The 57,671-nt window shown below is 38.3% G+C and carries 49 protein-coding genes, 3 pseudogenes and 1 riboswitch (2 of these 53 running past the window's edge); of the genes and pseudogenes, 19 read left to right on the forward strand and 33 right to left on the reverse strand.

Annotated features, from left to right (window positions below; genetic code table 11):
* The 15 genes from QK255_RS08120 to QK255_RS08190 form a co-directional block, all read right to left on the reverse strand.
* On the reverse strand, positions 1–1,197 hold the 5' portion of the coding sequence (locus tag QK255_RS08120) for a YfcC family protein (RefSeq protein ID WP_002290168.1). Its footprint begins 327 nt before the window's first position; 1,197 of the gene's 1,524 nt are visible here — the first part of the coding sequence; its start codon is at positions 1,195–1,197; its stop codon lies beyond the left edge, outside the window.
* A 377-nt stretch (positions 1,198–1,574) separates the two neighbouring features.
* Positions 1,575–2,186, reverse strand: a complete 612-nt coding sequence (locus QK255_RS08125; RefSeq protein WP_002290166.1) for an ECF transporter S component — start codon at positions 2,184–2,186, stop codon at positions 1,575–1,577.
* A 123-nt stretch (positions 2,187–2,309) separates the two neighbouring features.
* Positions 2,310–2,434: riboswitch (FMN riboswitch) on the reverse strand.
* Between the two features lie 81 nt (positions 2,435–2,515).
* Positions 2,516–3,232 carry a pseudouridine synthase gene (locus tag QK255_RS08130; protein WP_002290165.1) on the reverse strand — a complete coding sequence of 239 codons (717 nt, stop codon included), beginning with the start codon at positions 3,230–3,232 and terminating at the stop codon, positions 2,516–2,518.
* Complete coding sequence (gene scpB, locus QK255_RS08135; protein WP_002290163.1) at positions 3,233–3,808, reverse strand: SMC-Scp complex subunit ScpB; 576 nt, start codon at positions 3,806–3,808, stop codon at positions 3,233–3,235. It abuts the gene before it with no gap.
* The gene (locus QK255_RS08140; RefSeq protein ID WP_002290162.1) at positions 3,792–4,562 is read right to left on the reverse strand and encodes a segregation/condensation protein A; all 771 of its coding nucleotides are present in this window, start codon (positions 4,560–4,562) and stop codon (positions 3,792–3,794) included. Before QK255_RS08140 ends, scpB begins: the two co-directional genes overlap by 17 nt.
* Complete coding sequence (locus tag QK255_RS08145; protein ID WP_002290158.1) at positions 4,559–4,930, reverse strand: GNAT family N-acetyltransferase; 372 nt, start codon at positions 4,928–4,930, stop codon at positions 4,559–4,561. Before QK255_RS08145 ends, QK255_RS08140 begins: the two co-directional genes overlap by 4 nt.
* A gap of 18 nt (positions 4,931–4,948) precedes the next feature.
* Positions 4,949–5,836: a site-specific tyrosine recombinase XerD gene (gene xerD, locus QK255_RS08150; protein ID WP_002290156.1), complete on the reverse strand. Its 888-nt coding sequence runs from the start codon at positions 5,834–5,836 to the stop codon at positions 4,949–4,951.
* A 95-nt stretch (positions 5,837–5,931) separates the two neighbouring features.
* Complete coding sequence (fur, locus tag QK255_RS08155; RefSeq protein ID WP_002290152.1) at positions 5,932–6,405, reverse strand: ferric iron uptake transcriptional regulator; 474 nt, start codon at positions 6,403–6,405, stop codon at positions 5,932–5,934.
* A 104-nt stretch (positions 6,406–6,509) separates the two neighbouring features.
* Positions 6,510–7,373 carry a virulence factor B family protein gene (locus QK255_RS08160; protein WP_002290150.1) on the reverse strand — a complete coding sequence of 288 codons (864 nt, stop codon included), beginning with the start codon at positions 7,371–7,373 and terminating at the stop codon, positions 6,510–6,512.
* A gap of 281 nt (positions 7,374–7,654) precedes the next feature.
* Positions 7,655–9,760 (reverse strand): cell division site-positioning protein MapZ family protein, encoded by a 2,106-nt coding sequence (locus QK255_RS08165; protein ID WP_283341620.1) that lies wholly within the window; start codon positions 9,758–9,760, stop codon positions 7,655–7,657.
* Between the two features lie 219 nt (positions 9,761–9,979).
* Positions 9,980–11,089: an RNA polymerase sigma factor RpoD gene (rpoD, locus tag QK255_RS08170; RefSeq protein ID WP_002290142.1), complete on the reverse strand. Its 1,110-nt coding sequence runs from the start codon at positions 11,087–11,089 to the stop codon at positions 9,980–9,982.
* 23 nt (positions 11,090–11,112) lie between these two features.
* Entirely contained in the window at positions 11,113–12,954 is a 1,842-nt protein-coding gene (gene dnaG, locus QK255_RS08175) for a DNA primase (RefSeq protein ID WP_002290141.1), read from the reverse strand.
* Between the two features lie 181 nt (positions 12,955–13,135).
* Positions 13,136–15,451 (reverse strand): cation-translocating P-type ATPase, encoded by a 2,316-nt coding sequence (locus tag QK255_RS08180; protein WP_002329094.1) that lies wholly within the window; start codon positions 15,449–15,451, stop codon positions 13,136–13,138.
* A gap of 188 nt (positions 15,452–15,639) precedes the next feature.
* Positions 15,640–16,500 (reverse strand): DUF368 domain-containing protein, encoded by an 861-nt coding sequence (locus tag QK255_RS08185; RefSeq protein WP_002290136.1) that lies wholly within the window; start codon positions 16,498–16,500, stop codon positions 15,640–15,642.
* Positions 16,501–16,557: 57 nt separating this feature from the next.
* Positions 16,558–17,190, reverse strand: a complete 633-nt coding sequence (locus QK255_RS08190) for a lysozyme family protein (protein WP_002290135.1) — start codon at positions 17,188–17,190, stop codon at positions 16,558–16,560.
* Positions 17,191–17,355: 165 nt separating this feature from the next.
* Here QK255_RS08190 and QK255_RS08195 point away from each other — a divergent pair, with 165 nt between their 5' ends.
* Both QK255_RS08195 and mprF read left to right on the forward strand, forming a co-directional pair.
* Positions 17,356–18,117: an alpha/beta fold hydrolase gene (locus tag QK255_RS08195; protein WP_016628932.1), complete on the forward strand. Its 762-nt coding sequence runs from the start codon at positions 17,356–17,358 to the stop codon at positions 18,115–18,117.
* 25 nt (positions 18,118–18,142) lie between these two features.
* Positions 18,143–20,734 (forward strand): bifunctional lysylphosphatidylglycerol flippase/synthetase MprF, encoded by a 2,592-nt coding sequence (gene mprF / locus QK255_RS08200; protein WP_002290133.1) that lies wholly within the window; start codon positions 18,143–18,145, stop codon positions 20,732–20,734.
* A gap of 189 nt (positions 20,735–20,923) precedes the next feature.
* Here the strand turns inward: mprF and tuf are convergent, their stop codons facing one another.
* The gene (tuf, locus tag QK255_RS08205) at positions 20,924–22,111 is read right to left on the reverse strand and encodes an elongation factor Tu (protein WP_002289463.1); all 1,188 of its coding nucleotides are present in this window, start codon (positions 22,109–22,111) and stop codon (positions 20,924–20,926) included.
* A gap of 367 nt (positions 22,112–22,478) precedes the next feature.
* Between tuf and QK255_RS08210 the strand changes: the two genes are divergently transcribed.
* The gene (locus tag QK255_RS08210) at positions 22,479–22,835 is read left to right on the forward strand and encodes a YxeA family protein (RefSeq protein ID WP_002290132.1); all 357 of its coding nucleotides are present in this window, start codon (positions 22,479–22,481) and stop codon (positions 22,833–22,835) included.
* Positions 22,836–23,128: 293 nt separating this feature from the next.
* On the opposite strand, the gene QK255_RS08215 is transcribed toward QK255_RS08210, so the two are convergent.
* Positions 23,129–24,133 carry a nucleoid-associated protein gene (locus tag QK255_RS08215; RefSeq protein ID WP_002290131.1) on the reverse strand — a complete coding sequence of 335 codons (1,005 nt, stop codon included), beginning with the start codon at positions 24,131–24,133 and terminating at the stop codon, positions 23,129–23,131.
* A 165-nt stretch (positions 24,134–24,298) separates the two neighbouring features.
* Between QK255_RS08215 and QK255_RS08220 the strand changes: the two genes are divergently transcribed.
* The 3 genes from QK255_RS08220 to QK255_RS08230 all read left to right on the forward strand — a co-directional run bounded on the left by QK255_RS08220 (position 24,299) and on the right by QK255_RS08230 (position 26,302).
* Positions 24,299–25,150 (forward strand): aldo/keto reductase, encoded by an 852-nt coding sequence (locus QK255_RS08220; protein WP_002290130.1) that lies wholly within the window; start codon positions 24,299–24,301, stop codon positions 25,148–25,150.
* 16 nt (positions 25,151–25,166) lie between these two features.
* On the forward strand, positions 25,167–25,412 hold the full coding sequence (locus tag QK255_RS08225; RefSeq protein ID WP_002290128.1) for a hypothetical protein: 246 nt from the start codon (positions 25,167–25,169) through the stop codon (positions 25,410–25,412).
* A gap of 185 nt (positions 25,413–25,597) precedes the next feature.
* Positions 25,598–26,302, forward strand: coding sequence for a hypothetical protein (locus QK255_RS08230; RefSeq protein WP_002290126.1), 705 nt, complete (start codon positions 25,598–25,600; stop codon positions 26,300–26,302).
* A 725-nt stretch (positions 26,303–27,027) separates the two neighbouring features.
* Here QK255_RS08230 and QK255_RS08235 read toward each other — a convergent pair.
* Positions 27,028–27,801, reverse strand: coding sequence for a phosphatidylinositol-specific phospholipase C (locus QK255_RS08235; RefSeq protein WP_002290124.1), 774 nt, complete (start codon positions 27,799–27,801; stop codon positions 27,028–27,030).
* A 156-nt stretch (positions 27,802–27,957) separates the two neighbouring features.
* Positions 27,958–30,399, reverse strand: a complete 2,442-nt coding sequence (locus QK255_RS08240) for a hydroxymethylglutaryl-CoA reductase, degradative (RefSeq protein WP_002335591.1) — start codon at positions 30,397–30,399, stop codon at positions 27,958–27,960.
* A gap of 184 nt (positions 30,400–30,583) precedes the next feature.
* Here QK255_RS08240 and QK255_RS08245 point away from each other — a divergent pair, with 184 nt between their 5' ends.
* A complete protein-coding gene (locus tag QK255_RS08245) occupies positions 30,584–31,738 on the forward strand; it encodes a hydroxymethylglutaryl-CoA synthase (RefSeq protein WP_002290120.1) in 1,155 nt (384 codons plus the stop codon).
* Positions 31,739–31,760: 22 nt separating this feature from the next.
* On the opposite strand, the gene QK255_RS08250 is transcribed toward QK255_RS08245, so the two are convergent.
* Together QK255_RS08250 and QK255_RS08255 are read right to left on the reverse strand one after the other, a co-directional pair.
* Entirely contained in the window at positions 31,761–32,513 is a 753-nt protein-coding gene (locus tag QK255_RS08250) for a class I SAM-dependent methyltransferase (RefSeq protein WP_002290119.1), read from the reverse strand.
* A 302-nt stretch (positions 32,514–32,815) separates the two neighbouring features.
* Positions 32,816–35,482: a cation-translocating P-type ATPase gene (locus QK255_RS08255; RefSeq protein ID WP_002290118.1), complete on the reverse strand. Its 2,667-nt coding sequence runs from the start codon at positions 35,480–35,482 to the stop codon at positions 32,816–32,818.
* Positions 35,483–35,823: 341 nt separating this feature from the next.
* On the opposite strand from QK255_RS08255, the gene cls reads away from it, so the two are divergent.
* Positions 35,824–37,275, forward strand: a complete 1,452-nt coding sequence (gene cls, locus QK255_RS08260) for a cardiolipin synthase (RefSeq protein ID WP_002329090.1) — start codon at positions 35,824–35,826, stop codon at positions 37,273–37,275.
* Between the two features lie 275 nt (positions 37,276–37,550).
* Positions 37,551–38,761: pseudogene (locus tag QK255_RS08265) on the forward strand (IS110 family RNA-guided transposase).
* A 304-nt stretch (positions 38,762–39,065) separates the two neighbouring features.
* Here the strand turns inward: QK255_RS08265 and thiD are convergent.
* Positions 39,066–39,881 carry a bifunctional hydroxymethylpyrimidine kinase/phosphomethylpyrimidine kinase gene (gene thiD, locus QK255_RS08270; protein ID WP_002291833.1) on the reverse strand — a complete coding sequence of 272 codons (816 nt, stop codon included), beginning with the start codon at positions 39,879–39,881 and terminating at the stop codon, positions 39,066–39,068.
* 294 nt (positions 39,882–40,175) lie between these two features.
* Here thiD and QK255_RS08275 point away from each other — a divergent pair.
* Together QK255_RS08275 and QK255_RS08280 are read left to right on the forward strand one after the other, a co-directional pair.
* Positions 40,176–40,450: pseudogene (locus QK255_RS08275) on the forward strand (hypothetical protein).
* A gap of 422 nt (positions 40,451–40,872) precedes the next feature.
* Positions 40,873–41,328: a Spx/MgsR family RNA polymerase-binding regulatory protein gene (locus QK255_RS08280; protein ID WP_002291831.1), complete on the forward strand. Its 456-nt coding sequence runs from the start codon at positions 40,873–40,875 to the stop codon at positions 41,326–41,328.
* 147 nt (positions 41,329–41,475) lie between these two features.
* Here QK255_RS08280 and QK255_RS08285 read toward each other — a convergent pair whose 3' ends face one another.
* The 4 genes from QK255_RS08285 to gmuD all read right to left on the reverse strand — a co-directional run bounded on the left by QK255_RS08285 (position 41,476) and on the right by gmuD (position 44,618).
* Entirely contained in the window at positions 41,476–42,225 is a 750-nt protein-coding gene (locus tag QK255_RS08285; protein ID WP_002291830.1) for a permease prefix domain 1-containing protein, read from the reverse strand.
* Positions 42,226–42,552: a PadR family transcriptional regulator gene (locus QK255_RS08290; RefSeq protein ID WP_002291828.1), complete on the reverse strand. Its 327-nt coding sequence runs from the start codon at positions 42,550–42,552 to the stop codon at positions 42,226–42,228.
* Between the two features lie 147 nt (positions 42,553–42,699).
* A complete protein-coding gene (locus tag QK255_RS08295) occupies positions 42,700–43,140 on the reverse strand; it encodes a universal stress protein (RefSeq protein WP_002289467.1) in 441 nt (146 codons plus the stop codon).
* An 80-nt stretch (positions 43,141–43,220) separates the two neighbouring features.
* Entirely contained in the window at positions 43,221–44,618 is a 1,398-nt protein-coding gene (gene gmuD / locus QK255_RS08300) for a 6-phospho-beta-glucosidase GmuD (RefSeq protein WP_002291826.1), read from the reverse strand.
* A 153-nt stretch (positions 44,619–44,771) separates the two neighbouring features.
* Between gmuD and celB the strand changes: the two genes are divergently transcribed.
* The 4 genes and pseudogenes from celB (at position 44,772) to QK255_RS08320 (ending at position 48,996) form a co-directional block, all read left to right on the forward strand.
* Complete coding sequence (gene celB, locus QK255_RS08305; RefSeq protein ID WP_002291824.1) at positions 44,772–46,043, forward strand: PTS cellobiose transporter subunit IIC; 1,272 nt, start codon at positions 44,772–44,774, stop codon at positions 46,041–46,043.
* A 127-nt stretch (positions 46,044–46,170) separates the two neighbouring features.
* Positions 46,171–46,890: a GntR family transcriptional regulator gene (locus tag QK255_RS08310; RefSeq protein WP_002291823.1), complete on the forward strand. Its 720-nt coding sequence runs from the start codon at positions 46,171–46,173 to the stop codon at positions 46,888–46,890.
* 473 nt (positions 46,891–47,363) lie between these two features.
* Complete coding sequence (locus QK255_RS08315) at positions 47,364–48,338, forward strand: ring-cleaving dioxygenase (protein ID WP_002288275.1); 975 nt, start codon at positions 47,364–47,366, stop codon at positions 48,336–48,338.
* Positions 48,339–48,390: 52 nt separating this feature from the next.
* Positions 48,391–48,996 (forward strand): annotated as a pseudogene (locus tag QK255_RS08320) (alpha/beta hydrolase).
* 92 nt (positions 48,997–49,088) lie between these two features.
* Here QK255_RS08320 and QK255_RS08325 read toward each other — a convergent pair.
* From QK255_RS08325 to QK255_RS08345, 5 genes are all read right to left on the reverse strand, one after another.
* Positions 49,089–49,841 (reverse strand): class II aldolase/adducin family protein, encoded by a 753-nt coding sequence (locus QK255_RS08325; protein ID WP_002291817.1) that lies wholly within the window; start codon positions 49,839–49,841, stop codon positions 49,089–49,091.
* A 13-nt stretch (positions 49,842–49,854) separates the two neighbouring features.
* Positions 49,855–50,115: a hypothetical protein gene (locus tag QK255_RS08330; RefSeq protein ID WP_002291816.1), complete on the reverse strand. Its 261-nt coding sequence runs from the start codon at positions 50,113–50,115 to the stop codon at positions 49,855–49,857.
* Positions 50,116–50,136: 21 nt separating this feature from the next.
* On the reverse strand, positions 50,137–51,498 hold the full coding sequence (locus QK255_RS08335) for a PTS galactitol transporter subunit IIC (RefSeq protein WP_025477486.1): 1,362 nt from the start codon (positions 51,496–51,498) through the stop codon (positions 50,137–50,139).
* Between the two features lie 70 nt (positions 51,499–51,568).
* A complete protein-coding gene (locus tag QK255_RS08340; protein ID WP_002291814.1) occupies positions 51,569–51,868 on the reverse strand; it encodes a PTS sugar transporter subunit IIB in 300 nt (99 codons plus the stop codon).
* Between the two features lie 11 nt (positions 51,869–51,879).
* Positions 51,880–52,338, reverse strand: a complete 459-nt coding sequence (locus QK255_RS08345; RefSeq protein WP_002291813.1) for a PTS sugar transporter subunit IIA — start codon at positions 52,336–52,338, stop codon at positions 51,880–51,882.
* Positions 52,339–52,560: 222 nt separating this feature from the next.
* Between QK255_RS08345 and QK255_RS08350 the strand changes: the two genes are divergently transcribed.
* Together QK255_RS08350 and QK255_RS08355 are read left to right on the forward strand one after the other, a co-directional pair.
* Positions 52,561–53,352: a DeoR/GlpR family DNA-binding transcription regulator gene (locus QK255_RS08350; RefSeq protein WP_002291811.1), complete on the forward strand. Its 792-nt coding sequence runs from the start codon at positions 52,561–52,563 to the stop codon at positions 53,350–53,352.
* A complete protein-coding gene (locus tag QK255_RS08355) occupies positions 53,318–54,271 on the forward strand; it encodes a 1-phosphofructokinase family hexose kinase (RefSeq protein ID WP_002291810.1) in 954 nt (317 codons plus the stop codon). Before QK255_RS08350 ends, QK255_RS08355 begins: the two co-directional genes overlap by 35 nt.
* A 168-nt stretch (positions 54,272–54,439) precedes the next feature.
* Here QK255_RS08355 and QK255_RS08360 read toward each other — a convergent pair whose 3' ends face one another.
* Positions 54,440–55,414: an alpha/beta hydrolase gene (locus tag QK255_RS08360; protein ID WP_283341524.1), complete on the reverse strand. Its 975-nt coding sequence runs from the start codon at positions 55,412–55,414 to the stop codon at positions 54,440–54,442.
* Positions 55,415–55,528: 114 nt separating this feature from the next.
* On the opposite strand from QK255_RS08360, the gene QK255_RS08365 reads away from it, so the two are divergent.
* Positions 55,529–55,963, forward strand: coding sequence for a MerR family transcriptional regulator (locus QK255_RS08365; protein ID WP_002291805.1), 435 nt, complete (start codon positions 55,529–55,531; stop codon positions 55,961–55,963).
* Between the two features lie 124 nt (positions 55,964–56,087).
* On the opposite strand, the gene QK255_RS08370 is transcribed toward QK255_RS08365, so the two are convergent.
* Positions 56,088–57,110, reverse strand: coding sequence for an LLM class flavin-dependent oxidoreductase (locus QK255_RS08370; protein WP_002291803.1), 1,023 nt, complete (start codon positions 57,108–57,110; stop codon positions 56,088–56,090).
* 407 nt (positions 57,111–57,517) lie between these two features.
* Between QK255_RS08370 and arsC the strand changes: the two genes are divergently transcribed.
* Positions 57,518–57,671, forward strand: the 5' portion of a protein-coding gene (gene arsC / locus QK255_RS08375) for an arsenate reductase (thioredoxin) (protein ID WP_002291802.1). The gene runs 269 nt beyond the window's last position; only the first 154 of its 423 coding nucleotides appear in the window; the start codon lies at positions 57,518–57,520; its stop codon lies beyond the right edge, outside the window.

Below are 57,671 nucleotides of genomic sequence, written 5' to 3' on the forward strand. Positions count from 1 at the left end.
TAATGAACTTAATCCTTGTTCGCCCCAGTGTAAGATAGTATCTGTAATCAAACCGTTGTTCATAACCACTTGAATACCACGAGCAACAGCTACTACGATAGCTACACCAATCAAGTCAGAAGCACCAGCTAAAAATTCAGAGACGAATTCAGATTCTTTCATACCATACGTGATTGCTACGACGATTGACATGACTAAGAACAACATAGTAATTTCTGGGAAGTACCAGTCACCTAGTGGAAGCATGCTTTTACCTAAAACAGTTCCTAGCACCGGAAGATTTGTTAACCAGTTTGTCAATGATTCAAAAATTGTGAAATTCGCATTCAAGGTTGTCCAAGGAATCAAACTGATGATCATGATACCAAAAGTAATGAAGAACAATACATTTACATGTTTTTGTTTTTTCGTGATTACTTCTTGACGACCGATTGCTTCGATATCGAAATGTTTCATATCTTCTTTACGTTGATTGTATACTAATGATTTTGTTGGATCTTTTTCGATTTTTGATGCATAGCGATACACATATACAATAGAAATAGCTAACAAAATAACGAACATCAAGAATCGAAGACCAATCCCTTCACCCATCGAAATCCCAACAGCTTGCGAAGCTACGCCGGTTGCGAAAGGATTGACCGTTGAAGCTAAACAGCCTACTTGAGACCCTACTAATACGATGGCTACTGCTACCACTGTATCAAAGCCTACTGCCATCATAACTGGGATCAGTAAAGCATAGAACGGAATCGTTTCTTCTGCCATTCCGTAAGTAGATCCGCCTAATGCAAATAACAGCATCAATACTGGAATAAGCATTTTTTCTTTTCCTTTGAATTTCTTCACAACTGAAGCGATTCCGGCATCTAGTGCACCTGTTTTGTTGATAATACCTAAAAATCCACCAACAACTAAAATGAAGAAAGAGATTGGGATTGCAGCAGGTGTTTCTTTAGTTAGCTCCCCCGCTGGTACACCTAGCATCCCATTGATTGGTGCCATGAAAATATCCCACAGCCCTTGAGGATTTTGTTGTACTCGTTCATATGATCCAGCGACAATGTTGCCTGCATCGTCTACACTATAGTGCCCAGCTGGTATAAACCAAGTAAGTACAGCGATTACTGCAATAATAATGAATAAGACCGTATACGCTGAAGGCATTTGAAATTTTTTCTTCTTTGTTTGTTCCATCTTCTTCTTCCTTTCTTTTCCGTTAGAGACATCATTTTTGGCTCTAATGTTATTTTATCAAAAAGAGTATCAGAACAAAAATAATAACACGCATTTTATAAAACTTTTGTTCAAAAAGTTCGTTTTTTCCTATTTTCTCCCCCTTTTCTTAGGTTTTTAAAGCTTTCTTCATTTTCATTGTAGCGTTTCCTTTTTTATATAAACAAACATTTCCGTCTTTTAAAAGGAGAAGGATTTCACATTCTAAAAGAACTAATTGATTTTTATGCATAAATAAAAAAAATACTCAAAACAAACAAATAAAACGTTTACAATATTGCATGTATTGTATTTTTTTCCAAAAAAAAGATCAAGAAATTTCTTGATCTTTTTGACATTTATTTAACTGCTGTATGACGTTGTTCCATCTGATGTTGTTTTCGACTTAACCATGGAAGAAGTTGCGCATGTAGCACTAAAAAGACAGCACTCACGATGAATCCTTTGATCAAGTTGAAAGGAACAATCCCAATCAATACATAATTTGCTAAAGACATCCCCAACATCTGTGTCGCGTTCAGTCCTAAAAACATTAAGTAAAGAGGCGTAATAACGAAATAATTCGCGATACTCATGAAAATAGTCAGAGCAATCGTTCCTGTAATCACACCTAAAAATTTATTTCTTCCTTTATGCTGTTTCTTTACACTAAAGAAGTAATAAATCGGGAATGTAAAGATCGTTGTTGATAAGAAACTAGCTGTGTCTCCCACTAGGTTATCTGGAGAAAAACCTGTAGTCAGCAGATGTAATACTGAACGCAAGAACGCTGTTGCTACTCCGGCCGCTGGACCGAATAAGAACATACTGATCAATACCGGGATATCACTAAAATCAATCTTCAAAAAACTAAAAGCCGGCATGATCGGAAAAGCAAAATACTGTAAAACTAATGCGATCGCAGCAAACATCGCTACTGCAACCATTTTCTGTACACGGGTGTTCTTCATTTGAAATCCTCCTGTTAGGACTCCTCTTCAGCGAACTTTTTGACGTTTCTCTCCAAATGAAAAAACTCTATTTTCCAGGGAAAATAGAGTTAGAGTTATTTGATCAAGTGTGCGTCAAATAAGCCCTATCTTCTTTATCCAGACTGTACTGTCGGTATCGGAATTTCACCGATTCAGCTATTTTTTGCAAAATAGGTCGTGGACTATAACCACCGGTCGGGAATTTCACCCTGCCCCTGAAGACGAACCTTATATAATTTTTGTTTACATGTTCATTATACATATCTCTTCAAAAAACGCAACATTTAACGCTTATAAAAAGTAAGTGTTTATTTTGAATGATTCAATAAGCTGCTGACTTCTTTTTTGTTCAATTCACGATAATCCCCAGGGCGTAAACCTTGTAATGTCAAATCACCGTATTTTTCACGTTTTAACTTTTGCACAGGAAGCCCAACTGCTTGAAGCATATTTTTCACTTGATGATTCCGTCCTTCGTGGATCGTCAATTCCACGATACTGTGATTTGTCTTAGGATCCACTGATAAAATTTGGAATTTAGCTGGAGACGTTTTTCGTCCTTCGATCTTTATTCCTTTCGCCAAAGGTGCAAGCATCGATTTTGTCGCAATCCCTTTTACTTTTGCGACATAAACTTTATCCACTTCATGTTTTGGATGTGTCAGGCGCTGGGCAAAATCTCCATCATTTGTCAGCAGTAAGATGCCCGAAGTATCGTAGTCCAGTCGACCTACGGGGTAAATTCGTTCTTTTACCATCGGCAGAAGGTCCGTAACGACTTTTCTTCCTTTGTCATCTGCTACAGCAGAAATGACTCCTTTAGGTTTGTACAATAAATAATAACCGTATTCTTCTTGATAAATTGGCACTTCATCCACTTCCACAGTGTCCTGTTTTCCAACTTTTATCCCTAATTCTCTTACAACTTGTCCGTTTACTTTTACACGTCCTGCAAGGATAAATTCTTCTGCTTTTCGACGGGAAGTGATGCCAGCGTGGGCAATTACTTTTTGTAATCTCTCCATTTACAATTGTTCTCCTTTATTCATTCCATCAAAGAATAGATCTGGTGACACATCTTCTTCAAGTGAAATTTCCATTTCTTGTGTATCAGGCAGTTCCTCTAATGATTTCAGCCCAAAATAATCCAAGAAGTAACCAGTTGTTCCATATAATATCGGGCGACCTGGTCCTTCTACTCTGCCTTTTTCTTCAATCAGTTTATGAGCAGCCAGACGCTGTACCGCTCCTGAAACCTGAACGCCTCGAATCTGCTCGATCTCAGCTCGTGTGATCGGTTGTTTATAGGCAATGATTGCTAAAGTCTCGACAGCGGCTTGAGATAACGTGTTCGATGTTCCTTGTGCATATCGCTTGAGCAATGGCGCTAGCTCTTTTTTAGTCGTTAATACATAATGGCTTTCCGTTTCAAAAATATGCAAAGCTGAGTGCGGGTTTTGAGCGTAAGAGTCTTTTAATTCTTTCACTAAATTTGCGACTTCTGCTTCACTGAGATTCAACAGTCCGCTTAATTCTTCATTACTGATTCCTTCCTCGCCAACAATAAAAAGAAGGGCTTCAAGTTCACTTAATTTCGTCATGTTCGGTATCTCCTACTGCTGGATAAAGCATAATTGATTCATAGTTTTCTTTTTGTTGCGCAATAATCTGTCCTTTTTTCATCAACTCTAGCAAAGCCATAAAAGTAGTGACAACTTCACTTTTGGAAGGCGACTCAAAAAAAGAGTCGAAGGTACAGCCATGCGTATTTCTTTTTATACGCTCTTCGATAAAGATCATTCGTTCTTCGATCGTTGTATCATCCGGCGTAATCGTTTTTTCCACTTTTTGAGAAAATTTCTTACGTTCCAAAATTTTCTGCATGGCACGGATCAGATCGATTTTTTTGACTTGTCCTCGCTTCAACGGTTTTTCAACATCCGCCAATCCATCGATGTTCATAGGGTCTTTTGTGTAATAAAGACTTCGTTCCTCTGCTTTTTCTGTTAATTTTTCAGCCGCATACTTATACTTACGGTATTCTAAAAGCTGAGTGACCAATTCTTCTCGAGGATCTTCTTCCCATAGTTCTTCATCATCTGTAATAAACTCTTGGATAGGGAGCAACGTCTTACTTTTGATTGCCATCAATGTAGCAGCCATCACTAGGTATTCTCCTGCAACAGCTAGCTCTAGTGTCTTCATTGTATGGATATAATTCATATATTGCTCTGTGATCATAGCGATTGGTATATCATATATATCGATTTCCATTTGCTGAATCAGATGAAGCAGCAGATCGAGAGGTCCCTCGAATACATCTAATTTAATATTGATCTCCGTCAACTCATTCACTCTTTCTTCTTTTTCTTTGCTAGCCACTTTCCAATATAAGGCTCTGTGATTTCAGTTGCACGGATGGAGACATCCGGATACTTTTCTTGTAATTCATCTAACATTTGGAAGCCCATGTTCTCACCGCGATAAGATGGATTCAAAGAAATGTCATGGATAATCAGCTGATCGTTCGTTGCCCAATAAACACCAATGATTCCTTGAATGTTGGTCGAACCTTCCGGCGTAAAGAAAAAAAGTTCATAATCATCTTCAGATTCGTACGTATCTATCTCCTTCAACAAAGAAGACTTACCTGTCAGCTTCTTATGGAAACTCAACAGTCCCATAGCAATTTTACGGTTTTCTTTTCGGTAATGTGTTAACATCTTCTCACCTTCCTATGACTAAGCCCTTGGAAAATGCTGCTTATAAACATCTGTCATCCTTTTTTTCGTGATATGTGTATAAATCTGTGTCGTAGAGATATCCGCGTGACCTAACAATTCCTGTACTGTCCGCAAATCTGCTCCGTTTTCTAGCAAATGGGTGGCGAAGCTGTGCCGTAGCGTATGCGGCGTTACTTCTTTGTAAATCCCAGCCTCTCTTACTAGCTGTTTCAGATTTTTCCAGATTCCTTGCCGGGAAAGACCTTTTCCATGATTATTGACAAATACATGCATTTCAGATGCGTCCTTTACAAGTAACGGACGTGCTTCGTCTAAGTAGCGTTCCAGCCATTGGATCGCATAATCACCTAAAGGAATAATCCGCTCTTTATCTCCTTTACCGACTGTCTGTACCAGCCCAAGAGAAAGATGAAGATCTCCCAATTTCAATCCAATCAATTCACTGACGCGCATCCCAGTAGCATACATGACTTCTAAGATTGCACGATCTCTTATTCCTAACGTTTTTGTCGTATCAGGTGCTTCAATCAGCTTTTCTACTTCTGCCAGCGTCAATGTGCTTGGTAATTTCTGCGCTTTCTTTGGCGTATCGATATGCTGCATTGGATCATGATCCGTGATACGCTCTTGTCGTAAAAACTGATGGAATCTTCTGAGGCTTGAGATCATCCGCGTAACGGTTGCTGTCGCTTTTTTTTCTTCATGCATTTTTTCCAGAAAACGGATGACTAAAAAGCGATCGACATCTTGCCATGAAGCAACTTTCTGCTCTTCTAGAAAATGCAAGTATTGTTCCAAATCACGTTCATAGCTTTGACGTGTATTGGCGGATAATCCCCGTTCAATATTCAAGTAGTGGAGATAATCGTTGATTTGCTCTTTCATAATAATCCCCCTCATGCCTCTCTATCATATCAGATACCGCTTCATTCTGATAGTCTTTTTCCATAATCTGAGCAAAGAAAAAGCCGTCTAGACACTCAGACGGACTGGTTTCTTTTTTCTTTTTCATAACATTCCTGACAGATTCCATGGAACGTCAGCCGATGATCTTTTACTAAAAAATGATAACGTTCTTCTACTACTTGCTCCACTTCAAGTAAAAGATCCTCTTCTACTTCCTCGATCGTGCCGCAGTTTAAGCATAGTAAATGATGATGGAAATGTTTAGCGCCCTCTTTTCTCAAATCATAACGGGCTAATCCATCATTAAAACTTACTTTATCGACAATTTTTAATTCTGTCAAGATTTCAAGGGTTCGATAAACAGTAGCAAGTCCAATTTCTGGACTCTTTTTTTTCACTAAAAAGAAGATCTCTTCTGCAGACAAATGCTCTTTCTCATTCTCCAAAAGCACAAGCAGGGTAGCTTCTCTTTGCGGTGTCAGCTTGAACCCCGATTCATGTAGCTGCTGTTTTGTTTTTTTCATCGCCGAAATAGCATTCATGACCATTTACTCAACCCCAACAATTTATAATAATTACAATTTAGAAAAACAATAACACTGTGTTAATTAAAATTATTATAAGCTAGTTAAGAAAAACATGCAAGGGATTCTCAATTAGATTTTTTGACTAATTTTGTCACACCGTTTTCTTGTTTAATCAGTCCTTGTTTCAAAAGATTGCCTAATGCTCGCTTAAAAGCACCTTTGCTGATGCCGAAAGCTTTCATGATGTCTTCTGGATCTGATTTATCTGTAAAGTTGATTTGCTGATCTGCAGAACGTTCTAAAATGGTTAAAATCATTTGTGCATCATCTGATATTGCTTCATACGCTCTTGGTTTCAATGAAAGATTCAGTACACCATCTGGTCGGACACCGATCACACGCCCTTTTACTTGCTCGCCTAGTCGAGGTTCGTTATATCGTTCAGAAGGATGGATAAACCCAAGATAGAAATCTTCAGTCAAAACATACGTACCTGTTAATTTCAAACGGTAGGCTGTTCCTATCACATCTTTGTTTTTCATTTCTTCTGTTCCATACTTGCTTAAAGATTTGAATATTTTTTCGTCTGCTAAACTACCCCAAACACGATCCTTTGCATCAACTCTAAGGGAAATCATCAAACGATCTCCCTTTTTAGGCCACAGCTCTGTCATGGTCGGTAATTCATCAAGAGATACGACAAAGTCTTTATCTGGAAGACCGATATCGACAAATGCGCCTAAATCTTTTCGTGTAGCAGTAACGATCCCAAATGCATAGTGACCGATGCGACTTTTTGGAATTTGTGTAGTGATCCGATTTTCATGTTTTTGATTTTGGTAGCCGAATCCTTCCACTGCCTCACCGATTTTGTGCTCGCCTTCTGATTTGCTTAAGCCAAAGGTTTGCCCATTTTTTTGGACAAAGTAATTTTTTTCATTTTCATCAATAATAATACCTGTAAATATAGTTGCTAATAAATCGTTCATTTTTTTCTCCCTCTATAGTGAAAGGTTTTCTTAATACATTTCTTTGCTATCATAACATAATGTTATCTACTTGAATAGCTGAGCCTTGCTTTGGAAAGGTGAAAAAAGGAGTATGACAACAGTTGTGTCATACTCCCCTTTTTTGAATAAACGGTGTTTACCTGCCAACTCCTCGGTTTCAAGTCACACTATTCATCAAACATGAGAAGCTGTTTTTTGAAATTGTTCCTTGTGACTCAGAGTGAAACGGCAGGCTCACAACCTCTTTCGTTTAGTTAAAACTAATTGCTCCCATTTCCTCCGAACCACCCAGTTTTACAGTTGATCGTTACGATATAAAATGGCAAAGCACTTTCTCCAATGCCTTTCATCAATGCAGATTTTGTTGAAGTGGCATATAGATTGTAATAGCCTTCCCCATTTTCGATTCTGGCTTTTTCTAATCTGTAACCTCCTTCAACGATATATCCACGTTGGATACATGTAGCAATCACTTTGCTTTGGACACCTGGTGCCCACGTCCATGCTGGATTAGATGCATCGGCAATATCACTTGCTCTGGCAGATTTGATTGGCTGATTCGCTGAGTTTGAAGAGGAAGGAGTCGAGGATACCGCTTCTTGCTGTGCTGCTTGTGCGACCGCAGCTTGTTGAGCGGCTTGAGCTGCAGCTGCTGCTTGAGCGGCTTGTTTTGCTTGTTCTTCAGCTGCTTTTTTCGCTTCTTCTGCTTTTTTCTTTTCCTCTTCTTCTTTTTTCTCTTTATCAGTGAGCATCTTGTCTACTTGTTTCAATTGTTCATTCAACTGAGCAGATAGATCTGTATTTTTCACCTTTTCTACTGCTTCTTTTGCCATCTTGTATTGGTCGCGTGTCGCTGAACCCACTACTTTTCCGTCTTTAAAGACTATAGCTGTTTTTTCTTTAGCTGTTTGCAATTCAGCATATTGATTTTTAGCTTCTGTTTGTGCTTGTTGAATCAATTTTCCAAAATCTGTGTTATCCGTTTCGATCGTTTGTATCTCTTTATCTGCTTTCAACTTGATGTCATCTGCTAGATGATCATCGACGATCACAGGTGCTACGAACCATTCATTCACTTTCTGGATATCTTGGATCTTAGATTGGATATCTTGATAAGTTGTTTCTAACGCTGAATATCCTTTTTCATTCTTAAGACTTGATAAATCATTTTTTAGTTTTGATAGATCTTGATGAATCATATCTGCACGAATAAATTGATGGTGATCATCTGTATAAAAGGCAGCAAGTTTCCCATGAAGGTCTTCCATTTGTTGCTGTCTTTTTGCTTCTGCTGCTACTTCGGCTTCTACTTTTTGATGATGGTCATAATAAGCCCAGCCTCCCCCACCTAGTAGAAGAACTGCTGCTAAAGCGAGATAAGGCACTTTTTTTGATTTTTTCTTTTGTGTCTTATCTAGATCTTTTTTTTCTAGGTTTGATTCTTGAGGCGTTTTTTCAGTATTTGGCACGATTGTTATTGGTTCTGTTTCTGCTTCAATCAGCTCAGGCTGGTTCTCTTCTTTTTCTATTTTAGCTTCAAGAACAGTGTTATCTTCACTTGCAGATTGACTTTCAGCATCGGCTTCATTATTTATTCCATCTGACTCTGTTGATTTCTTGTCTGCTTTTTCGAGCATTTCTCTTTTCTCTGCTTCCGGCAACCCATTCGATTTCTCGTCTTCTGATTGTTTTTCAGACAATACTTCAGTTTTTTCCGGGACATCCGTTTTTAGATCATTCATTTTTAATGATTCTTTACCTGCAGCGTTTACTCTACTAATGGCTTTTTCAGCGTCTTTTTCAGCTTCATGTTCTGGTTCTACTTTGTTTTCCTGTGCAATTTTTTCACTGATCATTTTGAGTAGCTCTTCCGCGTGCTCTTCCTTTGTATCTTCACGATGTGCTTTGATATAGGCGGATAGTATCGAATTTTCTTCCTCATTATCGACGATTTCTTTTAGTTCAGCTACTCTTCTTTTTTGTTTTGATTCAAGGGTTTCTTCTTGATTCTTTCCTGATTTTTCCAAAGTCTCACGAACAGTCGCTTTCTTCTGTTCCCTTTTTTCTTTATTGGCTACTTTATCGTGAGTAGATGATACATCGTCTTCTGATTCTGTTTTTTCGAATAATTCCATCACAGATTCGAGAGGTAGATCTTTCAATTCCGACCATTCGATTGGATCGTTTAATTCTGTATCAGGAAAGACTGCGTCTTCAGTTGATTTATCCTGCATAGTTTCATCTGCATTTATTTCTTCGATTGTTTCTTTTGTTTGCTGATCTTCTGCAGTTAGTTGATGACCGCAGTCTGGACAGATATTGTTCTCATCCATTTTTTTCGATCCGCAATTTGGACATTTTTTCATCACTTAGCGATCGGCTCCTTTACTAGGTTTACGCTACCATTTAATCTATCATATTCTATACGTCACGCCAATAGCTTATTTTTAGGATTTACTTAAAAATAATGAATAAATTTTCTTCCTATAGAAAAAAAAGCTTGAGACCGCGTAGTCCCAAGCTTTTTTTCTTTTAAAATAAACCAAACCATTTGACTGATTTCTCTTCTGGTCAATAGTTCGTGCTTATTCTAAGAAGTCTTTTAATTGTTTCGAACGAGAAGGATGGCGTAATTTTCTCAATGCTTTAGCCTCGATCTGACGAATACGTTCCCGAGTAACACCAAATACTTTTCCTACTTCTTCCAGTGTTCTCGTACGTCCATCGTCTAGACCAAAACGTAAGCGAAGGACATTCTCTTCCCGATCTGTCAATGTATCTAGTACATCTTCCAATTGTTCTTTTAGTAGTTCATATGCTGCGTGTTCTGCTGGACTTGTTGCTTCTTGGTCTTCGATGAAATCACCTAAATGAGAATCATCTTCTTCACCGATTGGCGTTTCAAGGGAAACAGGTTCCTGCGCGATTTTCAAGATTTCGCGGACTTTTTCTGTCGGAAGGTCCATTTCTGCACCGATTTCTTCCGGCGTAGGTTCTCTTCCAAGGTCTTGCAACAATTGACGCTGGATACGAATCAATTTATTGATTGTTTCTACCATGTGAACTGGAATACGGATCGTACGTGCTTGGTCGGCGATTGCACGAGTAATTGCTTGACGAATCCACCATGTAGCATAAGTAGAAAACTTGAATCCTTTGCGATAATCGAATTTTTCAACTGCCTTCATCAGCCCCATATTTCCTTCTTGGATCAAGTCAAGGAACTGCATGCCTCGCCCTACATAACGTTTAGCGATACTTACTACTAAACGAAGGTTTGCTTCTGCTAAACGCTGTTTTGCTTCTTGGTCGCCTTCTTCGATTTTCAATGCTAACGCTACTTCTTCTTCCGCAGTTAAAAGGGAGACACGGCCAATTTCTTTCAGATACATACGAACCGGGTCATTGATTTTTACACCGGTTGGCGCAGAGAGATCTTCTGTTTTTGCCTGTTCAGCTTTTTTCTCAGCACTTTTCAAGCTGTGAATTGATGGATCACCATTTTCATCCACCACACTGATACCTGCGTCTTCAATCTTTTGGATCAATTTGTCCATTTCATCTGCATTCAAAGTGAATGGTGTAGCAAGCTGATTGGATAAATCATCATATACAACTTGTCGTTTGGGTTTGTTTTCTTTGATGAAAGCTGCTACTGCTGCTTCATACTTTTTTTTATCTGTTCCATTTGCCATAAAAGAAGGCCCCCCTTGAGTAGCTATTTGGCTTGTTTTAACTGTTTCGTTAAATTGATGATTTCGATCGTCAATTCAAGCTCAAGCTGTTTGTTCCCAGTACGTCTGGCTTCTTGCTGCATTTGTTTTTTTAATGTTATTTCATCAGCTAAGCCAGATTTGCTGATCACATCTAGCAAGTCTTGGATTTCCCGTGGCGAACTTTCTTCTGCCACCGGTAGATATTCGATCTCCACCACCAACCGCCTTAAATTTTCATCTTGCAAAAAGTCTAAAAACTCTGCAAGGTTGAATTCATAATGTTGTGAGACATATGCATCGAATAAAAAATAAACTTCTGCATATGCGTCGTGGATAAACTGAAATTCTCGTTCTTTTAGAATATTGCGGACAGAAACTTCTTTAAATGCGCGGTACAACAGAATCTGCTCTGCCTTTTCTACCTGCGTCAACGGTCTCTTCTTCCGTGCAGTTTCTTGTCTCTTGGTCTGCGTATGTTGGTTTTCCTGAGGTTCTTGACGATTTTGCTGATTTGTTCTTCGGAGCTCACGCAATTGTTTTTGTATCGTCTCTCTGCTGACCTGAAACTCTGTGGACAGCTGCGATAAATACATATCTTGTTCAATTGGTGAAACGACTCGGCTAAGTTCAACTAATAATTCTTCAAGGTACTCGATTTTGTCTTTTTCATTCTCTAAATTTTTCCCTTGTTTCAAATAACGTGATTTAAAAGTAAAAACTGTTTCACGCCCATGAGCCACTAATTCTTGAAAAGATGCTTCCCCATACTTACGGAGATATTCATCAGGATCAAGCTTTTCTGGAACGACTACGACCGAAAGTCCTAAGCGACTATTTTGCCGAAGCAATTCAATCCCTCGATTGGTTGCTTCAAAACCTGCGTTATCTCCGTCATAACAAAAAACCAGTTCTTTCGTCAGTTTTTCCATTTGCTGGATCTGTTGAGCTGTCAGACTTGTTCCCATGGAAGCTAATCCAGTTTTGATACCAGCCTGCCATGCAGCAATCACATCCATAAAACCTTCGAACAACAAGATTTCTCCATTTTTTCGGATATCGCTTCTTGCTTTATCAAGATTAAATAAAACTTGTCTTTTATTAAACAATTCTGTTTCCGGACTGTTCAAATATTTGGGCTGATCTTTTTCCTGCCCTTTTTCAGGTGCAAGCCAGCGTCCTGAAAACCCGATTGTCTGGCCTTGAGGATTACGAAGGGGAAACATCACCCTTTGGTAAAAACGGTCCGACAGACGGCCATCATCATGTGTGACAAACAATCCAGAACGTTCTAACAATTCATTTGAGAATGATTCATTCTTGAAGACTTGCTGAAGAAACGAGCGTTCATTAGGCGCAAACCCGATATTGAATTCTTCAATCAATTCTAAAGACAACCCACGACTTTGCAAATATTCTAAGGCTGGCTGTCCCGCTTTTGTATGCAACAGCATGTGATGATAGATTTCCGCTGCTTTTTCATGAGCAGCAATCAATTTTCCTGTAGCAGATTCAGGATTTTGTACAGCTACCGTTCGCTGACGCCATTGATCTTCCAACGGAATCTGTTCGAAATCTGCTACTTTTATCACTGCTTCTGGAAAACTCAGTCCTTCTAGTTCTTGAAGAAAAGTAAACACGTTTCCGCCTTTGCCGCAACCAAAGCAATGAAAGATCTGCTTGTCTTCTGCAACAGAGAAGGATGGTGTGCGTTCTTCATGAAAAGGACACAGCCCTAAGTAGTTTTTACCAGACTTTTTCAATTGGACATATTGTCCAATCACCTCAACGATATTCGTTTGACTGCGTACCGTTTCGATAACTTCTTGAGGAATCCGTTGAGCCATTTTTCCACCCCCTGCTTTATTGATATCTTTTCGTTTTAACAAAAGATATTTCAGGAGAATAACCGGTAAAAAATCGCACTAACTGAAATCAGTGCGATTTTAAAGGACACAATTATACATGCTTGATTGTATCATATTTCAATTCTTTTTCAAGTATAACACATTTCTATTTAATTAAGCATCAATTTGCTACTCTTTTCAGTAGCTGATTTTGAATATCAGCCTTCCAGTACAATAATCGAAGGACAATATTTATGATCATGAACATAACGAAGTATCCTATGGTTTCTCCTAAACCTAAGTTTACTTCCAAAATTCCGTGGAACAGCATCGCAGCTACATATATCCCTACGATTGTCGTTACTGCTAAGAATATTCGCAACGGGTTGAAAGGATAACAAGCTTTTACAACTGCCATGCAGCTGATTCCAATTAGCAAGTAATACATCAACGTAGTGGTTTCACTACTTCCCCACGCGAACGTTTTTCCAAGTAGATACACTGCTATGATATTCACTACTACAAGCAAGGCATTCGGCAACGCGTTGATAAGTGCAGTAGGCAAGTAACGGTAAGTGATTTTGCGTTTATCTTGTTCAAATGATAAAAAGAAGGAAGGATACCCTTCAATCGCCAAATCAATCAGCGTAATCTGGATAGGGATAAATGGAAATCCAATAGCTGTAACGGCACAGATAATCGATAAAATAAAAGAATAAATCGTTTTGATGAAAAAGATACCGGAGACTTTCGTCACATTGTTGACTACCCGACGTCCTTCAAACAGGACTTCTGGCAATGTCGTAAAATCAGAGTCCAACAATACCAGATTAGCAATTTGACGTGTCGCTCCGTCACCTTCTGCCATGGCGATACTACAATCTGCTTCTCTTAATGCCAAAACATCATTTACGCCGTCACCTGTCATCGCAACCGTTCTGCCGCTATCTTTCAATTCATTTACCAGTAATTTCTTTTGCTGAGGACTCACTCGACCAAAAACGGTATATTGATGTGCAGCTTCTCGCACGTCCGATTCTTCAGTAATCTGAGAAAGGTCGATATACGCATCGTAATTCGGTAATCCTGCACGTCTGGCAATATTGGAGACAGTAAATGGATTATCTCCAGAGATTACTTTCAGGTCAACGCCTTCCTCATGAAGATAAGCTAGTGTTTCTGGCGCATTTTTTCGGATTGGGTCATCGATTTCAAACAGAGCAACTGGCTCAACAAACGTGGGGTTTTCTTCGTTTAATTGCTGATTTGGAGCAATCCCCAACATAAGTACGCGATAGCCATTCGCTTGAGCTGTTTTTAGACTATCTGGCAGCCGATCTTCTTCCACCAAGCGTTCAGGTGCTCCTACGTATACGACTCCTAATTCTGGAAACTCCATCGCACCCCATTTGCGATCAGAAGAAAATGCGACTTTGTTTGTTACATCATAACGATTAGAAAGCTCAAAATACTCTCTCATCGCCCGCATGGTGATGTTGTTATCACTGCTTTCTGCAAGATACGTTCCCATAATTTCTGGAATAGCTTTTTCATACAGCGGATGTAATGCTTCTACACGCTGGATACTCATTTTCCCTTCAGTAATGGTTCCTGTTTTATCCAAACATAATGTATCGACGTGAGCAAGTGTTTCAATGGAATACATGTCTTGAACAAGAATCCGTTTTTTTGCCAGTTTTGTTACACCTGTCGTTAACGCAATACTTATCAGCAATACTAATCCCTTTGGAAGCATCCCTAACAAAGCTGCTGCAGAGGCAATAACTGAAATCTTGATAGAAGCATCGCGAATGAACAGTGCCTCCAAAAATAGTATGATCCCTAAAGGAATAATCACGAAACTAGTGAACTTGGATACTTTACGAATCGAATCTACAAGTTCAGAATGAATAGCTTTGTGGGTTTTTGCCTCGCTAGTCAAGCGGACAGCATAATTATCTGCCCCTACTCGGATGACTTCAGCCATGACAGAACCACTTGTCAAAAAGCTCCCAGAAAGCAATTCAGCTCCAGCTTCTTTGACAATCAAGTCAGATTCACCTGTCAAAAGAGCTTCATTTGCTTCTGCCCGTCCTGATATGACCTGCAAATCGGCTGGTATCTGTTCTCCTGCTCCGATTTTTACCAAATCTCCTAATACCAGCTCTTTAGTAGAAATCGATTGTTCTTTACCGTCCCGAATCACTAGTACTTCTGATTGGGAAACAATCGATAATTTCCGTACAAGATTTCTTGCATGTATTTCTTGATAAATTCCAATAACGATATTTACGATAATAATTGCTAAATATGCCATGTTGGAATAAGCACCTACAAATAACAGGCAAATCCCGATACCGAAGTTCAGAAAATTGAATAACGTCAATATATTATCGCTGAATATTTGCTTTGTACTTTTTGATGCATCTTCCTGGTAGTCATTTTGCTGGCCAGAAGCCATTTTTTGAACTACTTCTTGCTGTGTAAGTCCATTCATTTTCTTTTTCTCCATTTTCCGCCAACTTTCAAAAATAATCACGTGTTTAAGTCTAGCGTGTTCCAAGGTTAAAAACAACTTGTTTTTATAAAATTTATAGAAAAACACACGAATGATTCTTACGAAAAAGATGCTGATCTTTTTTGTATGAATCACCCGTGTGTTGTTTTTTTATTATCGAACTATCTTTACTTATATTGTTCTTCCAAACGGCTCATCCACCATCCTAGTGCTGTACCAGCTACAAAAAGAACAGGACAAGCTAGCACGCCAGCGACTCCCAATCCCGCGTAATCAGTAGGGATGATCATAATCGTTGAAGCAAAAACGACGCCTAAAATAAAATGGAATAGCTTACTGTATGCCTTTGAGAAAATATAATCCATGATTTTTGACAAGCCAAGGACACAAAGAACCCCACCAATTCCGATCGGCAAGATGACTTCAAACCGAACTTCTTTAAATCCGTCAGCCATCGCTTTGTACAATCCCATATATACCAAAAAATTAGAAGGACTCAATCCTGGGACAATCATCCCTAAACCAATCAATCCACCGGCGATCAGCCAAGTCCCAAAATTCTGATCGACTTGTCCATCAAATAATCGAGCACCGTATAATAAAAACAAATAAGCCAGAACAAAAGTAACAACCATGATGATCACATCAGAAGTATCTCGTCCTTTTTTTCCTGCTTCTTTCCATAAGGCAGGAACAGTTCCGACGATACACCCAACAAAAAACCACAATATTGTTGTTTCATACGCCCCTAATAAAAAACTGACTAAAAAAGAAAGTAAAAAGATGCCTGTCACTCCGCCTAGACCAACAGGCAGGAAAAACAAAACATTTTCTTTGAAATTTTTTGTGATATGGGCTAGAAAAGAAATCAGTCGCTCATACATGCCAAAAACAGCTGCTAATGCACCACCGCTGACCCCCGGCAAGATAAATCCTGAACCGATAAACATTCCCTTCACAAACCGCAACATCCAATCTTTGGTTGTGTACCCCACTTTTTGATTTTCTATTTTTTGCCTTTTTTCCACTACTTGCGCACTCCTTCTTTCAACTCATTTTATTATGTTTGGATATTTCCTACTCGTTTATTTAAAGACTTTTTCATAAGTCTCTATTATTTTTTCATTCATTTTGACAATATCAGGATAAAACATGTTACCTCCATTATGATAGAGATAGCCGCCGTTGTAAAGCAAGGACTGGATTCGCCAATATCGGTACTGTTTTCCTTCCTCATTTCCTAAAAGCGGGCTTAACACATCTTTAGAATACGCTTCTGCTAGTTCTACTGTGTTTTCTCCGCCATGATTTTTTACATAGGCAATATAATCTTTCCCAAAATTATACGCTTGGACAGCGGTCCACAGATCACATCCTTGTTTTTTTGCTTCCATTATCATCTCCGCCAAATATTTGACCCCTTGATCAATACTGTCAGCTGGATTATCAATGATATCGGCTTCTCCATGCAAACTCTCTGAACTCTGCATGAGATCTGTGCCTTTTCCTTTTGATTCGGTCAAGATTATTGCCTTGATCAATTTTTCGTATGCTTCCATATGATAATTTTTTGCAGCTGTCGTTATTTCTATTTGATAGCTTTCCACCCGTTTTACTGAGCGATAAGTTCTTCCTCCTAAAAACAACACCGCACCAATGACCGTTAGAAGGATCATGTAAAAAAGAATACGGATAATAGATAATCGTTTTCGCTTCATTTCATCACCTAGTTATTTTGACATCTTTTTTATCTTACTATTTCTTTATCTTCTTGGCTATTTCTTCCTTAAATTCTGTGTACACCTTAAGAAAAAATGAATTTTCCTGTGTTTTTTATCATCTTACGAAAATGATCGTTGTTTTTCAGTAAAAACGATTGCCCAATGACTGTTATAATCGTTATACTTTACACAGTAGGTGATTATGTGAAAAAAGAAAAGAAATATGCAAAAATGTCAGACGGGAGCGAAATTTATTATGAAAAGAGTGGTCAAGGCTTCCCACTCTTTTTACTGCATGGCAATGATGGCAGCGGCCGCTTTTTTTCAGAACAGGTTCCCGTGCTTGAACGCTACTATACTGTTTATCTAGTAGACAGCCGAGGACATGGCCGTTCAACAAATGAAGCATCTATATTGAATTTTCATTTGATGGCTGAGGATCTGAATACGATTATGTTGCTAGAAGAAATCAATCAGGCAGATTTTCTTGGATTTAGCGACGGCGCAAATTTGGCATTGGTATTTGCCAGCAGCTTTCCTCAAAAAGTTCATCGATTGATTTTAAATTCTGGAAACACGCTAGTTAAAGGCGTTCGTTTTTCTGCCAGAGTCATCAGCAATTTTCATTATGCATGGGTATGGTTGCTCTCTTTATTTCGCCCAAGCCTTCGCAAAAATCTGTTAGTTATTAAACTATTGCTGCATGATATCGGCCTTACAGAAAATGATTTAAAAAAAATCAACTCCCCAACTTTGATTATTGTAGGAAAAAAAGATGTGATCAAGCTGAAACATTCTCTGTATATAGCTAAAACTATACCAAAAGCTTCTTTTGTACTTGTAAAAGAACAAGGACATGAATTAGCTAGAAAAGATCCTGAACGCTTCAACCGAGAAGTTCTTCAATTTCTTTCTGAAACATAATTATTAGGAATAGAAGGTGATTTATTTGTTAAAAACTACCATACAATGGCTGAAAAACCATCTAGGACTGTTCAAAACAATCTTTTTGATTTCTGTCATTGTCATTATTGTCGGTGAATTGATGTCCATCGGTAAGACTCTATCTATCCAGCAATTAGGAGAAACGTTTGCCACTATACCTATTTGGAAAAGCGGACTTATGCTGTTGATTGGTCTTGTCTCTGTGTTACCTATGATTGGTTATGATATTATTTTGAATCGGATGCTTGAACAAAAGCAGAATCCTCGTTACTTGTTTGAGACAAGCTGGCTGATCAATACAATCAACAATATTGCCGGTTTCGGCGGGTTTGTTAGTGTGGGGCTTCGCTCTGAACTATATGGACAAAAGAAAGAGAGCAGAAACGTGATCCAAGCATTATCGAAAGTTTTCTTGTTTTTGATGGCTGGACTTTCTATTTACAGTCTGCTTTCTTTTTTACTTGTAGTCTTCACGCCAGTTGCTCCTTTCTTGAAGCAATATTGGATATGGCTGATTGGCGGTGGTCTGTATTTCCCTGTTGTCTTTTTATTCACTACTTTCAAAAAGAAAGGATTCCTTGGTGGTACCTCACTTAAAACGCAAGGACAGCTCTTGCTTGTTTCATTATTGGAATGGTCTGGTGTCCTGTTCAGTTTTCTTTCTGTTGGTTACCTAATGGAAATCCGAATCGATCTGTGGCAAACGATTCCGTTATTCATTGCTGCTTCAGTGATAGGGATCGTGTCTATGATTCCTGGCGAGATCGGCAGTTTCGATGTGATGATGATTATCGGATTATCTGCTATTGGTGTGCCAAGAGAAACAGTCGTTGTGTGGATCTTGCTTTATCGTCTGTTCTACTACATCATTCCGTTTTTGATTGGAATCGTCTTTTTCTTCAAAAATATCGGTTCCACTTTTGATCAACGTTATTCAGGGATCCCTAAGCAGTTAGCAACAGAAATCGCGCATAAAATCGTGGTTGTCCTCTTATACTTTTCTGGAATCATGTTGGTACTTTCTGCCACTATTCCGCAAGCTTTTACAGAGTTTCGCTGGCTTCATAGTTTGAACCCATTGAAATTCCACTTTATTATCCAATTTCCTAGTATATTATTAGGATTTCTTTTGATTGTTATGGGGAGAGGGATCGCTGCACGCGTAAAACGAGCCTATCTGCCTACAATTTTCTTGATCGCACTCGCTTTGTTTTATGTTTTATTAAGCGATTTTAGCTTCACACCGGTGATTTTCTTGTCTATTCTGCTTCTGATCATTCTTGCGTCCAAAAACGAACTGTTTCGGGAACAACTCATCTATTCGTGGGAATGGCGTACGATTGACGGAATCATTATCGGTGCATTGACATTGCTTTATATCGTTATTGGTGTATACAATCTGCCTGATTTTCCACATCGGCGTCACCATTTTATTTCCTTTTTCTTATTCCCTTCTGAAAAGATTTGGTTTTCAGGGTTGTTGGCCATTATCGCCGTTAGCTTCATGATCGTTTTATTTGTCCATTTTCTTCAAGGAGAAAAGAAACAGATTGGCGAAGCCTTTAATGAAGAAAAGGCACTGAAGATCCTCACAACTTATGGAGGAAACTCCGACAGTCAATTGATCTTCTTAAAAGACAAGCGGATGTTTGCCTACGAAAAAGACGGTGAACCAACTGTGCTTCTCCAATTCGCTTGCTTCAATAATAAATGCATCGTAATGGGCGATCCTTCTGGTAAGAAAGAAGATTTTCCAGAAGCAATTGAAGCTTTCATCGAAGAGACAGACCGATTATGTTATTTACCTGTTTTCTACGAAACAAGCGAAGAGATCGTTATGATTTTGCATGAATTCGGCTATGACTTCATTAAAATGGGGGAAGAAGCTTATGTAGACCTGAATAGTTTTACAACATCAGGGAAAAAAATGAAGGGCACTCGGGCTGTCTTGAACCGAATTGAACGAGAAGGATTTACATTTGATGTCTTACAACCGCCGTTTTCTGCTGAGCAAATGAGTATTTTCAAAAATATTTCTGATAATTGGTTGGGTTCACGAAAAGAAAAAGGTTTTTCTTTAGGCTTTTTCTCGGAAGATTATTTACAAAGAGCGCCTATTGCTGTAGTCAAAAATACTCAAGAAGAAATTGTCGCTTTTGCGACGATCATGCCTACTTACACGAACAACAAAGTAGGAACGATCGATTTGATGCGATATGATCCCAAAAAAGCCCCTTCCGGCAGTATGGATTTCTTGTTCCTGCATTTATTTGCTTATATGAAAGAAGAACATATCCAATGGTTCAATTTAGGGATGGCACCTCTTTCAAATGTTGGAACTTCCAGAAAGAGTTTTTTACAGGAAAGAATTGCTTACTTGGTTTACGAGTTTGGCTCTCATTTTTATTCTTTCCATGGATTAAGAGAATACAAAAGCAAGTACGCTACGAACTGGGTCTCACGCTACACCCTATATTCGCGAGATAGTTGGATTGCATATGTTATGATTGCTTTGCTGATTATTGATAATGCGCCAGTTGAGCAGACACAAGGTAGAATAAATGGTTTGAAAAAATGGATACGAAGAAAGTACTAAAAACTGCGTAGTTAGTAAGGAAACACTCACAATATAAATAAAAGAGACTGAACCAAAGCGTGAGGTACGGCTCCTGCCCTCTCTTATTGTACAATTGAAGAACAAAAAAAGCGGTCAAAACAAGATTTCTGTTTTGACCGCTTTTCATTTTAAACATTTTTCATTACCAAAATATTCGAGTCACGTTTCTTATGCTTCGATTTCTGTAACGATACCTGAACCTACTGTACGGCCACCTTCACGAATGGAGAAGGTCGTTCCGTTTTCAACAGCGATTGGGTGGATCAAGTCAACATCAATCGTCACATTGTCACCAGGCATGACCATTTCTGTATCTTCTGGTAACGTGATTGTTCCAGTAACGTCAGTTGTACGGAAGTAGAATTGTGGGCGGTAGTTGTTAAAGAATGGTGTATGACGTCCACCTTCTTCTTTTGTCAACACGTACACTTCAGCTTTGAATTTTGTATGTGGAGTAATGGAACCTGGTTTAGCAAGTACTTGTCCACGTTCGATATCGTCACGTTGGATACCACGTAACAGTACGCCTACGTTATCCCCAGCTTCCCCGTAATCTAACGTTTTACGGAACATTTCTACACCTGTGACAACTGCTTTTTGTGTTTCAGGTTTGATCCCTACGATCTCTACTTCATCACCGACACGAACAGCACCGCGGTCAATACGACCTGAGGCAACAGTTCCTCGTCCTGTAATGGAGAAAACATCTTCCACTGGTAATAGTAATGGTTTATCTGTATCACGTTCTGGTGTTGGGATATATTCATCCACTGTATCCATCAGTTCCATAATAGCAGCTTCAGCATCTGGATCGCCTTGCAATGCTTTTAATGCGGAACCTTTGATCACAGGAGTATCATCGCCTGGGAAACCATATTCGCTCAATAACTCGCGAACTTCCATTTCTACCAAATCGATCAATTCTTCATCATCGACTAAATCTACTTTGTTCAAGAAAACAATTAGGTATTTTACACCAACTTGACGTGACAACAAAATGTGTTCACGTGTTTGAGGCATCGGACCATCAGTTGCAGAAACGACTAAGATGGCACCATCCATTTGTGCTGCCCCTGTAATCATGTTTTTCACATAGTCCGCGTGTCCTGGTGCATCGATATGCGCATAGTGGCGTTTTTCTGTTTCATATTCTACGTGTGCGGTATTGATCGTAATCCCGCGTTCACGTTCTTCTGGAGCTGCATCAATACTAGCATAGTCTTGAGGATTTGCTAGGCCTTTTTTGCCTAATACTGTAGTGATCGCAGCAGTTAAAGTAGTTTTCCCATGGTCAACGTGTCCAATTGTACCAATGTTAACGTGTGGTTTACTTCTGTCGTAATGTTCTTTTGCCATAATTTACAAACCTCCTAAATAATATAGATCACTGAAGGATTTCAGCTCTCACTTTTTTATTATAGTCTTTTTTTGAATAAATCAAAAAGAATACGTCCGGCTTACTTTTTGTAAGATTCAAACTAAGCTTATTATACGTCAAAATTGGTCAAAGTCAACTAAGAGCACTCGCCTGTCTTATACGCGAAAAAAGTACCTTTTATAAATAAAAAATTATGTTTTTTGAGAAAAACTTCAAGCTCTTCTTTAACTTTCTTTTGAAGCAATAAGAACAAAATGAGGAAAAGTTTAAAATTCAGCTGTCGCCAACAACTTTCAATAGACGAAATCTTCTATTTCGTTAATAATAAGAAGAGAGGTGAAGTACATGAAAAAATTAATTGGCGTACTTGTCGTTTTAGGCATCTTTCTCGGCGGAAGTTTTGCAGCCTATCATTATTTTTACGGCGGCGAAGCCTATTATACAAAAATCACGACGAATGGCGAAATGTCAGCTTTCCGAACAGATAATGGAGAAAAATTTACGACTTATACCTACAAACAAGCGGCTTATAACAAAGATGGAGAAAAAAAACAAGTGACGCTTCATGAAGTAAGAGAACATCCATTAAAGATGAATGCGTATCTCCAACTCAAAGTCAATCCTCGTAAAGGTGTATTAAGCTGGGAAGAAATAAAAGCTTCTGAAGTCCCTAAAAATGCGGCAGAAAAAATCGATCAATAATCGGTGGTCTTAAAATTTTATTAGATAAAAAGAGGCTGGGACAGGAGCGTTTAACTCCAAGAAATAAGAAGAAATTCATGAAACTTGCTTTTCAAATTCTTGTGAACTTCAGCTTATTTCCGAAGGAGTTGCTTCTGCTTCCGCCGTTTATACGTGTTTAGAGTGTGAGACAAAAGTGTTCTTTACTTTTGTCTCACGCTCTTTTTTTGTTATATTCGTCTTTTCAGATCCTTCTCATGGACCATTCATTCAACTAAACATCGGTAGTTGAACATCTAATGTTCCAGTCACTTTTATAAACGATTCAATACTTCATCCACATTTTTGATCATCACAGATATCGTACCATCCGGATTATTCACAAATTCAATCAAATCTGGGTTGCGATATACATCGACTGGTACAATCAGTTCGATTCCGTTTGATAGTTTAAATTTTTGTTTTCCAAATTTTTTCTCAGAAATTTCTTGTACTTCTTTTACAGGGGGGGCTTCTGGGACAAACCCTTGCTCCTGTACTTCTTCTTTAAAAGCCAGTTTTGCCGTAATGTTTTCCTTGAAGACTTTTTCTGCGATCATCTCATGATCCAACCGTCCTTTTTCTTCTATCGTGTCATAGACAGCTTCTTTTAAATCAGCCATGATATCAAATTCTTCTGTCTCGAATTTTTTTCCGAGATGCTTGGCTACTTTTTGGATCACTTTTACGTTTTCCTCTAAAGAAGGTGCAGGAACACTTTCGATCACTCTTCCAGAAAAATAAAGCTCTTTTTTACCGGAAAACTCATATTTTTTTTCAATCAATTCGTAGGTCCAATCGGACAAGTTCACCGCGAAGGCTTCATCTGCTTTTTGTGTTTTCGCGCCTAGTATTGCTCGGTTCAAAATCAAACGGTTGTCAATCCCTACTTCGTCTGCTTCAACAAAATGCGTATAAGCCTCACGATAATTGACTTTCAATAAAGATAGGTACATCACTGTATCTAATTCATACAAAACAACAAATACATCTGCACTTGGCGCCTCTTCACTTTCTTGGTAAATATCGAACCATCGCTGAACGATTGCTTCACTTGCTTCCACAAAATTTTCTTGAGCGATTTTAAGTGATTCAACGATCATGCTTTCTTCTGCCAATTGTCCAGTTTTCGTTTGGGCAGAAGAGATTTTTTGGATTTTCTTTTGAAGAAAATCACGAATATATTCTTTTGTCAGATCCAGCTCTTTTTGTGAAAAGACCGGCGAACCCGTTTCTCTGTCAATAATATGCAGGATTGCTTTTTTTAAATAGATATCCATTTCCTCATTCCCTTCTGTCCTAGTTTACGGAAAAAAAATCAAAAATGCCAGAATCAAAATCATTTTCTTTTAAACAAAAATTTCAATAGTAGAAACAAAATGGATTCTTTTTTTTGGAAAATGCGCTAAACTTATAGATGAACGAATAAAAAAGGAGCTGAAAGTATGAATTCATTAACAAGCACGTATCGTCTATCAAATGGTTACGAAATTCCAGTAGTAGGATTCGGCACATGGCAAACACCTGACGGGGATGTCGCTGTTTCCTCTGTTAAAGAAGCACTGGCTGCAGGTTATCGCCATATCGATACTGCCCAAGGATACAAGAATGAAGAAAGTGTCGGCCAAGCGATTAAGGAAAGTGGCATTCCTAGAGAAGAGATCTTCCTAACAACAAAGTTATGGAATGCCAATCACAGTTATGAACTTGTGATGTCTTCTTTTGAGGAATCATTAAAGAAACTCCAAACAGATTACGTAGATCTGTTCTTGATTCACTGGCCAAATCCAGTTGCTTTTCGTGATAATTGGGAACAAGCAAACGCAGATACATGGCGAGCATTTGAAGAACTGTATGAAGCAGGTAAAATCAAAGCAATTGGTGTCAGCAATTTCTTGCCCCACCATCTAGATACACTTGCTAAAACAGCAAAAATCATGCCAATGGTCAATCAAGTTTTCCTTGCACCAGGTGAATTACAGCCAGCTGTAGTTGAGTATGCAAAAAAACATGAGATGATCCTTGAAGCATACAGCCCATTAGGCACTGGGAAAATCTTCGATGTACCTGAAATGAAACAAATCGCTGAAGCGCATGACAAGACGATCGCACAAGTTGCTTTACGTTGGTCATTGCAACACGGATTCCTTCCTCTTCCTAAGTCAGTCACACCAAGCAGAATCAAAGAAAATACTGAACTGTTTGATTTTGAATTGACAGAAGAAGAAATGAAACAAATTGATCAGTTAGATGGTGTAGTTGGCAAGGCAAAAGACCCAGATACTACCCAATTCTAAGTCGAAAGGTGATTTTATGGATCCAATCGAACGCTTGAATTCTCTCTCGGAAGAAGTCATTCAGACTTTTCATTCCGATTTTGTCTTTTTGATCGATGCAGAGAAGATCCAACATTTTCCTGCAAGAAACTGGACACATGATCAAATTATCGAAGAGCTAAAAAAACGGTTCGATCATTCACTAATGGTCACAACTTGGCACGAACACGAAGTCATTTATTCACCTGAGTTACCTGTTTTTGCCTTGATACCGAAAAGATAAAAAGATTGGAACAGGTTATGTGAATAGATAACCTGTTCCTTTTTTTTATTTTTCTTTCAAAAAATGGAAAAATAAGCAAATTTTTCTGTTGTAATTTGCGTATACGCAAGTTTTTTTGCATTACTCCTTTTCATTTGGCTTTTTTTTTCTTATAATCGAAAGGGTATGAGCGAAGGAGAGAACATATGAAGAAAAAACAGAAACAAAAATTATTAAATCAATTCCGTCCTTCATTGGATGGTGTAAGAGGACAGTTATTCCGTTCTCTAGAAGATGAAAGCTTGAGACGTTATGGTTTGCCATTACAAGTCATGCTTGATCCCAAAAACCGTCAAATCTTAACGATCGGATTAGCTGGAAAAACAAATGAAGATACACGAATCAACGTGCCTATCGATGATAATTTCAATACTGTATTAAAGCGGATCCGTTCGGGAGAAAACGGTATTTTCGAACGATTCCGTGACAATCTTCTTATTGAGATCGTATCTTACTGGAATGATCAACGATTGAAAAACGATGAACCAACTGCACAAACCGTTGCAACACCAGTGACAGAAGAAACAGTCAGTGTGCCAGAAGAAAAAGTGGAAGAACCAAAAGCGGACACAACTGAAAATACACGCTCAACTGATACGAATGCCGCTTTAAGTTTTGCTGATTTTTCAAAAGCTGTTGCTGAGTATCCTAAATTTTACACAGAACAAAATGAACAAGAAGTAGTTATTTATGAAAAAAATGCGGATGAACCTCGTAAGTTAGCAACTATTTCTATGACTGCTGAAAATGAATTTGTCATCGAAAAAGCACTTGAACGAAAATACAAAGTCAAATTGACTTTGATTCCTTTAATTGAACAATTTGCAGCGACAGCGATTACCGATAGATAAAAATTCTATTTGTCACAAAAGGCTGGAATCGAAGATTCCAGCCTTTTTAGTCATATAATAAATAGTTAATATTAAAAATATATATCCGAATATAACAATAGATTCGTGCTTTTTTCAATTTGTTTTTCTTGTCTATTGCATGTCCTCTCTGTGAATGACAAAGCGTTGTCTTTGCGCATGTTCCAAAGGTTGCATACGCAAAGGACGATTATCTAAATATATGTCGTTTTGCACAGTTAAGACTCGTTGGCTCCGAACACTTTGTAGATAATAAACATCCCCATTTACATGCTCTTCCCAGTTGGTATCAATCGCCACCTTGCACGGTTATTTATACTTGCCTGATTCATTACATCTACAGTGAAAGAATTATTTTCTGATAACACGCGATTTCTATCAAGATGACTTTTCAACACATATGATTTACTCACAACATCATAATCTAGGAACCACTTTTGATTGCTTCCTCCATGGTTATGGTAAATAACCCCTGTGTTGTTTCCCCGATTCTAGTCTACTACTCTCCAAACATCTGCTTGACATTGAATAGAAGCGATATAGCCATGGTATTTGCCTCTGCTTTCAGTATCTTTTAATAAGCGATGATTGATGTCAATAATCGCATTGACGAGCTTTTCGCTTGGGTAATCGTTAGGAACGATTCCTATGTGTCTGATATTTCTATGTAATATACGACGATAGGTAAAAGGATTGGTTACTGCTGCCTACCCCTGTACGCCGCTCCAAAATCCGTTTGCACTTAAAAAATTGATATATTTAACACCATTCGTCCCTCTACTTTGATTTGCTCTATCAATTTGCTGCTCGACAGCCCATCGTTTATCATTTGGATTCACTGGATTCCAATAGTCTTGTATATCAAAACTTGACGGATAAGGGATTCCGACATTATTTCCCAAGAAATTACGAAAAATGACGATTTTTCCTCGTGTCTCGCTAAGAGTCGGATTAGCGTTTCCATAATAAAAGTAATCTCTCCAGCGACTATCTTGTAAATATCGTGTATTAAGAATATGGTTGAATGTATGGTCATTTTTACTACTGTATTCTTGTTTCAATCTCATATAGACTACTTCTTCAGGATTGTCACGAAGAAAGGCCACTGTTTTATTAAGTACATCACCGAAATTCTGGTTTAGATAGTACCTGTCGTGATGCATCGTAAAAACACCATCAATGGCACGTATATCTAAAAAACGTATTCCATTGTCAAGTTGCTTGCGGATGTCGATACTTTGTGTTCTCACATAATCACTGAGTCCTCCTCTATAAGTTGCTGTCGCTGAATTGTGTGTCCCTGGAATAGATAATTCTGATAGACGTACATCATCTCTTAACTGACTCATCCAATTCCGATTATATGTACGAGCTGTCCAAGATTCGGTAGTCATATTGGCATAAGAGATTGGGACTTTTAACCTAGTAAAAACACCCCAAAACAGATGCTCAGTAGTACGGTAAGTTTTTTTCTTATTCATAAGTTCTCCATTCTTTTTTATTTTGTGCGCACACTTAATTATAGCTAGAAAAATATTCTAACAATGAACGCATTTTTCTCGTAAAAGAAAAAAAGGCAAGATCTGCAGTAAATAAAATAACTGCAAATCTTGCTTTCTTCCTCTAAAGATACTTTTTTATTTTTCTCGGATTTTTTCCAATAGCTGTATAGCTGTCTGCTGATTCATCTTTTCTGCTTCACGTAATTTTTGCGCAACTTGCTCGATTTCCTCACCAACTGCCCCAATTGAGATCGCTAATGAACGAGCTTGAAGCCCCATGTGTCCTTTTTGGATTCCTTCTGTAACTAATGCTCGCAAAGCAGCAAGATTTTGAGCTAACCCTACAGCAGCCATTACTTGCGCTAGTTCCTTGGCTGAATCGACATCTAGCATAGCTAAGGATACTTTAGCTTTTGGCAGGATATTAGAAGCTCCGCCCACTGTAGCCACAGCCAAAGGCACTGTTAACTTCCCAACTAGTTTATTTTCTTTAATCTGCCAGTCTGTTAATCCTTGGTATAATCCGTTTCTTGCCGCATAGGCATGGATCGAAGCACTTACCGCACGTGTATCATTTCCTGTAGCTGCTACTACAGCTTCTATACCATTCATGATTCCTTTATTATGCGTCGCTGCACGATACGGATCAAGCTTCGCGTATTCCCCTGCTTGCTGGATTTTTTTAGCAATTTGTTCACCAATTTCTTTACTTCTTCCTAAGCGTTCAAAGGGGATTTCACAACAGGCAGAAGCCAACGATTCTGTAGCAAAATTACTTAAAATACTGAATAGAATCTCCTCCTCAGGGAACCATTCCCGTAATTTGTTTGCTACGCTCTCAAGAATCGAGTTGATCATGTTGGCACCCATTGCATCTTTTACATCCACTAAAAAATCAATAGATAGGTAGGCATGGAAACTTCCCATAAATTCCCGTGTAGAGATATCTTGAACACCGCCCCCGCGTTTCACGATGGAAGGATAGCTTTCATTTGCACAAAGAATCAGTTCTTCTTTTCGATGATTCACTGCATTGATCACTGCTTGATACTCCGATTTTCCTGATAGAACGATTTGTCCGCGCATCAGCCGTTGAGGTGTTTCTGCACAGATATTTCCGCAGATTTTTGCGCCATTGCTTGCAGCTGCAATAACAGATGGTTCTTCTGTAGCCATCGGGATCCATTTTTTCTTGCCATTGATTTGGAAATTTTGTGCAATGCCCATTGGGGTTTCCACTTCGCTCACTTGGTTTTCAATCATATGATCTGAGAGCTCTTCAGAAAGTGTTTGTTCCTCAAAAATCAGTGCATTTTCCTGTGTCAATACACCTTTTTCAACTAATTGACTGCGCCGTTCAGATGGCGTGAGCTGATAGAACTTTTTTTTTTGCAAATCCTCACGTGTTTGCTCCGTATTCGCTTCTAACAAGACTGCCAAGCCTAAACCTCCGCCAACACATAATGAAGCAATCCCGTATCTCTTCTGCTCACGAAGCAATCCGTAAGCTAACGTGGTCAAAATCCGTGCACCGCTTGCCCCAATTGGATGTCCTAATGCGATTGCTCCTCCATAGATATTGACCTTTTCTTCATCTAACTGTAGTTCTCGATTGACCACGATAGATGAAGCCGCAAATGCTTCATTGATTTCAAAAAGATCGATCGTTGGTAAAGCTATTCCTGCTTTATCTGTCAATTTTTGAATGGCTGTGATTGGAGCGATTCCCATGATGCTTGGATCAATACCAACTTCCGCTACTTCTTTGATGGTTGCCAAATAAGGCAGATTATTATTCTCTGCGTATTCTTTGGATGCAAGGATCACCACTGAGGCACCGTCATTCAATGGAGAAGCATTGCCTGCTGTTACTGTTCCTTCTTCCGAGAATACTGTACGTAATGTACCCAATTTTTCCAATGTACTATTTCCACGAACTGCTTCATCCTCAGATAACATGTCTTCAGCAGAAATCTTGAGCGGAATGATCTCCTCAGAAAACATGCCAGCTTCAACAGCTTGAGCTGCTTTCAATTGGGATGCCAAGGCATAACGATCCTGTTCTTCTCTGCTCACAGAAAATTGGGTTGCCACATTCTCTGCGGTTAATCCCATATGTGCATTTGAAAATGCGTCAGTCAATCCGTCGTTGACCATACTGGAAATTGGTTCGCCATATTCATTTGTTTCTGACTGATAGGGTTTCAGCATAGGTGCTTGTGACATACTCTCTGTTCCGCCTGCTACCACAAGCTCTGCTTCACCTAATTGGATCAGTTGACGTGCTAAAATCACTGCTTTCATACCAGATCCACAAACTTCATTGATTGTCATTGCAGGGACATCCACTGGGATACCGCTGTTCAGAGCAATTTGTCTAGCAACATTTTGACCATTACCAGCCTGCAGGACATTCCCGAATATTACTTGATCTATTTTATCTTTTTTCAGTTTTGTTTTATCTAATAATTCTTTGGTCACAAGTGTGCCTAATTCAACTGCAGTAAATGAACTTAAACTTCCGCGATACTTTCCTATCGGCGTTCTTGCAGCATCTATCATTACGACTTCTTTCAAGTAAGCCACCTCCTACAAAAATATACCATTCTTTGCTATAAAAACAAATAGCTCTTGTTCCAGTTAGTTTTTTCTAAGATTAAATTTTAACAATCCTTAAATATTTGCTTTTTTATATTTCTTTTAATCTTTTTATGATACTTTAGTAAAGTAAGTTTTTTATCATGAGTAAAGAGGTGTTGAAATGAAAATAGGGATTGATCGTCTTTCCTTTTTTATTCCTAATTTATATTTAGATATGACAGAATTAGCAGAAAGCCGTGGAGATGACCCTGCAAAATATCATATCGGTATTGGTCAAGACCAAATGGCAGTCAATCGTGCGAATGAAGATATCATTACACTAGGGGCAAATGCTGCCAGCAAGATCGTGACAGAAAAAGACCGTGAGCAAATCGACATGGTCATCGTCGGAACAGAATCCGGGATTGACCATTCAAAAGCGAGTGCGGTAATTATCCACCATTTACTAAAAATCCAATCTTTTGCTCGTTCTTTTGAAGTAAAAGAAGCTTGCTACGGTGGCACCGCAGCTTTACACATGGCAAAAGAATATGTCAAAAATCATCCAGAACGAAAAGTACTAGTCATAGCAAGTGATATTGCTCGTTACGGCTTGGCAAGCGGTGGTGAAGTGACGCAAGGTGTCGGTGCTGTTGCGATGATGATCACTCAAAATCCGCGTATTTTATCGATTGAAGACGACAGCGTATTTCTGACAGAAGATATCTATGATTTCTGGCGTCCAGATTACAGTGAATTTCCTGTTGTTGATGGACCTTTATCTAATTCTACGTATATTGAATCGTTCCAAAAAGTTTGGAATCGACATAAAGAATTATCGGGTCGAGGACTCGAAGATTATCAAGCGATTGCTTTCCATATCCCATATACGAATATGGGAAAAAAGGCATTGCAAAGCGTATTAGACCAAACAGATGAAGGAAATCAAGAACGGCTACTGGCTCGCTATGAAGAAAGCATTCGTTACAGCCGACGAATCGGTAATCTTTACACTGGTTCATTATACCTTGGACTAACTTCTCTACTGGAAAATTCGAAATCATTACAGCCAGGAGACCGCATTGGTTTATTCAGCTACGGTTCTGGTGCAGTAAGTGAATTTTTTACAGGTTATCTGGAGGAAAACTATCAAGAATATCTCTTCGCACAATCTCATCAAGAGATGCTGGATTCTCGAAAACGAATCTCTGTTGACGAATATGAAACGATTTTCAGCGAATCGCTTCCTGAACATGGAGAAAGCGCAGAATATACATCAGACGTACCTTTCTCGATTACAAAAATTGAAAATGATATTCGTTATTACAAAATATAATACACGCATAAAAAAGATCCCTTCACGAAATGTGGGGGGATCTTTTTTTGTCCTTGGACCAGAGAAGCAGTCGATAGGTCAACCTAGTCGTACTGATGATTTCTGGTTTTTCACTGAATAGTTTGCGAATATATCTAGTCATAACAGGATCTTTTGCGTGCTCTTCATAGTACATCTTCATCCACTCTTCAGTAATTGATTCCTGTGCAAAATAAGTAAAATCTTTTTTCTTTACTTTGAATCCTTTATCAATTAAATATGATTCAAATTGATCCATGATAAATGGGGTTGTATTAGGATCTTCTTCTATCATTCCTAGTTGCTTTTCGATAGGATAAAAAACATCATCGATTGATTCCACTACTCTCATTATCACGCACCATTTGCTTGACTTTTTCATCAGTTTTTCTAATTGATTGGGATGTGTCAAAGCTGGGTTTGCTGCTGTAAAAACCACTTCATATGTCTCACTGGATTGGATAAATTCTTCTAATGATCGTTTGATAAAGGAAACATTTGATAAGTCAATTTTTTCTGCTTCTTTTTTTGCATTTGCTAACATTCCTGAAGAAAAATCAATCAAAACGTAGTGATTAACTTCTTTTGCTAAAGAAAGAAATCTGCCAGATCCTCCGGCAACGTCTGCTACTATTTCAGCAGGCAGGACTTTCTCCGACTTCAGATATTTTCTTACATCTTCTGCAATAGTTGTTTGTGATTCTTGCTGGATTTCATAATATTCTTCCGCAAAATCATCCCATTCTTTTTCATTCATTTGAATCCCTCTAAATTTTTGATTTTTGTTAGATATTTTCACTTTTCGGAATAAATAATTCTCCTCTTTTAACTATTATATCTCTTTTGATGAATAAAAAAATGTTTTGCTTTCCGTCTATTATAAATAAAAAAAGACTGTGACAAACGTCGTGTCACAGTCCCTTATTCCGAATAAACGGTGTTTAATCAGCTGACCTTCGGTATTAGCTCAACAAACGGCAAAATATGAGGAACTATTTTTCCGTTTGTTTCTCTAATACTCAGATCAGAACGCTGATTTCACAACCTCCTTGATTCGTTTTATTTATTTCCTTGTACTCGTACAATGATCAATTTCGTGATTTCCATCAAGATGATTGTCACAAGGGCGATTCCCATACATGTAAAGACTTCTGTCAATCCAAATGCTGATGGGATAGAGAAGACTTCTTTCAGTCCTGGAATCATTGTTAAGCAGTAAAGCGCGCTACATACAACTACAGCTAGTAAGACACTTCTGTTAGAGAAGAACCCTGCTTGGATAGCTGTTTGTGTATTTGAACGTGCTGGGAATGTTTGCAATGTCCGACACCAAATTAATGTTGAAAATGACATAGCTACACCGAATTCAGGTGAATGCTGCATGCCAAGCCATTGAGCGAAGATAACAGCAATCCCAATCAGCACACCACGATACGTTACAGAAATCAATGTTTTGTCCGTAAAGATTCCTGAATTTGGATCTCTTGGCGGACGGTTCATCGTAGCGGGTTCTGCTTTTTCTGTACCTAATGCAATCGCTGGCAGTGAGTCATTGACTAAATTGATGAACAGCAGTTGTAATGCTGTAAATGGATTGGACCAGTCAGCAACTAAGGCAAAGATGATCGCAATGATCGCACCTAAGTTTCCGGCAAATAGATAAGAAATAGCTTTCTTGATATTATCAAACACGTTACGTCCTACTTCTACTGCGCTGACAATAGAAGCAAAGTTGTCATCCGTCAATACCATCGCTGCTGCATCTTTTGCCACATCTGTACCAGTTCCCATAGCAATCCCGATGTCTGCTTGTTTCAATGCTGGTGCATCATTTACGCCATCACCTGTCATAGCGGAGATATGACCTTTATTTTGCCAAGCACGAACGATACGGATTTTATTTTCAGGAGAAACACGTGCATAAACGGTGACTTTTTCTAAAACTTCGTTTAGTTGCTCTTCTGTTAATTCATCTAATTCCGTTCCAGTCAGAGCTAAGTTTCCTTCTTCAAAAATCCCGATTTGTTTTGCGATAGCAACAGCTGTTGTTTTGTGATCACCAGTAATCATGATCGTTTTGATTCCTGCACTTCTTGCTTCTGTCACCGCTTGAGTGACTTCAGCACGTGGAGGATCGATCATAGCAAGCAAACCAACAAGGATCAAATCATCTTCATCTTCAAATGACAAATCAAAATTATCAAGTGGACGGTAAGCAAAAGCTAGTACACGTAATGCTCGTGTTGAAAAAGCTTCATTTTGCTCTTGGAATTTTTTCATCAATTCATCCGTCATCGGAACAACTTCGCCATTCAGTAATACCTTTTTACTGCGTTGGAAGACGATATCTGGTCCCCCTTTGACAAATAAGTAATTTTCGTTATCGATCGTGTGTCCAGTAGACATCAATTTTCGATCTGAGTCAAAAGGAAGTTCTGCTTGTCTTGGGTAGTTGTTTCGAATTTCCTGATAAGGCTGGTTTAGTTTTTCACTAAAATCGATAAACGCTACTTCCGTAGGGTCGCCCAATTTAGTCCCATCTTCACTGATTGATGCATCATTCGCTAAGACACTGATTTCAATCAAACGACGTTCGTCAGCTGTCCACTTTGAAGGATCGTTTGTGAAATCTCCAGTATCGCCATTTCCTAAAAAGTAGTCAACAACTGTCATTTTGTTTTGTGTCAATGTACCCGTTTTATCTGTACAGATGATACTTGTCGAACCAAGTGTCTCAACTGCTGGAAGTTTTCGGATAATGGCATGACGTTTCGCCATTTTATTCGTTCCCAAAGATAACACGATTGTTACGATAGACTGTAATGCTTCTGGAATAGCAGCTACGGCTACGGCTACGGCAAACATCACTGCGCTGACGATATCTGCAGTCATATCTCCTGTACCTTCTCCAAGATAAATACGGAACAATTGGATACCTAAAATCAGTAGAGATAATGCCAAAATAGCCAGACTTAATTTTTTACTGAATTTATCCAGACCTCGTTGTAACGGAGTGACTTGCTCAGTTGTTGATTCCAAAAGACCAGCAACTTGTCCGATCTCCGTATTGTTCCCAGTTGAAGTCACTAAGAATTTACCGCGTCCGTAAGTTACGATCGTTCCACTGAATACCATATTCGTACGATCACCGATTGGAACAGTACTTGTGATATCCATTACTTCTTTTTCTGCGGAAGTCGACTCTCCTGTCAGCATGCCTTCATCTACTTTTAATGAACCCGCATCTAGTAATCGTCCATCAGCAGGTACATAATCGCCTGCGTCTAACAACACGATATCCCCTACGACAAGTTCGTTTGCCGGAATCGTTTTTTCTTTACCGTCACGAATCACTCGAGCATCAGGTGCTGAAAGATTTTTCAATGCCTCTAAAGAACCTTCTGCTTTTTTTGTTTGGACAACACTGATGATAGAATTCAACATCAACACTGCAAAAATAACTAAGAATTCGATGTAGTCTCCCATGACCATCTGAATCAGTGCGACAATCAGCAATACGATAACCATTGCATCTTTGAAGGTTTCTAAGAACAATTTCCAAGTTGGCTTCTTCGGCTTTTCTTTTAGCTGGTTCAAGCCATCTCTTTCTAATTTTTCCTTCGCTTGCGTGGTGCTCAATCCATCGGTTGAGCTCTGCGTTTGCTGCATCAACGAATCGATCGTTTCTTTATAGACCGCTTGTTGTGCTTGTTCCTTGTTTTCCAAATTTCATCCCCCATTTTTTGATCTCGGTCCTAGTCCTGTCTGAAAAAAAAGAGACCTAAGACAAATACGCATTTGTCTTAGGTCTCACCATTTCATACAATACCAGAAAACCATTTGGTTAACTTACTGTTGATATTATCGCAACAAAATGTTGCCGGTTACTCCCCTAAGGAGATATTCAACTGTACTAATATCCTACCTTATTAAACTACAAAAAGCAACTACTTTAGCCCGATTTACCTACATTTTCATGAAAAGAGTGAAAAGTATATTCACCTTGGTAGGCTTCTTTCTTCTATCATGCTATACTAATGTTATTGTATGTAAGGAGGAACATTTTTGTGGTATCTAGTATTATAACCGCCCTTTATCTATTGAATGCACTTATTGCTTTAGTGGCTATCTTGATCAAACCCCGAGATGTAGCAGCTATTTGGGCATGGCTCTTAGTATTATTTGCCCTTCCTGGGGTGGGTTTTGTATTATATTTATTTTTCGGACGTGGATTAACGGATAAGAAAAAATTCTATCTCCGACAAAGTGACTTGAAAGAATTAGAAAACTTTCAGTCTTTTAGAGGAGATACCATTGAACATTACGATCCTGACATGGGCGACAAAGACAAACAACAATTTGTCGACTTCTTCTCTTCATTAAATCGTATGCCGCTGACAAGAATGAATTCTGTCACTCTTCTCACAGACGGACAAAAGAAATTAGATTCACTGCTTCAAGATCTAAAAAAAGCCAAACATTCGATCCATATCGAATATTACGCATTTGTGACAGATACTATCGGTCAGCAAGTCTTACGCGTTTTAGAAGAAAAAGCCGCAGAAGGCGTAGAAGTTCGTATATTATATGATGCATTTGGCTCCCACGGCACAAAAGCAAAAGATTTCAATCGTCTAATCAAAAATGGTGGACATGTCCATACATTTGTTACCTCGCAAAAAGCATTGCTTCGTTTCCGATTGAACTACCATGATCACCGGAAAATCGTTGTGATCGATGGAAAGATCAGTTACACCGGTGGCTTCAACATTGCCAATCAATATGTAAATACGACAAAAAAATTCGGCTATTGGCGTGATACGCATATACGGATTTTCGGTGCCGCTTCTTCTTTGCTTCAACTTCGTTTTTTAACAGACTGGAACGTCTCAGTTCCTGAAGAAAAAAAGGTCGGCTATCATTTGAATTATTTCTTTAAAAAAGCCGATCGAGACGAATCCAAACTTGCTGATACATCCATCCAGCTTGTCTCAAGCGGACCAAATAACGAACGCGAACAAATCAAGCTTTCGTTTATCAAATTGATTACTTCTGCTAAAAAACGTGTTTGGATACAGACGCCTTACCTCGTTCCTGATGAAAGTGTCATTGCTGCTTTGAAAATCGCAACTGCTTCTGGTGTCGATGTGAAAATCATGATCCCCAATAAACCGGATCATCCTTTTATTTATCGAGCAACACAATATTATGCGCGTCAGCTCATCAAGGAAAACGTACAAATTCTTGTCTATGAGAATGGCTTCCTCCATGCAAAAACATTGATAATGGATGATGAAATCTGCATGGTAGGTTCAGCAAATCAAGATATTCGTAGCTACCGATTGAATTTTGAAACAAGTGCTGTCATCTACGATCCTGAGTTTTTAGAAGAACTTGCTACTCAGTTTAAAGAAGATGAGACACATTGTTCACCAATGACGACTGAAACAGTGAAGGAAATGTCTAATTGGCTGTTATTCAAGCAACAAATTTCTCGATTATTTTCTCCAATCTTATAATTTTTCCATTCAAGTAGAGAAACATACTAAGATTAGAGGGGAACATCATTGACGAATGATGTTCTCCTCTATTTTCTATTTTTAGATTATAGTGAAGAGTGAAAGAAAGTTCGAACAAAGCCTTGAGGACTACGAGTCCCTATCAAAAACCGAACTTCTTTACTGTCATTTTAGAATCAGGTTTACGTATGTTGGGGCCATGAGCCCGTGTATAGGAAATTGGAATCGAAATGAAGCAGTAAAGTTCTTTCAAAACTTAAAAAGGAGGAATACAAATGCCTTACATTCTTGCATTAGATGTTTCAATGGGACACAGCTACAGTGTCCTATACAAAGACGACACCTGCTTATTTGAAGACGAGATCGAACACACTCAAAGAGGATTTCATGCATTACTCGAAGAGATCCAGCACTTGCCTGAACGTCCATTGATTGTTTTTGAAGCAACGGGGATTTATTCCAGACCAGTCGAAAAGTTCTTTCAAGATCATCACTTTTCTTACTGTTTGTTAAACCCGTTAGAAGCGAAAAAACAGATGGAAGAAAGCACCTTACGCAGTTGGAAAACAGATAAATCGGATGCCCACCGGCTCGCACAGACTCATCTTAAAAATCAACGTCAGCCAAAAGAAGTACAAAGCAATTTTTACTTAGAGATGCGCGATTTAGCCCGTTTTTATCAAGAGATTGAGAAGAAAATCACTCGTCTGCGCATGGATTTACACAACTGCCTTCAGTTGACTTTTCCAGAGCTTGAACAGTTCTTTTCAAACAGGCTGACCCCTTACGCATTGACATTGATCCGTCTTTTTCCCCATCCAGATTTTGTATTGGCATCTACTCGGACAAAAATAAACTGATCAACGAAACACGGAAAAAAATCTCCGCGAATCGTGCCGAGCAAAAGGCAGATCAAATCATCCACTATGCACAGTGTGCCTATCCAGCTGTTGAAAAAGACAGTATCCACTGTCAAAAAACGATCTATTACGCCGAACTTCTCCAAGATTTACTCGAACAAAAAGAAGCACTGGCGACACAAATGATCAAAAAAGCCGAAGGCTCTCCTTGCTTTTCGTTGTACCAAACGTTCCCTGGGATCGGCGCACTCACAGCCGCTTTATTGATCGGTGAATTAGGAGATATCACACGATTTAAAACCCATAAACAATTGAATGCCTTTGTCGGAATCGACATCCGACGGTATCAATCAGGTAAGTATACTGGCCAAGACCGCATCAATAAGCGTGGTAATCCCAAAGCACGGAAAATTATTTTCTTCACCATTCGAAATATGATTCGCCAGCAACGCGCAGCTCCTAATCATATTGTCGATTATTACTACAAATTAAAAAAGCAACCTATTCCTAAGAAAGATAAGGTTGCCACAGTTGCTTGTATGAACAAGCTTCTGAAATGTATGCACGCTATGGTTAGGGCACATACAGAGTACGACTATGCGTACGCGGTCTCAGTGGACCATTAACTAAACCACTTACAGTATACCACTTCTTTGCCCAGATCGAAAATTTTTTACGAACGGGGCTTTATTTGGTGTGCCTTGATTTTGTCGCTTTCGTTTACGAGCTATTTTTCTTACACCTTTTACTTGACTAATCGTAGGAAAAGAGGCTGTGACAAAACGTGTCACAACCTCTTTTTCTGAATAAACGGTGTTCAATCAGCTGAACTTCGGTATTAGCTCAACAAACGGCAAAATATGAGGAACTATTTTTCCGTTTGTTTCTCTAATACTCAGGACAGGACGCTGATTTCACAACCTCTTTCTTTTACTCTAATTCACTGGCTGCCCAATGATTGATTGGTCCATATTTATGCCCTACGTTTATTTCTTCACGAATCGCACGGTTTACATAGTCTTTTGCCAATCGGATCGCTTGTTCTACTGTTTTTCCTTTAGCTAATTCGGCTGCAATACATGCAGATAACGAATCGCCAGTTCCATTGATCCGGTCAGTAGGATAAAATGGCGCATTCAGCCAAAATGATTTTCCTGATTCAAGCAATACGTAGTCGTTGACTGTTTCTTGCTGCGCATCTTTTGCATGATGTCCTTTGATCATGACGTTTTTCGCACCCATCTCTTGCAGTTCTTTTGCTGCTTGCACAAAATCTTCTTCAGTTGCTAATGTCCGTCCAGTCAGCTTTTCTGCTTCGTAAAAATTAGGTGTCAGTACTTCGGCCAAAGGGACAAGTTTTTCTTTCAAGCTTTGCAAAGCAGATTCTTCTAGTAAAAGATTTCCATGTTTCGTTACGATCACGGGGTCCACGACTAATGGTCCAAAATCATATTTTTGATAATTTTTTACAACTGTCTCAATCAAATTTGAATCTGCTAGCATACCTGTTTTAGCTGCACGTATTTGAAAGTCCTCTGCAATCAGTTCAAATTCTTTATCGATAAAATCGGTTGGCAAGGTCACACTTGCTCCGATTCCGTAAGAATTTCCTGCAACACATGCGGTCATGACAGAAACACCGTAAACACTTCTTGTAAAGAATGTATGCATATCTGCTTGCATCCCTGCGCTTCCATCGCTATCTGATCCTGCGATCGTCATTGCTTGTACATACTGCTCTTCCATTAAATCGATCCCTCCATTTTTATAAAAAAATTTTTTCATGATGCTGTTACTGTTTCTATTATATGTTTTTCAAAGTATCCCTCAGTAAATATACCACTACCTTTTCTTGGTAATCAAATTTATTTGAAAAAACATTTGTAATAAATCAGAAAATAGTTGTCATTTATTTGAACTAGTTATTCTAATAACAAATACCTGCTATTCGATTTGTATATATTTCAGTATCCTTCTTGTTTTCATATAACCAATGGCGCTATGATTTCCATATGATAAAAAATAAAGTCAGGTGAAAAAATGAAACTTGAGGATAAAAAAGTCATTTTGAAGAAAATCAAACGTCTCCCAGACCAAATAGAAAACTATACGATCTGTTCTTTCAAAAAAGACAGGAGTATAAAAGCTTATACGCAAAACACAGAAAAAGGAAGAATCTATTTCCTAAATGAAGAAGGTTACGATACCCAAACCTTTATGTTTACTGAAAAAAAGAATTTCATAAACAGATGAAAAAACTGATTGAAAAAGAATTTCCAAGAAGTCATAAACTCTATGTGCATCAGCAATTTTAACTTTTAACTATACGCTCTTAATTAAATATGCTCTGTAATAAAATAAAACTTTATAACAACTATAACAAAACAGAATACAAAACGACGGTTCTATAAGTTATAATCATAGTTGTTAGATGATTCATCTAGTAAAAACACCAGATTTCAAATTTCACACAATTGAAACTAGATCAATCATCAACCTTCTTCAAATTGTTAGAACCCTTTCCCGAGGAGCTGCAGCATAAGCAAGAAAAACAAACAGGAAGCCAAATGGCTGAGACATTCCTTCTATTAGTCTAGTTGTTTCTCGTCGCAAATTTAAGACTTTAGAAAGTTATTTCTATTGATGTTTGGGTTGTTTCACGCTTATACACAGCTCCTTACCTATTATTTATCTCAACAGATCGAACAAATTAATGGAAAATTTAAGGAGTTTTGTTATGCTTACGATCTATTCTTCTCGTACACATAGTTACCATCTGATGGCAAATTGGCTGAAAGACCACCAAATGCCTTACAGAGAACGAATTTTCACACCTAAACAGCCTTTAACCAGAAAAGAAATCTTTTATTTATTATCATTAACAGAAAACGGATTTGACGATCTATTAGCTAAACGATCGATTGATTATAAAAATTTGAAAGATCAAATTGACCAATGTACGACCTCAGAACTTGTCGATTTAATCGTGTCTCATTTTACTTTGTTGCAACGTCCCATCATTACTGACGGAAAAAAATTATTAGTCGGGTTCAATGAAGATAGTATGCGTCTTTTTATCCCTGTACAATGGCGTAGAAGCCAGCTCAAATCTGTCTATAACGATTTCACGTGGGTAAGCGATCTAGACAATTCTATGGAATTAGATGATGAATTTTTAAATTATTATATATAAAAAGGACGGTGACAAAAAAGTGTCACCGTCCTTTTTTCGAATAACTAGTGTTCCAGAAGTAGCTTCTACGAAAAATAAGCCGAAATTTCTTGAAGATAACTACTTCTGTCACAACCTCTGATTCATGGCGTTCAAATTTGCGCACACTTACCACGAATAAGTGCTTTGGGTGAACTGACGATAAGAATGACGAACAAGACTGCCATAAATAATCAAAAAGACACCCGTTCCTACTGTAACAAAAAATCCAGAGGCACCGATACTACCATCTATATACCACAAAATCGAAGCAAAAAGTGGGAAAAGTGAAAAAATACATAATCCGATTCCTGCAATCAACGAGAAGCCAAAACTTCGCTGATATGCTTCTTCTTTTTCTTTTGCTTCTGCTAATACTTTTTCAGGTATTTTTCTATTATACAAAAAGTGATTTAAGCGGGTGATTTTCATACCAGAAGCGATGAAAAAACCGACAGCTAATGCTATACCGAAAATCAGACAAGAAACACCCATGAATGCATAGCCTGTTGAACAGAAGAACAGAAATCCTGCAAAGGATAAACAAGTGAATAGGACACCTGACGCTACTTGAAGACTTGCTGCTCTGTATTCTTTCCAATAATTTTCTGCTTCGCTTAAATAAATCGAAGCTGGATTTGATTCCGTCACGGGACTTGGATTTTCTTTTTTGACATCTAATTCTTCTAATAATTCGTCGATTGAACCAAATGTCGAGATGACTGTACCAATGGCCTCTTGTTCATTTTTCCCTTCTCCCATTAATTCATGATAATGATCTTCCATATTTGCCAACAAATCAGCTTTCAGCTTTTCTATCTCGTTACTTCGGGGTACTCCGATAAAAAGACTTTCTAAATAATTACGGATTGTATCCATTTACTTTCCCTCCAAAAATTGATCGACCACGTCTTTCGTCGTCAGCCACTCTTGCTTTTTTTCTTCTAAAAGATTACGTCCTATTTCAGTGATTTTATAATAGGTCCGTTTTTTTCCATGGGTCACTTCACCAGGGTACGAAACAATCAATTGATTCTTTTCTAAACGGGCAAAAACGGAGTAAAGTGTCGTCTCTTTGATTACATAGGAATCATTTGTCCTCTCACGGATCGTTTTAGAAATTTCGTATCCATAAGAATCGTTTTTGTTAAGGATCGATAAAATAATCGCATCATTGTATCCGCGTATTCCATCACTTGAAATCATGTTCTCTCCTCCATATTACTCCATCTGTCGTTGTAATCAGCATAGCATGATTACTTCATCAGGTAAAGTAATTTTTTGCAAAAAATAAAAAGGAACAGAAAGCAAGAGAAGCGTTATGCTTTTTTGCTTTCTGTTCCTTTAATTTATTTATTTTACAACCATGACGTTACATGATGCGTGGTTGACTACATAGGAAGTAGTGGAACCTACTAGCGCACGTTCTACCGCATTCAGACCTGTCGCCCCCATGACAATCAGATCGATTGGTTCTTTCGATTCATGGAAATTAGCAATCAGTGTCTTTGGATAACCGTAAAGAACATATGTCTCGATATCTGTCAGGCCTTTTTCGATTGCCAAGTTTCGATGTTCTTTCATCTGGTTTTCCGCAACCTCATCCAATTCTTCCTGCAGGCTTGTTGTAACAAATGCAAAATCACCAAAGTAATTGCCTGTTACTTCATTGACATACAGGATGTGCAACGTTGCTTGATTTCGTTTGGCAATCGTGATTGCCTCAAGAAATGCTTTTTCTGCCTTTTCAGAACCATCAATTGCTACTAAAATATTACGATAAGTGTCTACCATTGTAAACGCCTCCTTCACTGTTAGTGTAGCACGATTACAGTGTTAGGACAAACATTTTGTGAACGTTTTATCAAAAAATATCAGGCATCAAAGCCATTTTTTTCGGAGACCGTTTTAAACCAGCGACCTGATTTTTTGATCGTGCGTTTGCCGTCTTGTGCCAAATCAACAGCGATAAAGCCATAGCGATTTTTGTAGGCATTTGTCCATGACCAGTTGTCCATACATGTCCACATGTGGTACCCCACACAATTCGTTCCTTCTTGGATTGCTTGATGGACATATTTCAAATGATCCGTCACAAATTCGATCCGATAATCATCTTCAATCATGCCTTCGCTGTTAACAAATCGTTCTTCTCCTTCGACCCCCATCCCATTTTCAGAAATATAGCATTTGATATTACCATAATTCTCTCTTGTATTCGTTAAAATATCATAGATGCCTTTTTCGTAAATTTCCCATCCACGATATGGATTCATTTTTTTATTGGGCATGTCGTAATTATCAAAATAATCATCTGGCATGGGGCTATGTTCGTGATCGATCGGTGTTTCTTTTGCTTTGATCCGACGAGGCTGATAATAATTGATTCCTAACAGGTCAATCGTGTTTTCTCTGATGAGTTCTAAGTCTCCTTCATGAATGTCAGGCATTATACCCAATGTTTTGACAATCTCGATCAACTCTTGTGGAAACTCGCCTTTCACTGCAGGATCAAGGAATGATCTGTTGAAGAATGCATCCGCGATTTGCGCTGCTTTTACATCATCTTGGTTTGTTTCATCTCTCGGATAACTTGGTGTCAGATTCAAGATGATTCCGATCTCACCATCATGACCGCCTTCATGGTAGGCTTTGATTGCCTTTGCACTTGCTAGATTCTCATGATAGCCTACTTGGACCGCTTCTTTCATATTGATATGATTTGGATAGTGGAATTGATACAAGTAGCCTCCTTCTACAGGTACGATTGGCTCATTATGAGTAAACCATTTTTTGACTAGGTCTCCAAACAATTCAAAACACGCGGCTGCATAAGAAACATAAGCGTCAACCGTTTCTCTTGATAACCATCCGCCTTTTTCTTGCAAGGACAGTGGCATATCAAAATGGTAAAGATTTACAAAAGGCTCGATACCATTGTTCAGCAATTCAGTAAAATAATCTCTATAAAAAGAAACAGCTTTTTGATTGATTTCACCTGTCCCTTCCGGAATCAAACGACTCCATTGGATAGATGTACGAAATGTGTTATGGCCAGTTTCTTTCATTAACTGAACATCTTCTTTGTATTTTGTGTAAACTTGCGAAGTTTTTTCAGGTCCTACTTGATCGAAGAATTTTTCAGGCTCTAATGCATACCAATGATCCCAAATATTTTCTCCTTTCCCGTCATTACTTACTCTTCCTTCTGTTTGCGGTCCGCTAGCAGCAGAACCCCACCAAAAATTTTCTGGAAATGTGTAGGTTTTCATTTTTTTACTTCCTCTCTTTTCTTCTTGATATCGTAATCATAACGAACCTAAAAAAATAAATCAATACTTTTTATAAAAATGACTAGACATTTAAAATATTCGGCGTTATACTTTGTATGTAATCGATTGCAAATAAATTTGAGGTGAATAAAAATGAACGGTTTTATGGACAAGCTTTCTGAGAAAATCATGCCCTTAGCTAATTTATTAGGGCAAAATCGTTACCTTACAGTTTTACGGGATGCGTTTATGCTTTCCTTTCCTTTAACGATGTTCGGTTCGATCGTTGTCGTTATCAATAACTTGCCTTTTTTCAGTGACGCAACAAAGGGAACTTTATCGAACTTATTCGGTAATGGGCAAAATGCAACAATGAGCATCATGTCGGTTTTTGTTACTTTTGGTATCGGCTATTATTTATCAAAATCTTATGACGTTGAAGGTATTTTCGGTGGTGCCGTGTCTTTTGCCAGCTTCTTGATTCTTACGCCTTTTGCAATGAAAACCGTTGGTGGTGAAGATGTAACTGGTGTTCTTTCACTTGATCGTCTTGGCGCAAAAGGAATGTTCATTGGAATGATCGCTGCTTTCTTGGCTGGAGAAATCTACTGCAGAATCACGAAACGCGGCTGGCAGATCAAAATGCCTGATGGAGTTCCACCTGCAGTAACAAAATCATTTGCCGCTTTGGTCCCTGCTGTAGTGACACTAACTATTTTCTTAGTAATCAACGCTGTGATGACTGGTATTTTCAATGCTAACTTACATGATGTCGTTTATGAAGTGATCCAAAAACCATTAACTGGTTTGGGAAGTAGTTTACCTGCAACATTGATTGCTTTGTTCTTTGTCCAATTCTTATGGTTCTTCGGACTTCACGGACAAATCATCGTCAACTCTGTAATGGACCCAATCTGGAATACACTGATGCTTGATAACTTAGAAGCTTATCAACATGGAAAAGAATTACCACACATCATCACAAAACCATTCATGGAAACCTTCACTGTTGGTATTGGTGGCTCTGGAATGACTTTAGCTGTCGTTTTATTGATGGCCTTTGTTCTTAAAAAGAAACAGTATCGTGATGTTGGTCGATTAGCTTTAGCACCTGGTATTTTCAATGTAAATGAACCAGCGATCTTTGGTCTGCCGATCGTATTGAATGCAACAATCCTTATTCCTTGGGTCGTGGCGCCTCTAATCGTAACGACGTTCAATTATTTGGTAATGGCTGCTGGACTTGTCCCTGCACCAACTGGCGTCTCTGTTCCATGGACTGTGCCAATCATTGCAAGCGGTGTCTTAGCAACAAATTCATGGCTTGGCGGTATGCTGCAAGTCATCGACTTTGTCATCGTTGCCTTTATCTGGTACCCGTTCTTGAAAGTATTAGATAAACAACCAGATTTAGATATTGCTTAATGGATCATTAAGGGGATGTGACAAGAAACTTGTCATATCCTCTTTTTTCGAATAAACAATGTTCCAGATGCTACTTCGAGTTGTCGGAAGCATAATCTTTCGTTATACTCTAGAAGAGGTGAATAACGTGCCAAAATACGAAGAAATCGCAAATATTTTAAGGGAACGAATCCGTTCAAAAGAGTATCCTCCCGATAGTTTTTTGCCTAATCAAGTGGACTTGGTAAAAGAATTTGGTGCGAGCCGGATGACAATCAAAAAAGCCATCAATATCTTAGCGATGGAAGGACTTGTCTATTCGCAGCGAGGATCAGGAACGAAAATCTTGAATCATCCATTTATGCAAAAAGACACATCGCCCGCTAACGAGTATGAAGGTTTGAGTCTCCAAATGAAACGCAGACATCGTTCTTTGAAAAGTCAAATCATTCATTTTGATGTTGAATTCCCTGATCCATATATCCAAGAACGATTGATGATCGATGCCGAGCAACCTGTCTACAATATTCACCGGTTAAGGATCTTAGATGGCGAGCCTTATGTTTTAGAGCATACCTTTATGCCAGTCCATCTTGTGCCGGGTTTAAAAAAAGAACATTTGTTAGCCTCTATCTATGATCATCTTCATCAAGAATTGAATGTCCATTTTGCAGGGGCTTATCGTGCTATTTCTGCAGATAAAAGTGATGAATATGATCAGCAATATTTGAACTGTGCAGAAAACGATCCTGTACTGGAAGTTCAGCAAGTCGTCTATCTCAAAGATGGCCAGCCGATTGAATATTCTTCCAGCCGAAACCGATTTGATGTTCGGAACTATTCTGTGCTGGATGTGCGTTCAACTTAACCAAAGAGGTTGTGGAAAAGCCGCTTAGTTTCGAGTAGTAAGAAAAATTTTGTGAAAATGGCTTTCCTCATTTTTGCATAAATTTGACTTACTACCGAGAAACTGGCTTTTGAACACCGTGAATCAGAGGTTGTGGAAAAGCCGCTTAGTTTCGAGTCGATTGATTGTCACAGGTACAATTTTTTGAATAACATTTACTAAGTACTTTCAGAAGCTCGTTTCCATCTAATCATAAAAAGACTTATGACCACCCGTAATGATTCTAAAGTTAGCTTTTTAAAGCTAATTTTTTTTGAAATCGATGCAGCTAGTCGTAAGTCTTTTTATTTTATTGATCCGTTCCTCCTCTTTTCCATTCTTGATTCCTTCCTGATACTTTAGAAGACAAATTAATTGCAAAATAGAGATGCACCCTCTATACTATGTCTAAATCGACTACTTACTTTTTGTAAGTTAACAGGAGGAAATTTATCATGGATACACAAATCAGAGGAATTCACCACGTCACAGCAATGACATCTAGCGCAACAAAAATCTACCGCTTTTTTACAGATATTTTAGGAATGCGCTTAATCAAAAAAACCGTTAACCAAGATGACATCGAAACTTACCATCTTTACTTTACAGATGATACTGGTGCGCCAGGAACAGATATGACTTTCTTTGATTTCCCAAATCAGCCAAAAGGAAAAAAAGGAACAGATACGATCTCCCGTGCTTCTTTCCGTGTGCCAAGTGACGCTGCATTAGACTTTTGGTTAGAACGATTTGAAAAATATGACGTTACTCATTCAGCAATCAATGAACGTTTCGGCAAAAAATATATCGAGTTTGAAGATTTCGATAATCAATATTATCAATTGATCTCTGACGAAAATAATCAAGGTGTAGCAGCTGGCATTCCTTGGAAAAACAGCAATGTACCGACAGAGTTTGCGATCACAGGACTTGGACCTGTCTTTGTCCGTGTTAGTCAATTAGAGCATATCCGCTTGATTCTTGAAAAAATCTTAGGGTTCAAAGAAACAGATCATTCAGGAGATTTCTACTTATTTGAAATCGGTGAAGGCGGAAATGGTGCAAGCATTATTATTGAACATCGGACAGACTTGCCAAAAGCAATCGAAGGATTTGGAAATATCCATCACTTAGCATTGCGTGTAGCAGACAAAGAAGCATTGGAATACTGGATTCAAGTAATCAATAAGATCGAATTGCCAAATTCTGGTTTCGTCGATCGTTTCTATTTCCAATCTGAGTACTTCCTAGCCGCTCATCACGTACTGTTTGAACTAGCAACTGACGGTCCTGGATTCCTTGAAGATGAACCAGCAGAATCAGCAGGAGAAAAACTATCTCTTCCTCCATTCTTAGAAGAACGTCGTGAAGCCATTGAAGCCTATGTCCGTCCTTTCGATACAAGTGATGCAAATAAAAAACGTGAATAATCTCTTCATGCTACTTCATTTGCATCTATAGAAACAGAAAAGAGGGAACAAAATGACCTACATTTTTGAAAAAGGAACAAGTGGCAAGCATTTGATCTTACTTCATGGCACAGGTGGCGACGAACATTCTTTACTGGATATCGCTCACTTTCTTGCACCAAACAGTACGTTGCTTTCTTTTCGCGGCACGGTCCAAGAAGATGGGATGAATCGTTTTTTCAAGCGTAATTGATTGAATCAATTCGACCTGGACAGTTTGGAAAAAGAAACAGATAAACTCCATGAAAAAATCAAAGAAATCAGCGAAAAAGAACAGATAGCTTTAAGCGATTGGCTGCTTGTCGGCTATTCAAATGGCGCAAACATCGCTGCTCATTTATTATTGGAGCGTGAGACCAAGCTAAATAAAGGGTTGTTTTTCCATCCGATGTCTCTAGGTGTTCATCAAAGCCGTTCCACATTAGAGGATAAAACCGTCTGGCTTTCTTATGGTGATAACGATCCAATCGTTTCCCCTGCTTCCTTTAAAGAATTGGCCGATCAATTCGAAACACGTCAAGCAAATGTGACGATTCAGCTAACTGTAACAGGTCATCAGTTGACGATGGACGAAATCGAGCAAGCGAGGGAATGGTCAGAGCATCTTCTAACTAAATAAAAGAAAAGAACTACGACTTACATGACACAACCTGAAGCAGACATCAATCTGGATCATAGTGTGTGAAAGTCGTAGTTTTTTTGTCAGATAGGTTAGTCTCCGCTAGCTGTAATAACAGATTTATTATAAATAGCCGTTTTATGTTTCAAATCTTCCAATCTGCCGATTTTCTCACCTTTCGAATAAAATCCATCAGTAATCCCTAGTGCTTGAAAAATCGTCTGCTTGTAGGCAATTTCTGCATTCCATTCGACTGTATCAAGGATTTGCAGTGCTTTATGGATGGCTTCGATTCCTGATTCTCCACCTGTGTTGATCAATACGCCATGTGAATTGAGTAATAACATATGGGGCAATTCTAAATCATGTGTTTTTACGTAATCGCTTGTCAATTCAGCAAGTTCTTCAGAGCAATTAGGCTCAAAGTCCATGACAGGAATCTCTTTTACTTTAGCTGTGGCTTCTGTTAAATTAGGCATAGGCAACCCAGTAGTCGCCCAGAACATTGCATTAGGCGCATGAGCATGTAGAACAGCTTTGATAGCTGGATTAGTCTCGTACATCGCTTCATGCATATTGATCTCCCGAGTTAAATGACCGACTCCGTCAACGATTCTACGCGTTCTTGGTTCTACTACTAGAACCTGTGCAGGAGAAATCTCTCCTAGATAGGCTTCTGACATCATGGTCGGCGTCATGATGATGTAGTCTTTTCCTTGATCATCAGTGGTTTTAAAGGAAAAATTCCCTCCTGCGACATTTGTGTTTTTCCTTTCGAAAATCACTCTTACGATACGTGCCATGTCCTGTCGTTCTCTCTCAAATAACATACGTCCATCTGACATAATGACCCCTCCATTATCTTTTTATAAAACTTTTTTCTCTCAATATTTCTTTGGTAGCTTCTTTTATTTTTATTGATTCTTCTATTTTCCGTTTTCTTTTTTCATCGTACTCTCTGAATAAAACGTGATTTCCATATTTATAGATCACTAGCGCGAAAAAAATGACCAATAGATTGATGATGATATTCTGAGTAAAGAGTCCATATAGAAATAGCAGAAGTGTACCACAAAGAGCGACTGTCCATTTTATTTTATCTGTCTCTTCTCTTTTCATTGCTTTCCCACCATTTCAATGCTATTTTTGTAGTTCAGCATAACGTTCGCTCGGGACTTTCGCTTTTATCATATATTTATAAAGTAGAACAAACAGTCCTAGAAAAATCACGCATCCTACAATAGCGAGAATATTTCTATTAAATGCCTCCGCAAATAAAATCCTGAACTCCGGCCCTTCTATTGATGACCATGTGATCAACTGTCCTTTCTTGATTCCCTCGACTGCTCCACTTTTTTCTGCTAAATCACTGAGTATTGGCGCAAGATAAGTGGCACCGTACAAATAAATAGGCATCGTGAGGATTCCCAGGATCAGCATACGAGCCAAGTTTCCTCCTGTTAGAAGCAATCCGCCGACAGCAATCGAATAGTTGATGATCCCTGCTAATGGTAATACTTGGTTTCCTGGCAAAATAATGGCATAACCGATAAACACAGGAACAAGTAAAATAGCAGTAACCCAAATCTCTGAACGACCAGCTAATATCGGCCAGTCCAATCCAATATATACTTCACGATCCTTAAATCGCTTTTTCATAAATTCTGACATCGCGTCTGCTAAAGGAGACAAAGATTGCATGAACATTTTAGAGATCATAGGAAACAAACTTAATGCTGTAGCTGTTTGGATCGCTAGATTAAGAGAACCTGAAACACCGTACGCAGCAGCAAAGCCAAGTCCCAAGCCAATAATGAATCCCATTACAGAATTTTCAGAGAAGATCCCAATTTTCTTCTTCAATGCATTCGTATCCGCTCGTTTATTCAATGCAGGTATTTTATCCATAATCATATTGAAAGGGAGCAACAAGACAGCGGCAGATGTCATAAAATGAGTCACTGTTACTAATGGAATCCCTGTGAGATCTTGTATATGCTTCTGAAACATATCACCAAGCTTTAATTCCAATATGACTTGAACCATTGCTGTAAGAAAGCCTGCAGCCAAACTGCCAGAAACATAATAAACTAAATAAGCAGTTAAAGCTTTCCCCCAAACATTCCACATATCAACATTTAACGTCTTCGTCCAATTAAAAAGTAACAGTACAAAATTGACCCCAATAGTTACTGCAAAGAATATAAAAGCATAACTCCACGACCATGTGATGCTTGCTGCACCTGTCCACCCAAGATCAAGTGCAGGCAAACTGATTCCCGTATTTTTAGCCAATGCTTCTGATGCTGGACTTACTGCGTTAGACATATAGCCAATGACCATAGACATCCCGCTAAAAGCGATCCCTAAAGTCAATGCAGACATGAATGCTTTTTTAAATTTCATCCCTGCCAATAATCCAAGTATCAAAATAATCAAAGGAACAAAAATAGCTGATCCTAAATTCAAAACATAATTGATCACGGTTTGGAAGACTTCCATAAATAGACCTTCTTTCTTTTGAAATATAGTAGAAAAACTAGGAGACAATTTTTTATCCAACAATCCTCCTTTACTGTATTAACTCTTTGATACTGTCATAAATAGGTTCTACGCCCATTCCAGTTAAAAATGGAATTCCTGGAAATACTTCAATACCTAAATCTTTTGCTTGTTCAAGTACTTCATCATCCGGCTGTGCGACATACACATAGATTCCAGCAGTAGGAAGCTCATTTTGGATTGATTTGTAATCAACTGCTTCTACAGGAAATGTAATGCCATCATCTTCTAACATACTTTGGATCTTACTCGCGATCGTCTGACTCGTTGCTACGCCACTTCCACATGCGACAATTAACCGATTCTTCATTTTTCTTCCTCCTAAATATAATTTGTAATAAGTTCGTATATTTTTTGCGGTGTTTCTTGTTTCTTATAATTTTCCACGAATGTTTCATCCATGAATAAATTCATAAACGCTTGAAGTAATCCTACTTGTTCTTTTGGTTCTTTGATTCCTAAAAAAAATAGATTTTCTACAGTCATTTCCTGATTATCCCCCATTTGATAAAAATAAATTGGGTTCTTCAGCTGCATAACAAAAACGAATGGCTTTTCGACATATTCACATTCCGAATGTGGCAGTGCAATATTTAAATACTTAGTAATCAATCCTGTAGGAAATTCTCTTTCTCTTGCAATTAGTCCATTCAAATAATTCTCATTGACGTACCCCATTTTTTCTAATCGTTGGGCAGCTATTAAAAAAGCTTCTTCTTTATTTTTTACGTCTACCGCTAATTGAATCAGACTAGGAACAAACATCTCTTTATATTCCATTTCTCCACCCTCTTTTTTGATTAAGTTTGTTAATTTTATGTTCTACTAAGTTCATCTTTGTTTACAAGAACATTATATTTCTGTTAGTTTATTTTGTCAACGCTTTCAAAAGAAATTTATTTTGTTAAATTTGATCTACTTGAAAATAAAATCGTTTATCTATATAATCAAGAAGAACAAAGTCGAACAAAAATTGACTTTTATGTTAAAGGAGTAATTCATATGTTGAAAAAAGAAAGACAAGAACGAATCATTACGTTATTAGAGAAAAATTTTTATTTAACTAATTCAGAAATCGCTAACAAATTAGGCGTATCAGAAATGACCATACGCCGAGATGTCACTGAATTAGCAAAAAAAAATAAAGTAAAAAAGCTGTATGGTGGCGTTGAACGAAAGGAACCTTATAATCGAGAACTATCGACTCAAGAAAAGATTGATACGAATGTAGCCGAAAAAAAATATATTGGCCAAGTCATGAACAGTATAATTCCGGATAATTCTACTATTTATGTAGGCGCCGGTACAACGATCCTGTATGCACTCCCTTTCATTCAAAAGAAAAATCTATTTGTAATTACAAATAGTTTGATTGCTTTCAACTATTTGAAGAATCATACTAGTTATCGGATTTTACTTACTGGTGGCGAATTTTCTCCTATTACAGAAGAGTTCATTGGGGAAGTTGCAGAAAGATCTTTTGAAAGTTTGAATGTCGATATCTCTTTCGCTGCAACAAATGGAATATTTGAAAATAATGTCACAACTGCTCAATTTATTGAGGGAAATATTCAAAATGCAGCGCTCAATGCAGCCAAAATCAAATGTATTGTTACAGATTATTCAAAATTAAATAAATCAGATGTCTATACTTTTAGAAAATTAACCGATTTTGATTATCTAATAACCGATAATCATTTATCAGAACAAGATTTCCATCATTATTCAAAATACTTAACCATATTAAAGGAGCCCAAAAATGATACTGACAATCACGATGAACCCATCCATTGATTCCATTTATTTTACAAAACACTTTGAATTAGGTACGATGACACGCTTTGCTTCTCCGGTACGCTATGTAGGCGGCAAGGGAATCAATTGCGGACGAGCATCTGCTTTACTAGGTTCATCAGTTATTTTAACGGGGTTTTTGGGCGGTTATTTTGGCGGTATGATTCAAGATATGCTGCAAAATGAAAATCTGTTTGATTTGCATTTTTTACCTATTGCAGAAGAATCAAGAGGTGCCGTCACCATCATGCATGATGGTGAAACGCAGACAGAACTTGTGGAAGCTGGTCCTAAAATAGCAGATGCTACTATCAAAAAATTAATGAATGATATCAAACAAATCAGTAAAAATAATTACCTTTCAGTCATTACAATAAATGGTTCTGTCAACAATCAAGATCCCTTTTTGTATGCTAAATTATTACAATATATCAAAGAACAAATAGATCCTTCCACCTATATATTAATGGATATATCTGGACAACATCTCCGTGAAGTCTTAGCAAGTAAGTATAAACCGATGTTCATCAAACCTAATATCCATGAGTTTTCAGATATCATCCATCAAAAAATCACTCAAAAAAGCGACATAAAACACCATCTAAAAACAAATCCACTATTTAAAGATATCGATGTCATCATGGTTTCTTGCGGCTCGTATGGTGCAGTAGTCAAAGTAAAAGAAGAATTTTGGAATGTTGAAATCCCTAAGATTCCTATCACGAATACAACAGGCTCTGGGGATGCCACTGTTGGAGGTTTTGCTCATTCATTAGAACAGAATTATCCTTTAAAAGAATGTATAAGGTATGCAATGGCTTGCGGCATGTCGAATGCACAGCAATCAGAAGTCGGGAAAGTTATCCCAGCTGATGTAAAAAATTTAGCAAAAAATATTAAAATCACAGAAATGAAATAAATAGTATAAAGTGAATGATTGTTTACACGAAATGAGACAAAAAGAACTGTGACAAAAAATGTGTCACAGTTCTTTTTTTCGAATAACGGTGTTCTCCTGCCAACTCCTCGGTCACAAGTCACAATATTCAACAAACATGAGAAGCGGCTTTTTCACAACCTCTTTTGGTTACACAAGGTTCTCTTCAAAGAATGTTGCCATTTTTTCAAATGGAATGATATCTGTCTGGTCGTATAGATCTGTATGGGAAGCTTCTGGAATGATCATGAGTTCCTTGTTATCGCCTTTCAGCTCATTGAAAGCATCCTCCCCAAAGTAACGTGAGTGAGCTTTTTCCCCGTGAATGACTAATACTGCATGACGGATTTCTGGAATATAATGCAATAGTTTCGCATTCATAAGTGATAACCCTGATGTCCTATTCCAACCGTCGTTAGAATTTAAAGAACGAACATGGTATCCGCGATCTGTTTTATAATACACATGGTAATCTTTAACAAACTGAGGAGCATCTTCAGGCAATGGGTCAACCACTCCTCCAGCACGTGCGTAGTTCCCTTGTTTGAAATCAATGATACGTTGTGCATTTAATTCTTCACGCATTTTATATCGGGCATCTTCATCCATAGCATCGAAGTAGCCATTTGCTGTTACTCGAGTCATATCGTACATTGTTGAGACGACTGTTGCTTTGACCCGTGTATCGATCGCTGCCGCATTCAATGCCATACCTCCCCATCCACAAATACCGATGATTCCGATTCTCTCAGGGTTTACATTTTTTTGTACAGATAAAAAGTCTACTGCCGCTTGAAAATCTTCCGTATTGATATCAGGCGAAGCAACATATCGTGGTACTCCTCCGCTTTCTCCTGTAAACGATGGGTCAAATGCAATCGTTAAAAAGCCTCTTTCAGCCATCGTCTGCGCATATAGACCAGACGATTGTTCCTTTACTGCGCCAAATGGTCCGCTCACAGCAATTGCTGGCAATTTCTCTTCACTTACTTCTTTTGGTACATATAAATCAGCGACTAATGTGATACCGAAACGATTTGGGAAGGTCACCTTTCGATGATTGACTTGCTCGCTTTTTGGAAATACTTTGTCCCATTCTTGGGTGATATTTAATTCTTTACTCATATTCTAAACGCTCCTTTGATCAAAATTGACATTTGTTTTTGAATGTATTATCATGATAAAACTTAAACCTGACTTTAGGTCAAGGATAAAATTTTAATTTAGGAGGATTTTTTTATGTATTCCATTGGACAAGTGTCTGAAATGTTTGGATTGCCTGTTTCTACTTTACGTTATTACGACAAAGAGGGATTATTTCCTGATATCCAGCGTGTTTCCGGTATTAGAAAATTTTCAGAGAGTGAATTAGAGGCTTTGAGAGTCATTGATTGTTTGAAAAAATCTGGTTTAGAAATAAAAGACATCAAGCAATTCATGGAATGGAGCAAAGAAGGCAGTAAGACATTTGCGGTTCGTAAAGAACTATTTGAAAAGCAAAAAGAAGTTGTAGAAGAAGAAATAACAAAATTAGAAAGAGTACTCGCTATGCTAAATTACAAAAGCTGGTACTATGAAGAAGCAATAAAAACCGGCAATGAAGAAGCCGTATTGAAACTGATTCCTGAAGATTTACCCCAACATGTAAAAGAAGCTTATGAACAATCTCACTGAACAAACGGATAACTCACTTTTCTTCTCTATGAACTTCATGAAAACATGAATAAACACCTCTAACTGATTGTTAGAAGTGTTTATTTTTTCACTCAAGTATCCTGCACTTACAGAAATATCCTTTTTACCGCCATCCTAATTCTGGAGCGATATCTTTTACGATTGTTTCAAGCAAGTGCATGTTGTATTCAACGCCTAAAGTATTAGGAATCGTGACAAGTACTGTGTCTGCTTCTTTGATTGCTTCATCTTCAGCTAGCTCCTTGATTAATTGATCAGGTTCACCAGCAAAAGTTTTTCCAAAAATCGTCGGGTTCCGGTGATAAGCAAGATAGCCGACAGCATCTTGTTGCGGACTACGGTCTTGTCCAAATAAGCGTCGATCCAAATCAGTGGTGATTGGCTGGATCGAGCGAGTGACCAATGTTCTTGGTTCAAAATCATGACCTGCCTGCTTCCACGCTTCTTTATACGTACGTAATTGGTTTGCTTGTTGGATATGGAACGGCTCATGGGATTCGTAATTGACTAATGTAGATGATTGCAGATTCATTCCATGTTGTGCTGCCCAGATTGCCGTTTGCTGCGAACCAGCTCCCCACCAGATTCTTTGTCGTAATCCTTCTGAATAAGGCTCGATCCGTAATTTTCCTGATCCTTGTGGGAACATTGGTTGAGGATTTGGTTCTGCAAATGGTTTTCCTTCAAGTAATTCCAAGAATTCAAGGGTGCGTTCCCGTGTCACCTCTTTGATTTCTTCTTCACTGTAATCATACCCAAAGTATTTCCAGCCATCTAGAACTTGTTCAGGTGAACCACGACCCACTCCTAGTTGCACTCTTCCTTGTGTGATGATATCTGTCAATCCGGCATTTTCTGCCATATAATAAGGGTTTTCATAGCGCATATCGATAAGTCCTGTGCCGATTTCGATCTTACTCGTCTTTGCGCCGATTGCCGCTAGCAAAGGAAACGGCGGCCCAATCTGAGGGGCAAAATGATGTACGCGGAAAAACGCTCCGTCTATTCCAATTTTTTCTGCTTCCACTGCTAAATCGATGGATTGCAAATAAGCATCTTGAGCTGTTTTCACGAGCGATCCTTGATCCATCCAATGTCCAAAGCTTAAAAAGCCGATTTTTTTCAAGGTAATGACCTCCTCCAACCCTACAAAAATGGAAGGTTTTTTATTTTTAATATGAACTGATTCTACTACTTTTTTTCTTAAAAGACGAATAATTGTTCTCGCGTCATATTCAAGAAATCTATCGGCTGACTATACCCCTACTTCCTTCATCATCTGCCATGTCTTAATCTCTTTTAATAGTCTTTCCCATCGTTGTTTTTTGACTCAAAATGATTGTTTCTAACGTGTATTTATGGTAAAAAAGACAGGATGAGTTCTTTGTACACATCAATTTATACGCTGAACAAAAAGAAACATATAAACTAAGAAACCCATTGTTTTTTTCGCTCCATCATATAGAGTTTTCTTTAGATAAACAGTTACAATTACTAATCCATAACGTACTAATCCATAACGGAGGAAATCAAATGAAAAAAATCTATTTTTTATGTACGGGTAATTCTTGCCGCAGTCAAATAGCAGAAGGCTACGCGCGTAAATATCTGTCTACTTCAAAGTTTGAGATCAGAAGTGCGGGGATCGAGACACATGGTTTGAATCCAAGAGCTGTAAAAATCATGG

The sequence above is a fragment of the Enterococcus sp. ZQ21 genome, from assembly GCF_030053755.1.
Taxonomy (GTDB): Bacteria; Bacillota; Bacilli; order Lactobacillales; family Enterococcaceae; genus Enterococcus_B; species Enterococcus_B lactis.

What these genes read in the sequence shown, in the direction of transcription:
- QK255_RS08335 (WP_025477486.1), bottom strand. Translation starts at nt 51,498, where the DNA reads ATGGAAGTCTTCCAAACCGTGATCAATTATGTTTTGAATTTAGGATCA.
- dnaG (WP_002290141.1), bottom strand. Translation starts at nt 12,954, where the DNA reads ATGGCTCAACGGATTCCTCAAGAAGTTATCGAAACGGTACGCAGTCAA.
- QK255_RS08325 (WP_002291817.1), bottom strand. Translation starts at nt 49,841, where the DNA reads ATGTCAGATGGACGTATGTTATTTGAGAGAGAACGACAGGACATGGCA.
- QK255_RS08210 (WP_002290132.1), top strand. Translation starts at nt 22,479, where the DNA reads ATGAAAAAATTAATTGGCGTACTTGTCGTTTTAGGCATCTTTCTCGGC.
- scpB (WP_002290163.1), bottom strand. Translation starts at nt 3,808, where the DNA reads ATGACGAAATTAAGTGAACTTGAAGCCCTTCTTTTTATTGTTGGCGAG.
- QK255_RS08125 (WP_002290166.1), bottom strand. Translation starts at nt 2,186, where the DNA reads ATGAAGAACACCCGTGTACAGAAAATGGTTGCAGTAGCGATGTTTGCT.
- QK255_RS08340 (WP_002291814.1), bottom strand. Translation starts at nt 51,868, where the DNA reads ATGAAGAATCGGTTAATTGTCGCATGTGGAAGTGGCGTAGCAACGAGT.
- QK255_RS08350 (WP_002291811.1), top strand. Translation starts at nt 52,561, where the DNA reads ATGTTGAAAAAAGAAAGACAAGAACGAATCATTACGTTATTAGAGAAA.
- gmuD (WP_002291826.1), bottom strand. Translation starts at nt 44,618, where the DNA reads ATGAAAACCTACACATTTCCAGAAAATTTTTGGTGGGGTTCTGCTGCT.
- QK255_RS08245 (WP_002290120.1), top strand. Translation starts at nt 30,584, where the DNA reads ATGAAAATAGGGATTGATCGTCTTTCCTTTTTTATTCCTAATTTATAT.
- QK255_RS08345 (WP_002291813.1), bottom strand. Translation starts at nt 52,338, where the DNA reads ATGGAATATAAAGAGATGTTTGTTCCTAGTCTGATTCAATTAGCGGTA.
- QK255_RS08220 (WP_002290130.1), top strand. Translation starts at nt 24,299, where the DNA reads ATGAATTCATTAACAAGCACGTATCGTCTATCAAATGGTTACGAAATT.
- QK255_RS08195 (WP_016628932.1), top strand. Translation starts at nt 17,356, where the DNA reads ATGACTGTTATAATCGTTATACTTTACACAGTAGGTGATTATGTGAAA.
- xerD (WP_002290156.1), bottom strand. Translation starts at nt 5,836, where the DNA reads ATGAAAGAGCAAATCAACGATTATCTCCACTACTTGAATATTGAACGG.
- celB (WP_002291824.1), top strand. Translation starts at nt 44,772, where the DNA reads ATGAACGGTTTTATGGACAAGCTTTCTGAGAAAATCATGCCCTTAGCT.
- QK255_RS08365 (WP_002291805.1), top strand. Translation starts at nt 55,529, where the DNA reads ATGTATTCCATTGGACAAGTGTCTGAAATGTTTGGATTGCCTGTTTCT.
- QK255_RS08180 (WP_002329094.1), bottom strand. Translation starts at nt 15,451, where the DNA reads ATGAATGGACTTACACAGCAAGAAGTAGTTCAAAAAATGGCTTCTGGC.
- QK255_RS08145 (WP_002290158.1), bottom strand. Translation starts at nt 4,930, where the DNA reads ATGTTAACACATTACCGAAAAGAAAACCGTAAAATTGCTATGGGACTG.
- thiD (WP_002291833.1), bottom strand. Translation starts at nt 39,881, where the DNA reads ATGGAAGAGCAGTATGTACAAGCAATGACGATCGCAGGATCAGATAGC.
- QK255_RS08315 (WP_002288275.1), top strand. Translation starts at nt 47,364, where the DNA reads ATGGATACACAAATCAGAGGAATTCACCACGTCACAGCAATGACATCT.
- QK255_RS08130 (WP_002290165.1), bottom strand. Translation starts at nt 3,232, where the DNA reads ATGGAGAGATTACAAAAAGTAATTGCCCACGCTGGCATCACTTCCCGT.
- QK255_RS08355 (WP_002291810.1), top strand. Translation starts at nt 53,318, where the DNA reads ATGATACTGACAATCACGATGAACCCATCCATTGATTCCATTTATTTT.
- QK255_RS08215 (WP_002290131.1), bottom strand. Translation starts at nt 24,133, where the DNA reads ATGGATATCTATTTAAAAAAAGCAATCCTGCATATTATTGACAGAGAA.
- QK255_RS08165 (WP_283341620.1), bottom strand. Translation starts at nt 9,760, where the DNA reads ATGAAAAAATGTCCAAATTGCGGATCGAAAAAAATGGATGAGAACAAT.
- tuf (WP_002289463.1), bottom strand. Translation starts at nt 22,111, where the DNA reads ATGGCAAAAGAACATTACGACAGAAGTAAACCACACGTTAACATTGGT.
- QK255_RS08230 (WP_002290126.1), top strand. Translation starts at nt 25,598, where the DNA reads ATGAAGAAAAAACAGAAACAAAAATTATTAAATCAATTCCGTCCTTCA.
- QK255_RS08285 (WP_002291830.1), bottom strand. Translation starts at nt 42,225, where the DNA reads ATGGATACAATCCGTAATTATTTAGAAAGTCTTTTTATCGGAGTACCC.
- QK255_RS08160 (WP_002290150.1), bottom strand. Translation starts at nt 7,373, where the DNA reads ATGAACGATTTATTAGCAACTATATTTACAGGTATTATTATTGATGAA.
- QK255_RS08235 (WP_002290124.1), bottom strand. Translation starts at nt 27,801, where the DNA reads ATGAATAAGAAAAAAACTTACCGTACTACTGAGCATCTGTTTTGGGGT.
- fur (WP_002290152.1), bottom strand. Translation starts at nt 6,405, where the DNA reads ATGGTCATGAATGCTATTTCGGCGATGAAAAAAACAAAACAGCAGCTA.
- QK255_RS08225 (WP_002290128.1), top strand. Translation starts at nt 25,167, where the DNA reads ATGGATCCAATCGAACGCTTGAATTCTCTCTCGGAAGAAGTCATTCAG.
- QK255_RS08295 (WP_002289467.1), bottom strand. Translation starts at nt 43,140, where the DNA reads ATGGTAGACACTTATCGTAATATTTTAGTAGCAATTGATGGTTCTGAA.
- rpoD (WP_002290142.1), bottom strand. Translation starts at nt 11,089, where the DNA reads ATGGCAAATGGAACAGATAAAAAAAAGTATGAAGCAGCAGTAGCAGCT.
- QK255_RS08290 (WP_002291828.1), bottom strand. Translation starts at nt 42,552, where the DNA reads ATGATTTCAAGTGATGGAATACGCGGATACAATGATGCGATTATTTTA.
- QK255_RS08330 (WP_002291816.1), bottom strand. Translation starts at nt 50,115, where the DNA reads ATGAAAAGAGAAGAGACAGATAAAATAAAATGGACAGTCGCTCTTTGT.
- QK255_RS08280 (WP_002291831.1), top strand. Translation starts at nt 40,873, where the DNA reads ATGCTTACGATCTATTCTTCTCGTACACATAGTTACCATCTGATGGCA.
- QK255_RS08360 (WP_283341524.1), bottom strand. Translation starts at nt 55,414, where the DNA reads ATGAGTAAAGAATTAAATATCACCCAAGAATGGGACAAAGTATTTCCA.
- QK255_RS08250 (WP_002290119.1), bottom strand. Translation starts at nt 32,513, where the DNA reads ATGAATGAAAAAGAATGGGATGATTTTGCGGAAGAATATTATGAAATC.
- QK255_RS08190 (WP_002290135.1), bottom strand. Translation starts at nt 17,190, where the DNA reads ATGAAGCGAAAACGATTATCTATTATCCGTATTCTTTTTTACATGATC.